Source organism: Metabacillus mangrovi, assembly GCF_009711125.1.
Classification (GTDB): domain Bacteria; phylum Bacillota; class Bacilli; order Bacillales; family Bacillaceae; genus Metabacillus_B; species Metabacillus_B mangrovi.
The window spans coordinates 1-55,208 of the sequence record NZ_WMIB01000007.1 but is presented as its reverse complement, the minus strand read 5'-3'; the positions used below and the strand labels follow the sequence as shown (position 1 = coordinate 55,208).

62 protein-coding genes (1 of these 62 running past the window's edge) are annotated in these 55,208 nt (G+C 48.3%); 38 read left to right on the top strand and 24 right to left on the bottom strand.

Annotated elements, in window-relative coordinates:
- A protein-coding gene (locus GKZ89_RS09290; protein ID WP_155112128.1) for a hypothetical protein crosses the window boundary here: on the bottom strand, positions 1 to 94 show its 5' end (the start). It extends 368 nt beyond the left edge of the window; 94 of the gene's 462 nt are visible here — the first part of the coding sequence; the start codon lies at positions 92 to 94; the stop codon falls past the left edge of the window.
- A gap of 127 nt (positions 95 to 221) precedes the next feature.
- On the opposite strand from GKZ89_RS09290, the gene GKZ89_RS09285 reads away from it, so the two are divergent.
- Positions 222 to 1,739: a cryptochrome/photolyase family protein gene (locus GKZ89_RS09285; protein ID WP_155112127.1), complete on the top strand. Its 1,518-nt coding sequence runs from the start codon at positions 222 to 224 to the stop codon at positions 1,737 to 1,739.
- A gap of 87 nt (positions 1,740 to 1,826) precedes the next feature.
- Here GKZ89_RS09285 and GKZ89_RS09280 read toward each other — a convergent pair whose 3' ends face one another.
- A complete protein-coding gene (locus GKZ89_RS09280) occupies positions 1,827 to 3,383 on the bottom strand; it encodes an ABC-F family ATP-binding cassette domain-containing protein (RefSeq protein ID WP_155112126.1) in 1,557 nt (518 codons plus the stop codon).
- A gap of 232 nt (positions 3,384 to 3,615) precedes the next feature.
- Here GKZ89_RS09280 and GKZ89_RS09275 point away from each other — a divergent pair, with 232 nt between their 5' ends.
- On the top strand, positions 3,616 to 4,338 hold the full coding sequence (locus GKZ89_RS09275; RefSeq protein WP_155112125.1) for a 5-formyltetrahydrofolate cyclo-ligase: 723 nt from the start codon (positions 3,616 to 3,618) through the stop codon (positions 4,336 to 4,338).
- A gap of 552 nt (positions 4,339 to 4,890) precedes the next feature.
- Here the strand turns inward: GKZ89_RS09275 and GKZ89_RS09270 are convergent.
- Entirely contained in the window at positions 4,891 to 5,916 is a 1,026-nt protein-coding gene (locus GKZ89_RS09270) for an NADP-dependent oxidoreductase (protein ID WP_155112124.1), read from the bottom strand.
- 144 nt (positions 5,917 to 6,060) lie between these two features.
- On the opposite strand from GKZ89_RS09270, the gene GKZ89_RS09265 reads away from it, so the two are divergent.
- The gene (locus tag GKZ89_RS09265; protein ID WP_162356642.1) at positions 6,061 to 7,029 is read left to right on the top strand and encodes an NAD(P)/FAD-dependent oxidoreductase; all 969 of its coding nucleotides are present in this window, start codon (positions 6,061 to 6,063) and stop codon (positions 7,027 to 7,029) included.
- Positions 7,030 to 7,087: 58 nt separating this feature from the next.
- Here the strand turns inward: GKZ89_RS09265 and GKZ89_RS09260 are convergent, their stop codons facing one another.
- Positions 7,088 to 8,539 (bottom strand): aldehyde dehydrogenase family protein, encoded by a 1,452-nt coding sequence (locus GKZ89_RS09260; protein ID WP_155112122.1) that lies wholly within the window; start codon positions 8,537 to 8,539, stop codon positions 7,088 to 7,090.
- Positions 8,540 to 8,722: 183 nt separating this feature from the next.
- Between GKZ89_RS09260 and GKZ89_RS09255 the strand changes: the two genes are divergently transcribed.
- Entirely contained in the window at positions 8,723 to 9,808 is a 1,086-nt protein-coding gene (locus tag GKZ89_RS09255) for a nitric oxide synthase oxygenase (RefSeq protein WP_338324912.1), read from the top strand.
- A 34-nt stretch (positions 9,809 to 9,842) separates the two neighbouring features.
- Here GKZ89_RS09255 and GKZ89_RS09250 read toward each other — a convergent pair whose 3' ends face one another.
- The 5 genes from GKZ89_RS09250 to GKZ89_RS09230 all read right to left on the bottom strand — a co-directional run bounded on the left by GKZ89_RS09250 (position 9,843) and on the right by GKZ89_RS09230 (position 14,994).
- Complete coding sequence (locus tag GKZ89_RS09250; protein ID WP_155112120.1) at positions 9,843 to 11,030, bottom strand: oxalate decarboxylase family bicupin; 1,188 nt, start codon at positions 11,028 to 11,030, stop codon at positions 9,843 to 9,845.
- A 104-nt stretch (positions 11,031 to 11,134) separates the two neighbouring features.
- Entirely contained in the window at positions 11,135 to 12,430 is a 1,296-nt protein-coding gene (locus GKZ89_RS09245; protein WP_155112119.1) for an O-antigen ligase family protein, read from the bottom strand.
- A 377-nt stretch (positions 12,431 to 12,807) separates the two neighbouring features.
- Positions 12,808 to 13,074 carry an acylphosphatase gene (locus tag GKZ89_RS09240; RefSeq protein ID WP_155112118.1) on the bottom strand — a complete coding sequence of 89 codons (267 nt, stop codon included), beginning with the start codon at positions 13,072 to 13,074 and terminating at the stop codon, positions 12,808 to 12,810.
- 13 nt (positions 13,075 to 13,087) lie between these two features.
- Positions 13,088 to 13,648 carry a thioredoxin family protein gene (locus GKZ89_RS09235; RefSeq protein ID WP_155112117.1) on the bottom strand — a complete coding sequence of 187 codons (561 nt, stop codon included), beginning with the start codon at positions 13,646 to 13,648 and terminating at the stop codon, positions 13,088 to 13,090.
- A gap of 71 nt (positions 13,649 to 13,719) precedes the next feature.
- On the bottom strand, positions 13,720 to 14,994 hold the full coding sequence (locus tag GKZ89_RS09230) for an MDR family MFS transporter (protein ID WP_155112116.1): 1,275 nt from the start codon (positions 14,992 to 14,994) through the stop codon (positions 13,720 to 13,722).
- A gap of 83 nt (positions 14,995 to 15,077) precedes the next feature.
- Here GKZ89_RS09230 and fosB point away from each other — a divergent pair, with 83 nt between their 5' ends.
- Entirely contained in the window at positions 15,078 to 15,491 is a 414-nt protein-coding gene (gene fosB / locus GKZ89_RS09225; protein ID WP_155112115.1) for a metallothiol transferase FosB, read from the top strand.
- 97 nt (positions 15,492 to 15,588) lie between these two features.
- On the opposite strand, the gene GKZ89_RS09220 is transcribed toward fosB, so the two are convergent.
- Together GKZ89_RS09220 and GKZ89_RS09215 are read right to left on the bottom strand one after the other, a co-directional pair.
- Positions 15,589 to 17,421 (bottom strand): solute:sodium symporter family transporter, encoded by a 1,833-nt coding sequence (locus tag GKZ89_RS09220; RefSeq protein WP_155112114.1) that lies wholly within the window; start codon positions 17,419 to 17,421, stop codon positions 15,589 to 15,591.
- Between the two features lie 229 nt (positions 17,422 to 17,650).
- Positions 17,651 to 18,028: a hypothetical protein gene (locus tag GKZ89_RS09215; protein ID WP_155112113.1), complete on the bottom strand. Its 378-nt coding sequence runs from the start codon at positions 18,026 to 18,028 to the stop codon at positions 17,651 to 17,653.
- A 211-nt stretch (positions 18,029 to 18,239) separates the two neighbouring features.
- Here GKZ89_RS09215 and GKZ89_RS09210 point away from each other — a divergent pair, with 211 nt between their 5' ends.
- Together GKZ89_RS09210 and GKZ89_RS09205 are read left to right on the top strand one after the other, a co-directional pair.
- Positions 18,240 to 19,070 (top strand): glycerophosphodiester phosphodiesterase, encoded by an 831-nt coding sequence (locus GKZ89_RS09210; protein ID WP_155112112.1) that lies wholly within the window; start codon positions 18,240 to 18,242, stop codon positions 19,068 to 19,070.
- Positions 19,071 to 19,082: 12 nt separating this feature from the next.
- Positions 19,083 to 19,454 carry a DnaJ family domain-containing protein gene (locus GKZ89_RS09205; protein ID WP_155112111.1) on the top strand — a complete coding sequence of 124 codons (372 nt, stop codon included), beginning with the start codon at positions 19,083 to 19,085 and terminating at the stop codon, positions 19,452 to 19,454.
- Positions 19,455 to 19,470: 16 nt separating this feature from the next.
- Here GKZ89_RS09205 and GKZ89_RS09200 read toward each other — a convergent pair whose 3' ends face one another.
- Complete coding sequence (locus tag GKZ89_RS09200) at positions 19,471 to 19,947, bottom strand: DinB family protein (protein WP_162356640.1); 477 nt, start codon at positions 19,945 to 19,947, stop codon at positions 19,471 to 19,473.
- A 111-nt stretch (positions 19,948 to 20,058) separates the two neighbouring features.
- Here GKZ89_RS09200 and GKZ89_RS09195 point away from each other — a divergent pair, with 111 nt between their 5' ends.
- From GKZ89_RS09195 to GKZ89_RS09165, 7 genes are all read left to right on the top strand, one after another.
- On the top strand, positions 20,059 to 20,403 hold the full coding sequence (locus GKZ89_RS09195; protein WP_155112109.1) for a hypothetical protein: 345 nt from the start codon (positions 20,059 to 20,061) through the stop codon (positions 20,401 to 20,403).
- Positions 20,404 to 20,503: 100 nt separating this feature from the next.
- Positions 20,504 to 21,145 carry a DUF429 domain-containing protein gene (locus tag GKZ89_RS09190; RefSeq protein WP_155112108.1) on the top strand — a complete coding sequence of 214 codons (642 nt, stop codon included), beginning with the start codon at positions 20,504 to 20,506 and terminating at the stop codon, positions 21,143 to 21,145.
- Positions 21,146 to 21,289: 144 nt separating this feature from the next.
- Positions 21,290 to 22,180: a cation diffusion facilitator family transporter gene (locus tag GKZ89_RS09185; protein WP_155112107.1), complete on the top strand. Its 891-nt coding sequence runs from the start codon at positions 21,290 to 21,292 to the stop codon at positions 22,178 to 22,180.
- Between the two features lie 145 nt (positions 22,181 to 22,325).
- Positions 22,326 to 23,729: a PTS system trehalose-specific EIIBC component gene (gene treP / locus GKZ89_RS09180; protein ID WP_155112106.1), complete on the top strand. Its 1,404-nt coding sequence runs from the start codon at positions 22,326 to 22,328 to the stop codon at positions 23,727 to 23,729.
- Positions 23,730 to 23,873: 144 nt separating this feature from the next.
- Positions 23,874 to 25,550: an alpha,alpha-phosphotrehalase gene (gene treC / locus GKZ89_RS09175; protein WP_155112105.1), complete on the top strand. Its 1,677-nt coding sequence runs from the start codon at positions 23,874 to 23,876 to the stop codon at positions 25,548 to 25,550.
- A gap of 21 nt (positions 25,551 to 25,571) precedes the next feature.
- Entirely contained in the window at positions 25,572 to 26,291 is a 720-nt protein-coding gene (gene treR / locus GKZ89_RS09170) for a trehalose operon repressor (RefSeq protein WP_155112104.1), read from the top strand.
- Positions 26,292 to 26,349: 58 nt separating this feature from the next.
- Positions 26,350 to 26,598: a hypothetical protein gene (locus tag GKZ89_RS09165; protein ID WP_155112103.1), complete on the top strand. Its 249-nt coding sequence runs from the start codon at positions 26,350 to 26,352 to the stop codon at positions 26,596 to 26,598.
- 223 nt (positions 26,599 to 26,821) lie between these two features.
- On the opposite strand, the gene GKZ89_RS09160 is transcribed toward GKZ89_RS09165, so the two are convergent.
- Positions 26,822 to 28,330, bottom strand: coding sequence for an FAD-dependent oxidoreductase (locus GKZ89_RS09160; protein ID WP_155112102.1), 1,509 nt, complete (start codon positions 28,328 to 28,330; stop codon positions 26,822 to 26,824).
- A 171-nt stretch (positions 28,331 to 28,501) separates the two neighbouring features.
- Between GKZ89_RS09160 and GKZ89_RS09155 the strand changes: the two genes are divergently transcribed.
- Both GKZ89_RS09155 and GKZ89_RS09150 read left to right on the top strand, forming a co-directional pair.
- On the top strand, positions 28,502 to 29,440 hold the full coding sequence (locus GKZ89_RS09155; RefSeq protein WP_155112101.1) for an alpha/beta hydrolase: 939 nt from the start codon (positions 28,502 to 28,504) through the stop codon (positions 29,438 to 29,440).
- Positions 29,441 to 30,197: 757 nt separating this feature from the next.
- Positions 30,198 to 30,713: a type 1 glutamine amidotransferase domain-containing protein gene (locus tag GKZ89_RS09150; RefSeq protein ID WP_155112100.1), complete on the top strand. Its 516-nt coding sequence runs from the start codon at positions 30,198 to 30,200 to the stop codon at positions 30,711 to 30,713.
- A 95-nt stretch (positions 30,714 to 30,808) separates the two neighbouring features.
- Here GKZ89_RS09150 and GKZ89_RS09145 read toward each other — a convergent pair whose 3' ends face one another.
- Complete coding sequence (locus GKZ89_RS09145) at positions 30,809 to 30,994, bottom strand: hypothetical protein (RefSeq protein ID WP_155112099.1); 186 nt, start codon at positions 30,992 to 30,994, stop codon at positions 30,809 to 30,811.
- Positions 30,995 to 31,050: 56 nt separating this feature from the next.
- Positions 31,051 to 31,272 (bottom strand): DUF1128 domain-containing protein, encoded by a 222-nt coding sequence (locus tag GKZ89_RS09140; protein ID WP_155112098.1) that lies wholly within the window; start codon positions 31,270 to 31,272, stop codon positions 31,051 to 31,053.
- Between the two features lie 98 nt (positions 31,273 to 31,370).
- Between GKZ89_RS09140 and GKZ89_RS09135 the strand changes: the two genes are divergently transcribed.
- From GKZ89_RS09135 to GKZ89_RS09115, 5 genes are all read left to right on the top strand, one after another.
- On the top strand, positions 31,371 to 31,814 hold the full coding sequence (locus GKZ89_RS09135) for a GNAT family N-acetyltransferase (RefSeq protein WP_155112097.1): 444 nt from the start codon (positions 31,371 to 31,373) through the stop codon (positions 31,812 to 31,814).
- A gap of 61 nt (positions 31,815 to 31,875) precedes the next feature.
- On the top strand, positions 31,876 to 32,346 hold the full coding sequence (locus GKZ89_RS09130; RefSeq protein ID WP_155112096.1) for a low molecular weight protein-tyrosine-phosphatase: 471 nt from the start codon (positions 31,876 to 31,878) through the stop codon (positions 32,344 to 32,346).
- A 30-nt stretch (positions 32,347 to 32,376) separates the two neighbouring features.
- Positions 32,377 to 32,706: a hypothetical protein gene (locus tag GKZ89_RS09125; protein ID WP_155112095.1), complete on the top strand. Its 330-nt coding sequence runs from the start codon at positions 32,377 to 32,379 to the stop codon at positions 32,704 to 32,706.
- 16 nt (positions 32,707 to 32,722) lie between these two features.
- The gene (locus tag GKZ89_RS09120) at positions 32,723 to 33,550 is read left to right on the top strand and encodes a YhjD/YihY/BrkB family envelope integrity protein (protein ID WP_162356637.1); all 828 of its coding nucleotides are present in this window, start codon (positions 32,723 to 32,725) and stop codon (positions 33,548 to 33,550) included.
- A 488-nt stretch (positions 33,551 to 34,038) separates the two neighbouring features.
- Positions 34,039 to 34,176, top strand: coding sequence for a hypothetical protein (locus GKZ89_RS09115; protein ID WP_155112094.1), 138 nt, complete (start codon positions 34,039 to 34,041; stop codon positions 34,174 to 34,176).
- 123 nt (positions 34,177 to 34,299) lie between these two features.
- On the opposite strand, the gene GKZ89_RS09110 is transcribed toward GKZ89_RS09115, so the two are convergent.
- Together GKZ89_RS09110 and GKZ89_RS09105 are read right to left on the bottom strand one after the other, a co-directional pair.
- Positions 34,300 to 34,446, bottom strand: coding sequence for a BH0509 family protein (locus tag GKZ89_RS09110; RefSeq protein WP_155112093.1), 147 nt, complete (start codon positions 34,444 to 34,446; stop codon positions 34,300 to 34,302).
- A gap of 117 nt (positions 34,447 to 34,563) precedes the next feature.
- The gene (locus tag GKZ89_RS09105; protein WP_155112092.1) at positions 34,564 to 35,724 is read right to left on the bottom strand and encodes an MFS transporter; all 1,161 of its coding nucleotides are present in this window, start codon (positions 35,722 to 35,724) and stop codon (positions 34,564 to 34,566) included.
- 117 nt (positions 35,725 to 35,841) lie between these two features.
- Between GKZ89_RS09105 and GKZ89_RS09100 the strand changes: the two genes are divergently transcribed.
- Both GKZ89_RS09100 and GKZ89_RS09095 read left to right on the top strand, forming a co-directional pair.
- A complete protein-coding gene (locus tag GKZ89_RS09100; RefSeq protein WP_155112091.1) occupies positions 35,842 to 36,228 on the top strand; it encodes an OsmC family protein in 387 nt (128 codons plus the stop codon).
- Positions 36,225 to 36,491, top strand: coding sequence for a hypothetical protein (locus GKZ89_RS09095; RefSeq protein ID WP_155112090.1), 267 nt, complete (start codon positions 36,225 to 36,227; stop codon positions 36,489 to 36,491). Before GKZ89_RS09100 ends, GKZ89_RS09095 begins: the two co-directional genes overlap by 4 nt.
- A 42-nt stretch (positions 36,492 to 36,533) precedes the next feature.
- Here GKZ89_RS09095 and yfcC read toward each other — a convergent pair whose 3' ends face one another.
- Positions 36,534 to 38,039, bottom strand: a complete 1,506-nt coding sequence (gene yfcC, locus GKZ89_RS09090; protein WP_155112089.1) for a putative basic amino acid antiporter YfcC — start codon at positions 38,037 to 38,039, stop codon at positions 36,534 to 36,536.
- 166 nt (positions 38,040 to 38,205) lie between these two features.
- Positions 38,206 to 38,634, bottom strand: coding sequence for a pyridoxamine 5'-phosphate oxidase family protein (locus GKZ89_RS09085; RefSeq protein ID WP_155112088.1), 429 nt, complete (start codon positions 38,632 to 38,634; stop codon positions 38,206 to 38,208).
- Positions 38,635 to 38,745: 111 nt separating this feature from the next.
- Here GKZ89_RS09085 and cax point away from each other — a divergent pair, with 111 nt between their 5' ends.
- Positions 38,746 to 39,801, top strand: a complete 1,056-nt coding sequence (gene cax / locus GKZ89_RS09080; RefSeq protein ID WP_155112087.1) for a calcium/proton exchanger — start codon at positions 38,746 to 38,748, stop codon at positions 39,799 to 39,801.
- Positions 39,802 to 40,004: 203 nt separating this feature from the next.
- On the opposite strand, the gene GKZ89_RS09075 is transcribed toward cax, so the two are convergent.
- Positions 40,005 to 41,078, bottom strand: coding sequence for a copper resistance D family protein (locus GKZ89_RS09075; RefSeq protein ID WP_155112086.1), 1,074 nt, complete (start codon positions 41,076 to 41,078; stop codon positions 40,005 to 40,007).
- Position 41,079: 1 nt separating this feature from the next.
- Complete coding sequence (locus tag GKZ89_RS09070) at positions 41,080 to 41,658, bottom strand: copper resistance CopC family protein (protein WP_162356635.1); 579 nt, start codon at positions 41,656 to 41,658, stop codon at positions 41,080 to 41,082.
- A 228-nt stretch (positions 41,659 to 41,886) separates the two neighbouring features.
- On the opposite strand from GKZ89_RS09070, the gene GKZ89_RS09065 reads away from it, so the two are divergent.
- On the top strand, positions 41,887 to 42,615 hold the full coding sequence (locus GKZ89_RS09065) for a YfkD famly protein (RefSeq protein ID WP_241680188.1): 729 nt from the start codon (positions 41,887 to 41,889) through the stop codon (positions 42,613 to 42,615).
- A gap of 144 nt (positions 42,616 to 42,759) precedes the next feature.
- Here the strand turns inward: GKZ89_RS09065 and yfkAB are convergent, their stop codons facing one another.
- Positions 42,760 to 43,881, bottom strand: coding sequence for a radical SAM/CxCxxxxC motif protein YfkAB (gene yfkAB, locus GKZ89_RS09060; RefSeq protein WP_155112083.1), 1,122 nt, complete (start codon positions 43,879 to 43,881; stop codon positions 42,760 to 42,762).
- Between the two features lie 106 nt (positions 43,882 to 43,987).
- Here yfkAB and GKZ89_RS09055 point away from each other — a divergent pair, with 106 nt between their 5' ends.
- The 9 genes from GKZ89_RS09055 to GKZ89_RS09015 all read left to right on the top strand — a co-directional run bounded on the left by GKZ89_RS09055 (position 43,988) and on the right by GKZ89_RS09015 (position 49,971).
- Positions 43,988 to 44,197 carry an SE1561 family protein gene (locus tag GKZ89_RS09055; RefSeq protein WP_155112082.1) on the top strand — a complete coding sequence of 70 codons (210 nt, stop codon included), beginning with the start codon at positions 43,988 to 43,990 and terminating at the stop codon, positions 44,195 to 44,197.
- Between the two features lie 69 nt (positions 44,198 to 44,266).
- A complete protein-coding gene (manA, locus tag GKZ89_RS09050; RefSeq protein WP_162356673.1) occupies positions 44,267 to 45,211 on the top strand; it encodes a mannose-6-phosphate isomerase, class I in 945 nt (314 codons plus the stop codon).
- Between the two features lie 19 nt (positions 45,212 to 45,230).
- On the top strand, positions 45,231 to 46,112 hold the full coding sequence (locus GKZ89_RS09045) for an ROK family protein (protein WP_155112080.1): 882 nt from the start codon (positions 45,231 to 45,233) through the stop codon (positions 46,110 to 46,112).
- Positions 46,113 to 46,483: 371 nt separating this feature from the next.
- Positions 46,484 to 47,116 (top strand): HAD family hydrolase, encoded by a 633-nt coding sequence (locus GKZ89_RS09040; protein ID WP_155112079.1) that lies wholly within the window; start codon positions 46,484 to 46,486, stop codon positions 47,114 to 47,116.
- 51 nt (positions 47,117 to 47,167) lie between these two features.
- Entirely contained in the window at positions 47,168 to 47,617 is a 450-nt protein-coding gene (locus GKZ89_RS09035; protein WP_155112078.1) for a GNAT family N-acetyltransferase, read from the top strand.
- A gap of 97 nt (positions 47,618 to 47,714) precedes the next feature.
- Positions 47,715 to 48,257, top strand: a complete 543-nt coding sequence (locus GKZ89_RS09030; RefSeq protein WP_155112077.1) for a helix-turn-helix domain-containing protein — start codon at positions 47,715 to 47,717, stop codon at positions 48,255 to 48,257.
- 16 nt (positions 48,258 to 48,273) lie between these two features.
- Positions 48,274 to 48,516, top strand: coding sequence for an ATP-binding cassette domain-containing protein (locus GKZ89_RS21395; protein ID WP_162356633.1), 243 nt, complete (start codon positions 48,274 to 48,276; stop codon positions 48,514 to 48,516).
- Positions 48,513 to 49,181, top strand: coding sequence for an ATP-binding cassette domain-containing protein (locus GKZ89_RS09020; RefSeq protein ID WP_155112075.1), 669 nt, complete (start codon positions 48,513 to 48,515; stop codon positions 49,179 to 49,181). Before GKZ89_RS21395 ends, GKZ89_RS09020 begins: the two co-directional genes overlap by 4 nt.
- Complete coding sequence (locus tag GKZ89_RS09015; protein WP_162356631.1) at positions 49,150 to 49,971, top strand: ABC transporter permease subunit; 822 nt, start codon at positions 49,150 to 49,152, stop codon at positions 49,969 to 49,971. Before GKZ89_RS09020 ends, GKZ89_RS09015 begins: the two co-directional genes overlap by 32 nt.
- Position 49,972: 1 nt before the next feature.
- On the opposite strand, the gene GKZ89_RS09010 is transcribed toward GKZ89_RS09015, so the two are convergent.
- Positions 49,973 to 50,317 (bottom strand): hypothetical protein, encoded by a 345-nt coding sequence (locus GKZ89_RS09010; RefSeq protein WP_155112073.1) that lies wholly within the window; start codon positions 50,315 to 50,317, stop codon positions 49,973 to 49,975.
- 98 nt (positions 50,318 to 50,415) lie between these two features.
- Here GKZ89_RS09010 and GKZ89_RS09005 point away from each other — a divergent pair, with 98 nt between their 5' ends.
- Genes GKZ89_RS09005 through GKZ89_RS08995 form a run of 3 tightly spaced genes read left to right on the top strand, consistent with a single transcriptional unit; the run spans position 50,416 to position 52,596 of the window.
- Positions 50,416 to 51,438: an ion channel gene (locus GKZ89_RS09005; RefSeq protein ID WP_155112072.1), complete on the top strand. Its 1,023-nt coding sequence runs from the start codon at positions 50,416 to 50,418 to the stop codon at positions 51,436 to 51,438.
- Between the two features lie 33 nt (positions 51,439 to 51,471).
- Entirely contained in the window at positions 51,472 to 52,320 is an 849-nt protein-coding gene (locus GKZ89_RS09000; protein WP_155112071.1) for an MBL fold metallo-hydrolase, read from the top strand.
- 15 nt (positions 52,321 to 52,335) lie between these two features.
- A complete protein-coding gene (locus GKZ89_RS08995; protein WP_155112070.1) occupies positions 52,336 to 52,596 on the top strand; it encodes a hypothetical protein in 261 nt (86 codons plus the stop codon).
- Here the strand turns inward: GKZ89_RS08995 and GKZ89_RS08990 are convergent.
- Positions 52,593 to 52,877, bottom strand: a complete 285-nt coding sequence (locus GKZ89_RS08990) for a phospholipase A2 family protein (protein WP_155112069.1) — start codon at positions 52,875 to 52,877, stop codon at positions 52,593 to 52,595. The two genes, GKZ89_RS08995 and GKZ89_RS08990, sit on opposite strands and share 4 nt — an antisense overlap.
- Positions 52,878 to 53,003: 126 nt before the next feature.
- On the opposite strand from GKZ89_RS08990, the gene GKZ89_RS08985 reads away from it, so the two are divergent.
- Positions 53,004 to 54,539, top strand: a complete 1,536-nt coding sequence (locus tag GKZ89_RS08985; protein ID WP_155112068.1) for a fumarate hydratase — start codon at positions 53,004 to 53,006, stop codon at positions 54,537 to 54,539.
- Positions 54,540 to 55,208 lie beyond the last annotated feature (669 nt).

Here is a 55,208-nt window from a genome sequence, read left to right as displayed (position 1 = left end):
TGATTTTTTCTATGTAGGCACTGACATCCTTCTGTCCGGAGCTGCATGCAGCAAGCACCGTCAGAAGAAATAAGGCCAGCCAAACTTTTTTCATGTTTCCACCCTCCCGGCTTTTTTATTTTATTTTATTGCACGTGCTGAGTAAAGAATGTGTTGAATTTGTTTACGGAGTCAATCCGGCAGGAATGAGATAAGAAGGGAAAAGAAGGGAGCTCCGGAAAATGAAAACCGTCTGGATATTTGGCCATCAGCTGTCCATAAAACTGAAAGGAATTCAGGAGATGGACAGGGAAAAGGATATGATCCTTCTAATCGAAGCAAAGTCCCGCTCGCAGTGGCAGCATTATCACAAACAGAAACTGGTCCTTTTATTTTCAGCGATGCGTCACTTTGCTGAGGAATTAAAGGAAAAGGGATATCAAGTGGATTACCGGAAGTGTGATTCCTTTGAGGAAGGATGGGAAGAACACGTAAAAGAGCATCATCCTGAGGAAGCTTGTCTACATTTGCCTGCAGATTACCGGATGAGAAAAAAACTGAAAAAGTGGAAAAAGGATCAGGACATCAACGTGGATTTTCTGGAGGAAGATGCCCTGTTCCTGACAAGGGAAGAGGAGTGGGATACTTTCCTGCCGGACGGTGAAGAGTGGAAGCTTGATCCAGTGTACCGCAAACTGCGAAAAAATTTCGGCATTCTCATGGACGGCTCAGAGCCTGCAGGAGGCAAGTGGAGCTTTGACCAGGATAATCGTAAACCTCCAAAACAAGGACTTGAGTTTAAAAATCCGAAAACCTATCGGGTCGATTCCATCACACAAAAGGTAATGGGAGAGGTCGAAGATCAATATGGAGAAAACATCGGATCTCTCGAGTCTTTTCAATGGCCGGTTACACGCCGGAAAGCAAGGGAAGCTCTCCGTCATTTTATTCAGCATCGCCTGGAAACATTCGGTGATTACCAGGATGCCATGATGGAAGAAGAGCCCTTCATGTCACACTCTCTTATATCTGGAGCCTTGAATATCGGTCTCCTCCATCCGCAGGAAGTGCTCGAGAAAGCTGAAAAAGCGTACCGGGATGGCGATGCCCCGCTCGCAGCCGTCGAAGGATTCATCCGCCAGGTGCTGGGGTGGAGAGAATATATGAGAGGGGTGTATTTGCGGAAGATGCCTGGCTATGCAAAGGTCAACGCCCTCGATCACCAGCTTCCGATTCCCGATTTTTACTGGAGTGCTGACACCAAAATGAATTGCATCCATCAATCAGTCCAAAGTGTTATTGAACATGGCTACAACCACCATATTCAGCGTCTCATGGTGCTTGGCAACTTTGCAGCACTGGCTGGAATCAAGCCTTCCGATGTTTCAGACTGGTTCAATGAAGTGTATATTGATGCTTACGACTGGGTCGTCCTGCCGAACGTCCTTGGAATGGCCTTATACGCTGATGAAGGCCTGATTTCAACAAAGCCCTACGTATCTTCTGGAAATTACATCAATAAGATGAGCAACTACTGCAGCAGCTGCCATTATAACGTGAAAAACAAAACCGGCGAAAACGCCTGTCCGTTCAACTCGCTCTATTACGATTACCTGGACCGCCATGAAGAAAAACTATCCTCCAACAGCCGGATGAAATTCAATTACAAGAACCTTGGAAAGTTAAGCAAAAACAGTAAAAAGGAAATTTTGGAGAGAGCCAAAGAAGTCAAGGAACTTATGAAAAAAGGAGAATTATGATAAAGAAAAAGCAGGGAAACATCGTTTCCCTGCTTTTAAAGTTCCTAACGATTTCCGGGAAAACCTTTCCCGGGAAAAACTTGCTCATTAAAATACTTTAGTTGTCCAGTTCTCGCAGTTCCATACCTCAGTCGCCAGTCCTTCATAAAATTCAGGTTCATGGGAGATCATGAGGATGCTTCCTTTATAAGCATTCAGAGCTCGCTTTAACTCTGTTTTTGCATCCACATCCAAGTGGTTGGTCGGCTCATCGAGTACGAGTACGTTGCTTTCATTATTCATCAGCTTGCAGAAGCGGACTTTTGCTTTTTCGCCACCGCTTAACACTTCAATCTTGCTTTCAATATGCTTTGTGGTAAGTCCGCATTTTGCCAGAGCTGCCCGGACTTCCGCCTGATTCAGGGAAGGGAACTCATTCCACACTTCTTCAATGCACGTATTGTAGTTGGCTTCTTTCACTTCCTGCTCAAAGTAGCCGATATTCAAGTAGTCGCCGCGGTCCACTTCCCCGGAAATCGGTTTGATCTCCCCGAGAATGCTGCGGAGCAAAGTCGTTTTCCCTATCCCGTTTGCACCAACAAGTGCAATTTTCTGCCCGCGTTCCATCTTTAAGTTCAGCGGTCTGGATAAAGGCTCATCGTAGCCGATGATCAGCTCTTTCGTCTCAAAAATTACTTTTCCGGCAGCGCGGGATTCCTTGAAATTGAACTGTGGCTTCGGCCTTTCGGCTGCCAGTTCAATCACATCCATCTTATCGAGTTTTTTCTGGCGCGACATCGCCATGTTCCGGGTGGATACACGTGCCTTATTCCGGGCTACGAAGTCCTTGAGGCCGGCAATCTCCGCCTGCTGCTTTTTAAAAGCAGACTCCAGCTGCTGCTTTTTCACCTCATATACTTTCTGGAAGCTTTCATAATCGCCGACATACCGGTTCAGTTCCTGATTTTCCATATGGTAGATCAAATTCACAACACTGTTCAAAAACGGAATATCATGCGAAATCAATATAAACGCATTCTCATATTCCTGCAAATACCGTTTAAGCCATCCGATATGCTGCTCATCAAGATAGTTGGTCGGCTCATCCAGGAGAAGGATATCCGGCTTTTCAAGGAGCAGCTTCGCAAGCAGAACCTTCGTCCGCTGACCGCCGCTCAAATCCTGAACCTCGCGCTCAAGGCCGATATCGGTAAGACCGAGTCCCCGCGCCACTTCCTCCACCTTCGCATCAATCACATAAAAATCATTACTCGTTAAAGAATCCTGCAGGATTCCCACATCTTCCAAAAGCTTTTCAAGCTCCTCAGGCGAAGCACTGCCCATCTTGTCATACATGCCGTTCATTTCCGCTTCTACGTCAAACAGATACTGAAAAGCACCCTGGAGAACCTGACGCATGGTCATTCCCTTATCCAAGTTGGTATGCTGGTCAAGATAGCCGGTCCGCACCTTTTTGGACCATTCCACTTTTCCTTCATCCGGCTCAAGCTTTCCGGTAATAATATTCATGAAGGTCGACTTTCCTTCACCATTGGCCCCGATCAGGCCGATATGCTCGCCCTTTAGAAGGCGGAAAGAAACGTCATTAAAAATAGCCCGGTCGCCAAATCCATGGCTGAGATTTTTTACAGAAAGAACGCTCATAATCTACACCTTTTCCTTTTATATAAATGTCGTTTTTTTAACTTCCACTCCACGATTATATCGAACCGCAAAGTATAGTGAAAGGGACAGGCAACCGAAAAGTTTGAGAAATAACGGAAAAAACTCTGGCTGATTATCAATATTTCCCGGGAAACGTGCTGTCATTTAAACGGACAAAGATGACAATCAGCCCTCATTTCCTGTTAAATAAGAGAAAAAGGGAGAATCATGAATGAAAAATAAAAGGGAAATACGCGAAAAAGTTTGGGATGTGCTCACAGAAGAAAAAGCAGGCCGGTTTCCTTTCCCGCTGAAAGGAAGAATTCCAAACTTTAAGGGCGCTGAAAAAGCTGCAGCGTTTGTAACCGGGATGGAGGAATATAAAAAAGCAAAAACAGTCAAAGTGAACCCGGACGCCCCCCAGCTTCCGCTGAGGGCACAGGTGCTGAAGGACGGGAAAACCCTGCTCGTCCCCACCCCCAGGCTGAAAGCCGGTTTTATCATGGTGAAGCCGGAATGGGTCCCAGCGGGAGAAGAACGGAGAGCAGCAAGCCTCAGTCACATTAACAAGTATGGAAAAGTGCTCGCCTTAACTGAAATGCCAACAATCGATCTGATCATCGTCGGCTCAGTAGCCATGACCGAAGATGGCAGACGCCTTGGAAAAGGGGAAGGCTACGCCGACCGCGAATATGCCATCATCCGCGAACTCGGAAACCCCGCTGTTCCCGTCATCACAACCGTCAACAGCCTCCAGCTTGTAGAAGATGACATCCCGGTAGAAGAATTTGACCTGACCGCTGACTGGATCGCAACAGAAAAAGGCCTCCTAAAAACCAATTCAGCCGTACCCAAACCAGAAGGCATCGTCTGGAGCCGCGTCACCGAAGAAGAGTACGAAGCAATGCCGGTGCTCCAGGAAATAAAGGAGATTGTGGAAGGGCGGAAGAGGTAGATGAGGATGAATGCTTTATTGAATTTACAGGGTGGAAGCAGATAGACGATGCCTCCGACGCCGAATAGGAGAGTCAGTACGCTCCAACGCCGGCTGGGTGTGGTATTCAGAGATATTCAGGCCTTCACTTCGTTGCTGCCTACTACCTTGGGAACACCGACACACAGAAGCGCCTCCGACCCCACATGCTTTAAAGCATCGGGGGACAGAGAGCAGGTACTCTGACCCCTTATGCCCCAACGGTTCGCAGAGGCGGTGCCAGAGCTTTAGTGCTTTAGCAGAACCGGGGACAGGCACCGCCTCCGACCCCACATGCTTTAAAGCATCGGGGGACAAAGGGCAGGTACTCTAACCCCTTATGCACCAACGGTTTGCAGAGATGGTGCCGGAGCTTTAGTGCTTTAGCAGAACCGGGGACAGGCACCGCCGCCTGCCGCCCGCCGCCCGCCGCCTGCCGCCGCCGTAAACCACCGCCAAACCGCCAACCTCCACCACCGCCCACAACCCCAACCTCCACAAAAAAACCGCCCCCAACCAGGGGCGGCGCATCCATCAGGCTTTTGCATATAGCGGATCGGCTACTTTTACGAGCTGTTTTCCCAGGTTGGAGCCTTTGAAAAGGCCAAGGAATGCTTCCGGGATGTTGTCGAAGCCTTCGACGATGGTTTCTTCGTATTTCAGGCTGCCGTTTTTGACCCATGTGCCGAGTGCGCGGGTGCCTTCTTCAAAGCGGTCTGAGTAGTCTCCTACGACGAAACCTTTCATGAGGGCGCTGGATTTGATCAGTTTAGTCTGAACGCGCGGGCCCAGGTCTTCGCCGGCTTTGTTGTAGGAGGAGATGGCTCCGCAGATTGGTACACGGGCAAATTTGTTCAGCAGGCTGTATACTTCGTCGGATATTTCTCCTCCGACGTTGTCGAAGTAGACGTCTACGCCATTTGGACATGCTTTTTTCAGAGCCTGTCCGACGTTGTCGGTTTTGTAGTTGATTGTTTCGTCAAAACCGATTTGTTTCAGGTATTGGAGCTTTTCGTCTGAACCGGCGATTCCGACAACGCGGGCCCCTTTAATTTTAGCGATTTGACCGACGATGGATCCGACGGCTCCTGCAGCTCCGGATACGACGACCGTTTCGCCTTCCTGCGGCTGGCCGATGTGAAGGAGCCCGAAGTAAGCGGTCAGGCCGGGCATGCCGAGCACTCCTAAAGCAGTTGTAATCGGCGCTGTGTCCGGGTCAATTTTGCGGACGGCTTTTGCCGGTACGGCGGAATATTCCTGCCAGCCGAGCATTCCGACAATCGTGTCGCCCCGTTTGAAATCAGTGGAATTGGATTGGACAATCTCGCCTACCACTCCGCCATGGATCACTTCATTAAGCGGGAATGGCTCTACATAAGACTCTGTGTCCTGCATTCTGCCTCTCATATACGGGTCTACGGACAAATAGAGTGTGCGTACCAGCACTTCTCCATCCTTCGGTTCGGGAACAGGTGCATCCTTAAAGCCGAATGTGTCGTTGTCAGGCATCCCTGTAGGGCGTTTTGCAAGGTGAATTTGTTTTTGGCTTGTTTTTTCCATCGTCAATTCCTCCTTAAAGTTTCAAGTCACTAGTACTACCCTATCATCATGCGCACCCTTGTTCAAAGAATTCATCTTGCCGGGAGCCGATTCATTTTTGTCAGGCTTCCGGTTACGGGGTAAAGTGACGGGGGAGGGATGTTAATGGTGAAGGTTGCGATCGTTGGAGCGGGTCTGTCTGGACTGGCTGCTGCAGGAGTGTTAAAGGAGCACGGGATTGAGGCTGTGCTGCTGGATAAGGGGAGAAGCCCGGGCGGGAGGCTTGCAACGCGGAGGATCGAAGACGGCCGTGCGGATCACGGTGCACAGTTTTTCACTGTAAGGACAAGCGAGCTTCGCGAGGCTGCCGGGAAATGGCTGGAGAAGGGCTGGATTAAAGAATGGTACGCTGATCCTCATCCCCGGTACATCGGCACTGAGGGAATGAACAGTCTCGCCAAAAGGCTTGCGGAAAATTTTGATGTAAGAGTAAATTCGAGGGTTGTGAAGGTCAAGGAAAAGGGGACCGGTTTTGCTGTTCAATTGGATTCAGGAGAGACGGTCGAAGCCGAGGCGGTCCTGCTGACCATGCCGGCTCCTCAAACGCTGGAGCTGCTGAACGCAAGCGGGATAGAAGAGGACAGCGGTCTTTCTGCTATCCAGTTTAATCCCTGTTTTGCGGCACTTGCTGTATTAACTGAGCCCCTGAAGCTTGAAAACGGGCACTTGGACCGCGGATTGCCGGAGAATGTGGAGCGGATTGCAGAACAGTCGGCAAAAGGCATTTCAAAGGAGCCGATCGCTGTTGTGTATATGAAGGGTGAATGGTCAAAGGAGCATTTTGAAGAAGAGGAAGCTGCCGTTCTTTCTGCCATCCTTCATAGTGCAGAGAAGGTGATTCCGGAAAATAAGGTCAAGGCTGTTCAGCTGAAGCGCTGGAGGTACGCTGAAGCAGCAGAACTTGTAAACCGGCCGTTCCTTTCTATTGGAGAAAGCGGTTTGCTTCTGGCAGCGGGGGATGCGTTTCTCAGAACCGATGATCCTGCGGGCCGGTCCAGGTTTGAGAGTGCTTACCTGTCAGGTCTTGCGGCAGGGGAAGAGCTTGCTTTAAAGCTGAAAAATGCTGCCAAATAAACGTTTGTTTAAGTAATATCCATATAAAAAGCACCGGAGCAGCCCGGTGCTTTTTATCTTAAAACGGATAGTTTCTCGGCTCTTCTGCAACGCCGATCCATTTGACTGTTGTAAATTTTTCGATGGCCCATTCGCCGTTAAAGCGTCCGTTTCCGGAAAACTTTTCTCCGCCGAATGCTACGTGGGATTCATCATTTACAGGCTGATCATTTACGTGGATCATCCCTGTATCGATTTCTTTAGCGACATTCACACCTCTGTTTATGTTCCCGCTGAACACAGAACCGCTCAGCCCGTATGGTGAATCATTTGCGATGCGGATGGCATCCTCTTCGTCTTTAGCACGGATAATGGCTGCGACAGGGCCGAAAATTTCATTTTGCGCGATCGGCATGTCATTTTTAACCTCTCCGAGTACGATCGGATGAAGAACGTTGCCATTCGTTTTGCCGGAAACAAGCAATTTTGCGCCTGCAGAGATGCTGTCTTCTACATCCTTCTGTATTCGGGTCACAGCATCCTCATTGATCAGCGGGCCAACTGCCGTGCCTTCTTCACCTGGATCGCCTGCAGCTAGTTTCTCTGCCTTCTCAACGAATTTCTCAGTAAACGCATCATACACCGCATCTGCTACGATGATTCTGTTCAATGCCATGCAGATTTGCCCCTGATGGAGGAATTTCCCGAAGACTGCGGCTCGGGCTGCCTGTTCCAGGTCTGCATCTTCAAGTACGACCATAACGTTATTTCCGCCAAGTTCAAGAGCGGTTTCTTTCAGCCCTTTTGCAGCAAGCTCTGCGATGTGCTGGCCGACTTCTGTCGAACCGGTAAATGAAATGACTTTCGGGATTTTGTGCAGAACGAAATCATCGCCAATTTCTGATCCCCGGCCTGCTGTAACGTTCAGGACGCCTTTTGGCAGCTCAGCTTTTTCAAAAAGATCAGCCAGCAGGAACCCTGAGGTCACCATCGTGTCAGAAGAGGGCTTAAGAACAACTGCGTTGCCAGTTGCAATCGCAGGTGCCACTGATCTCATAGCAAGGTGAAGCGGGAAATTCCACGGCCCGATTACGCCAATGACGCCCTTCGGATCCCGGTAGACCCGGTTTTCTTTTCCTTTATAGTCGGAAGGAAGGATTTTGCCTTCAATTCTGTAGGGGAAGCTTGCTGATTCCTTCAGGATGTTGACAGTCGCCGCAAATTCAACCTCTGCCTTTACCCGCGTGCTTCCTGATTCCCGGATCAGCCAGCCGATCACTTCTTCCTTGCGTTCAGCAAGCTGGCGCCCGACCTTTTCAAGGATGGCTCTCCGTTCGGACGGGAGTGTTTTCTTCCAGCTTTTCTGTGCTCTTTGAGCAGCCTCGTAAGCTTCGTTTAAATCATTTTTATCTGCGGAACGGACTTCGAAAATGGTTTCCCCTGAATAGGGATTGGTGTTCACGATTGTTTTTTCGCTGGACCCGTCTCGCCATTCACCATCTATATAATGTTTATCCAATGCCATAGTCATTTTTTCCTCCTTATCATTTTGCACTATAAAAAAAATACCCGCTCTGCTCCCGGGTAAAACTGTTTAATGCTCCCAAAACCGGAAACGGGTTTGACTGAGGAGTCTTTAGACATTGGACAATGTGCATCATTTCTACTATTGTTAAGGGGATGAAAGTCCAGTATGACTTATAGGAGGACAGCAGTGGCACAAGCAAACGACTTGTTCCTTAAGGCTAAGGAGTTTATAGAGATCAGTTATCAGGAACTTGGAATCAGCCATATGATCCAGGGACGCATTGAAGAGATCGATAGAGAGATACAGGAGTCAGGACAATATGTACATACCCGGATGGAGCTCGAGCATGGTGCCAGGATGGCATGGCGGAACAGCAACCGGTGCATTGGGAGGCTCTTCTGGCAGTCCTTGCACGTGATGGATGAGCGGCATGTGAATACAGAAGAACAGGCAGCTGAAGCATTGCTCCGCCATATCCGTTTTGCTTCGAATGGGGGGAAAGTGAGGCCGGCCATTACAATCTTTAAACCGAAGGAAAATGGATTGCACCCGGTGAGGATATGGAACCACCAGCTGATCCGCTATGCGGGCTATTCGTTTGAAGATGGCTGGAGAGGCGATCCGGCTTCAGCTGAGTTTACAGAGATCTGCCAGGGGCTTGGCTGGGAAGGGGAAGGTTCGGACTACGATGTGCTTCCGCTTGTCATTTCAGCCGGTGGCAATGAACCGAAGTGGTTTTCCCTCCCCGAAGAAGACGTGATCGAGGTGCCGATTGTCCATCCGGATATGCCGGAGTTCGGAGACCTGAACATGAAGTGGTACGGTGTTCCCATCATATCGGATATGAGCCTTGAAATTGGCGGCATCGTCTATGGAGCAGCCCCGTTTAACGGCTGGTATATGGGGACAGAGATCGGCGCGCGCAACCTGGCGGATGAAGGACGGTATAATATGCTGCCTAAGGTGGCGTCCATTATGGGGCTGAGCACAGATTTTGCCTCCAGCCTGTGGAAGGACCGTGCGTTAGTTGAACTGAACGCTGCGATACTTTATTCGTTTAAGGAGAAGGGTGTCAGCATGGTGGACCATCATACGGCCGCTTCCCAATTTAAGCGGTTTGAAGAGAGGGAAGAGAGCAGCGGACGGAGTGTTACAGGAGACTGGACGTGGCTGATCCCCCCGGTATCTCCGGCAACGACCCACATTTTCCATAAAAATTATAACAATGAGGTAAAATCGCCAAACTATTTTTATCAGGAAAAACCATATTAAGCAGGGAACCCGCCTTTCAGTAAAGGCGGGTTTTTCAGTGTTCCTTCGGGTAATATGAGAAGCCTGGGTATTTTACGACCGGCCACTTCTCCTTGCGCAAAGCATCAAGAAGCCCGGGTCCTGCATTGATATTTGTTTCCGTAATCTGCCTTGGCGTCAGGGCCATCCATTGATTCAAGGAGACATCCTCAAAGCGGTCACTTTTAAAGATTTCCAAGAACCACACGGTTTCCGTCCCGGTATTTTGGATGTAATGGCCTGCGGCGAACGGGACGTATCCGACATCTCCTGCCTGGTAATCGAAGGTCCGGGCTGTGCCGTTCCCCAGAAAGACCGTCATGCGGGCCTTCCCGGACAGATAATATTGCCACTCGGCATTATTAGGGTGCCAGTGCATCTCTCTCATTGCCCCCGGTTCAATTTCAACCAGTGCAGCTGCAATCGTCTTAGAGATTGGAAAGTTCCTCGAATCTACAATCCGTGCGCTTCCGCCCGGGGTCACAATCGGTGTCTGCTTCAGCAGTTCGTACTTAAAGCTGAGAGGCACCTCTCCGTACGGGGAGGAGACCTCCTGCGTTTCAAGCGGCTCCGGTACTTCCCCCTGATAAATGTACACCTGCCGGTCCGGGATATTCCGGAAGGCGCTCTCCGGCACTCCGAAGTTTGCCGATAATACGTCCTTCGGTGTGTGGGCGAACCAATCCGATATGGAGAGTGTGCTTAAATCCGAGAAGTTGCCGTCATCAAAAATAAGCAGGAATTCGCATTGTTCCAGCCCCTGTATAGAATGAGGGATGCCGGGTGGAAAATACCACAGGTCCCCCGGTCCGACATCTGCGATAAAATTACGGCCATTCTGGTCAACGGCTGTGATGCGGGCGCGTCCTGTTATCATATAGGACCATTCTGCTTCCTGATGCCAGTGGAGCTCTCTGACTCCTCCGGCCGTCAGGCTCATATTCACTCCGGCTATGGTCGTTGAGACAGGCAGCTCCCTGACGGTAATCTCTCTTGACCAGCCGCCGAAATTCAATTTCATGTTCGTATCAGAGAAGGAAAACTTAAGGTTTGGGACGAGCCCTTCATCTGTTTTGGGCGGAATGAACATATTCGGGTTCTGAAGGTCACGGAGCACATTTCTGGGCCCGGCATCAATGGCGCCGGCGCCATCGCTCCGGATCGGCTGCGGGATTTTCTTTTTCGGACGATAATCTTCACTCATGCTAAACACCTCTTCCGCTGAAGGAGTAAGAGAAAAGACGTGCAGATACCCGCACGTCTTTCTTACAATATTCCTAAGCTTCGAGCAGCAGAACACTGTCCAAATTAATATTTTCCTTTATTCTTTTGTGATTTGGTCAGATTGTGCGATTTTTCAGCCTGCAGGCTGATCCGCAGAAAAGCCCTTTTCACGTATGCTGCTGATTTCTGAACGACATGAACAGGTTCTGTGTAGCGGTCCCAGCTCGCAAGCAGAATGACAGTAATCAAAGCTGTTTGCGGCGATACGAGAGGGTGGTCGAGAATCCCAGTTAAAAAGATGATGGGAATGGAAATCATGAAAAGATTCAGCAAATGCTTCCGCTTTGATTCCATAAAATAAAGGCAGCAGAACTTAAATGCGACGGAGCCGGCAAGGATCAGGAAGGCCAGGCCGCCTATCGTTCCATATTCTGCGAAAAAAGCGAGAAACATGTTGTGGGCATGCGGAACCCCTTTTCCCGTCAGCTCCAGGTAGGAGTCATAGTATCCGAGCGGGGTGGTTCCGAAAAACGTATTGTCTTTCCAGATGCTGAGACTGTTCAGCCAGATTTCCTTTCTGGCCATGGCTGAGTGATCAATCACTTCTGTTCTTGGAATGAGCGCAATCAGCTGGTCGCGGACAGCAAACATCATCCCGAGGCACGTAATGCCAAGTTTCGGGTTCAGTTTGATGACCAGGAACAGGCAAAGGATGAACATTGTAGCCACTCCGGAACGGGAACCCGTTTGAAAAATGGCAGCAGCAATCACAAGAATCAGCGGAACCTGGTAAAGGAGCAGCCGGTTCTCTTTATTTTTAAAATGGCCGATCATGCTCGTCAATACAAAGGTAAAGGTGAGCAGCAGCAGGAAGGCTGTGAAATTCGGATTATAGGCACTGCCAAACAGTCTTGCTTGGCTGCTGCCGCCGGATCCTCCGATAAACTGCGTCCCTGTAAGAAATGCAAAGATTCCGTTCAAAGAATGGTCTTTGAGCATTAAACCGGACAAAAATAAATAAAATCCACCTGCGATGACGATGCGTTTATAACGCTGAAACGATCCGAGAGTCAAGGTTTCTTTAATGTATAGATATAATCCCAAGTATCCTGCGATTAAGCCGACGATGAGCAGGTAGGAGGCATTTTGCCTGACAATCCCGGCACCTGCGGCTGACACCAGGAGGCACATAAAGAAAAATGTGGTTACATTCAAGCTGAATGGTGCTCTTCGATAGACCGCCTTATTTAAATGATCCCAGCCTATGACAACAAGCCAGACAATCCCGATTGGCGGAAGGATGAAACATAGGCCTACACCAATTTCCAGATGATAAGCTTTAATCCAGGCCAAAATTTTTTCGTAATATAATTTAATCATGAGTCTCCTCTTTCTTACCTTGCCTCAGATCGATTTTTGGGCAGGGTGAAGAATTTGCATTCACATGAAGATGGACTAAATATTCCCAAAAAGGGATTTAAAAATCTTAACTCCTAATATATCTCCAATCTTCGAGGGAATGAAACCCTTTAGCCAATTCTTAACTAAAACTACACCAAAAATACATAAAACCCTTACAATCAATTAACATTTCTTCACATTTTCATCAACCAACTTAAACACTTTACTGCTTTTCCAGATGCCAGTCAATCTGATTTTCAAAACGAACCAAATGTCTGCCGAAGGTTCTTTACCCTCACTTTATACAGGATAAACAATGGAAGACCCGGCCGCTTCAGTCGGCCGGGTCTGCATTCCTATTTTATTTTAAAAGCTTTCAGCTGTTCTTTACCTTCATACTCTGACTGTTCGAACTCCTCGACCACAGCCAGAGGAGAGCCTTTTTTCATTTCTTCCATAAAAGCTTCAACTTGGCGGGTCTCGCCTTCTGCTGCGATTTCTACAGATCCGCTTTCCAGGTTCCTTGCCCAGCCTTTCATGCTGTGCTCGGCCGCTTTTGTCTGGGCATAATACCGAAAGCCGACTCCCTGGACGTGGCCGTGCAGCAAAAACTTTACTCTCATGAATGATGCCTCCTTATTGAACGCGATTTTTGATCGTTTCAATCAGGTCATCCTTAATATCTGTCCAAACATCCGGGTCTGACGTAAAGCGTTTGGCAATTTCCTTTGCGAATTTGCCGAAAGCCTCTTCATATTCCGGTGAATCCTTTTCAGGAAGACCTTGCTTCTTCTCATCCACCCATTTTTGAACTTCTGCTGTACGCGGTCCCCATTTAGCTGTTTCTTCCCCGTTTTCATTCATGAAAATGACAATCGGAATGGATCGGGCTGTTCCATTGGTTAAGTATTGATCCATCAGTTCGAGATGATCATCCCTGATCAAATAGCGGGTTTCGATCAGTGCTTCTTCAGAAAGCCTCATCAGGATCGGAAGATTGACCATCGCATCCCCGCACCAGTCTGCAGTCAGGATAACGGCACGGATGTTTTCTCTTTGCAGCGTCTGCAAAAACACGCGGTCTTCTTCCTTGAGCTGAAAAGTATTGTAAATATGAAGCAGGTTCTCCTGATGAACATTCATTTTCCGGATATACGCTTCCTTTGTCATGCCTTTTTCAAACCATCCGTTAAGCATACAGTCATCCTCCTATACAAGCTTCTCACATTTACTATATAAAAGATTGCCCCGGAAAGCGAATGAGGCGGTTATCCGTTCATCTGGAGCTTTTTCACTGAGGGATGGTCATAGCGCTGAAACATGACGTAATAGAGAACTGCACTGAGTGCAGCAAGCAGGGAAAGTACGATAAAAGTCCAGTCAAAACCAAACCATACCGTCATCGGAATGGAAAGCGGAGCGATGGTCCGTCCGATGGTAAACCGCAAGCTCGCCGCTGCAAAATATTGTCCGCGCATCGTATCCGGAGCAATTTTTGAGATAAAGCTCTGCTGCAGGCCGGCAGTCATCAGCTCTGCAAAGGTGAATAAAGCCATCGCCGCAAGGAATCCCGCAGTGCTTGTCATCTGGCCGAACCAAAGAATGGCGATCGCATAGAAAACGGAAGAGAGAATAAATACATTCCGTTCACGGTAGCGGGTCATCCAGCGGGTGATTGAAATGGTGAAAATCGCAACGAGCAGGCCGTTTTCGGATAGAACAAGTCCGAATGCCTGTTCACCGGTTACCTGCAGGTTCCAAAGGAGGGTTTCCTTTTCGATCATCTCTTTAATGTAAACCGGCATCAGCAAATCCAGCTGCATAAACGTTTGTGCGGCTAAGATCCCTGCCAGGATATATAGAAGGAACGTTTTATCTCTGAAAATAATTCCATAATCCTTCACCTGGCTGCTGATCGCATGATACCATTTTGTCTGACCGGTGATTTTCGCTTCTCCGTTTAAAACAAGAGGGGCCGTCTCGCGGGTCCACTTTGACAATACAGCTGCCAGCAGGATACAGACCACTCCCGATACAACTAAAAGCTCCACCTTATAATGCACATAGAAAATACTCCCCAGGATCGGACCGAGGACGACCGCTATATTCAGGGACGTATAAAAGACAGCGAATACATCACTCCGGTCTTTTTCCGGAACGACATCGGCAATCATAGCCTGGCTGGCCGGCCAATACAGGGCGCCAAATACGCCGGCTGCAGCAAAGCATACGAATGCCAGAGCAGGCAGATCTGCAGCGGGGGATACGGCAATCCCGAAAATGATGAATGAAATTCCCTGGCCGACAGCAGCGAGCACCATCATTTTCTTTCGTCCGAACCGGTCTGCGCTGTACCCGCCCATCAAATTGGCAAAAACAGAAAACACCTGTGCTGCAATTAAAGAGAGGCCGGCCGTTTCCTTGCCGAACTCCTCGGAAAAATAAATAGCCAGGAAGGGGAAAAACATCCAGAATGTCACATTCATTAGTGCTTCCCCAAACAGCCGTACTTTTAAGTTCGAATCCCAATCTTTTATTCTCATCAGACTATCCCCAATTCCTGTAAGCTCACCTACCCATCATAACCTGAAAGATGCAAAACAGGAACGGGAAAATGGAGGACTTCATGAAAATCAATCATCTGCTTTTTTCCGTTTCAAATCTGGAACAATCAATCGGCTTCTATGAAAAGGTGCTGGGTGCCAGGCTGCTGGCCAACGGAAGAACCACCGCCTATTTTGACCTGGATGGGCTGTGGCTCGCATTGAACGAAGAGCCTCATATTCCAAGAAATGAAATCAGGGAATCCTACACCCATATTGCTTTTTCAATCGATGAAAGAGAATGGGATGCTGCATGGGAGAAGCTGAAGCGCCTTGATGTGAATATCCTGCCCGGGCGGGAGCGGGATGAGAAAGATAAGAAATCCATCTATTTCACAGACCCTGACGGCCACAAATTTGAGTTTCATACCGGGACGCTGGAGGACAGGATGCGCTATTACCGGGAGGAGAAGGGGCATATGGAGTTTTTTGAGTAAGCGGGCAGCATAAGAAATGAGATGGCCGATAAGGTGAACAGCAGGCCTCATTCCAGTGGATGAAAAAAAGAACCAATCGGCGATTGGTTCTTTCCTATTAAACTTCTTTATTCGTATATTTAACAAATGCAGGCTTGATGTTTGGTACAAGCTTGCCGCGTTTCTTAATGTCCTCTTTATTCAGCTGCTGTTTGGCTACGTAGTCGGCATAGCGGGTGTTCCAGAACTTTACTGACCAGAACATGAAGAACACCGCGATGGCTGCTACACCAATGATTGCCGGCCAGAAGTACGGTGAGACAATTGATTGTGCGTAGGCAAGCCCGATTGGAGAGAAGACGATGTACGTCATCGATACTAATGCAAGGAGCAGGATGGAAGATGACAGCGCATATTTCCATGGAATCATTTCTACTGCTGCCCTTGATTTAAATTCAAACGGAGTGGATCTTGGCTTAATGGTTCCGATAATCAGCATGATTGCAACTTCAACTGCGAATAAGATGGCATACACATAAATGAAATTGATATCCCATTTAAATCCGAATAGCTGATCGGTTCCCCAGATAATCATATAGTAGGCGATGACATGGAAAATGGTAATGACTTTACATGCGATAGCAGGGACATATTTAGTCAGCACGCCGACCAGAACGATTGCGATAATCGGGACGTTAAAGAATCCGGTAAACTTCCGGATCAAGTCCCAAAGTCCGTTTGGTGCATACATAAGCAGAGGAGCAATAAACAAGGTGATCAGGGCCAGCAGTGTACCGAACCATTGGCTGACCATGATCAGCTTTTTATCACTGACCTTCGGATTAAAGCGGGCTTTATACACATCAAGCGCAAACATTGTCGCTGCACTGTTCAGCAAGGAGTTGAAAGAGCTGAACACCGCTCCAAGCAATACGGCAAGGAAAATACCGGAGAGCCATGTTGGAAGGACTTCTGCAATCAAAGTAGGATAGGCAAGATCCACGGATTCGAGGGAATTGCCGTATTTGTGAAATACGATGACACCAGGAACCATCATAAACAAAGGAATTAAAAGCTTATAAAATCCGGAGATGATAACCCCTTTTTGGCCCTCTGCCAGATTTTGCGCTCCGAGCGTCCGCTGAATGACATATTGATTTGAAGCCCAGTAAAATAGGTTGGCTATGATCATTCCGGTAAAAATGGTCCCGAAAGGAACTGAATCTTCCGGTCCGCCAATGGCATTCAATTTATCAGAATGGTTCGTGGAAAGCTCCTTTACTCCGTCCAGGAAGTTTCCTCCGCCAAGCCAGATGAAGCCGAGAATCGGTACGAGCGTTCCAATAACCAGGAGTCCGACACCGTTTAGTGTATCAGAAATCGCAACAGCTTTTAATCCGCCGAAGATGGCATAAGCCGCTCCGATAATGCCGATTCCCCAGACAATTACCCAAATGGACTGCTCATAGCTGATGCCGAAAATTCCAGGCACGTCAAACAGTTTTAAGACTGCGATGGCACCGGAGTAAAGCATAGATGGACTTGTGACAAATACATATCCAAGCATAAATAGAATAACTGTATATAACCGGACGCCTTCATCAAAGCGTTTGCTTAAAAATTCCGGTAGAGTTGTAAAGTTGCCTCCCAAATATCTTGGCAGCAAATACAGACCCATAATGATAATCGGAATGGCTGCGGTAACTTCCCATGCCATATTAGAAAGATTCGTACGGTAAGCTTGTCCATTCAGACCGACAAGCTGTTCGGCAGAAAGGTTGGTCAGGAGCAGAGACCCGGCAATAAATGTTCCGTTAAGTCCTCTTCCTGCCAAGAAGTATCCAGCAGAATCGCTGACATCATTTTTAGATTTAACATAAGAGACCCAAGCAACAATCCCCATGAATAAAGCACAAGTTAACAGCGTGAACCACAAATTTCCCGCACTCATGTTGTTCTCTCCTTCTGATTTGAAAATTCCCGCTGCATAAGCGTACTGTTTAATTAGCCAATTTCGCGATGATTCAAACAGGAAAATGTATTGTAAAATTATTTTTTAATCAAAACATCCAATATGAATATAGGTTTAAAGTGATAGAACGCGCAAAATTCATTTTTTTAGTATGGATTCTTTCCGTTTGATCAAACGGCTGCCTTCCGGATAAAGCAAAAGAGAACCGTCAGCGGTTCTCCTTCACTACAATGACTTTAGTCAGCTTTTGTGTAATACAATCCTTTAACTGATCACCTGAGAGGATCCCGAGTGTGCGTGCCGCTTCAATTTTTTCTTTATCCGGCTTCCTGACCATCATGATGCAGTCTTCAAGCTGCAGCTCCTCCAGCCTGGAAAGCAGGGAATCCTCTGCATACATTTCCGTTTCACGGATCTGGCGCTGTACCGAATAATCCCCGATAAAGGCTTTCCCTTTTTGATTTTCCCCGAACTTCCCGTCGAAGTAGGCATGCAGTTCTTCCTTCAGTCCTCCAAGTTCGGATTCCAGTTCTTTGATTTTCATAGACAGCATTTTATAGCGTGCAACTTTCTCCTCCATGCTCATGAACCTGTCCCCCTTGAAGCAGCGTAGTAAATTCATATGGCAGGGCAATGGGGTTTATGTCTAACTGTAGTTCCTTTTTCACCGGAAAAATTGTAAATTTTCTGCGTCTCTACTCCTTTTTTTCTTCACACAAAAATTGAAAAATCATTAGGTTCCTATTAAGATAAATTAAAACACGGACGGTATGCTGGAAGAAAAATGATAGGGAGAGATGGAATTGCTTCATTTCCGCATCATGATTCTTTGCAGCATACTGCTGGCAGCCTGGATATCGCTGCCTGCCATGAAGGTATACGGAGAGCCGGTTACAGGAGGAGCGGATAATAAAATGCTGACGATCGCACACCGGGGTGCTTCAGGGTATGCACCGGAAAATACGAAGGCTTCTTTTGATCTGGCACTGGAAATGAAGGCAGACTATATTGAACTTGATGTACAGCGCTCGCGGGACGGGGAATTAGTGATTATCCACGATACGAGTGTGGACAGGACGACAAACGGGAGCGGAGAAGTGAGGGACCTCAACCTGGAGGAGCTCCGCAAGCTTGATGCCGGCAGCTGGTTTTCTCCTGATTTTAAAGGACAGGGGATCATGACGTTTGCCGAATTCTTAGAAAGATACAACGGAAAGGCCGGAATGCTGATTGAATTGAAAAGTCCTTCCCTATACCCTGGAATTGAGGAACAAGTAGCAGAAGAACTATCAAAATACCCGGCAGCCGATAAAGTGGTCCAGTCATTTGAGCAGGAATCGATGAAGAAAATGCATGCCATTATGCCGTTTCTTAAAATTGGAGTACTGGTAAAATACCGCCCGCTGGGAATCACAGCACGTCAGCTTCAGGAGCTCTCGGAGTTTGCGGATTACGTGAACCCCAACAAAAAACTTGCAAGCAGGGGGCTCGTCCAGAAGGTACATGCACTCGGGATGAAAATCACCCCTTATACAGTCAGGGACCGGTCATCAGCAGCTGCTTTGAAGGAGATGGAAGTGGACGGCATGGTGACCGACTTTCCGGACTATGTGAACGAATTGAAATGACGGGGGGATTTGATGGATTTTTCCATGATCGTGTCAGAGGATAAAATTAAAAAAGCGATTTCAGATGGGGAATTCAAGAATATTCATGGTTTGGGCAAGCCGCTGCAGCTTGAGGATTTGTCAGCGGTTCCCGAAAATCTCCGCATGGCCTACAAGGTAATGAAGAACGGCGGAATGCTGACAGAAACCGATCTTAAAAAGGAGCTGATGACCATTGACCAGCTCCTCAGCGAGACAAAGGATGAAAAAGAAGTGCGGGAGCTGACAGCGGAGAGGCTCCGTAAAGAGATGGAGCTCGAAAAGCTCACGAAAAACAGAGGGGCGTTTTCTTCTCCTGCATCCGGTTTTTATAAAGAAAAAGTAGAAAGAAAGCTATTGAAATAAGCAGCGGAGCCCCTGCTTATTTTTTTTTGGCAAGCATCTGCTTATAAAGCTTGATCGTGTTTAGATGCTGCCCTTCGTGAAACAAATGAAAGCTCAGAAACTGCTCCGGTGTTTCAAGTCTCATTCCCTGTGAGGTTGTATAGGGTGTGGCAGGCTCCTGAAGACGGTCCAACAGCTTCTCTTCTATTCTTCCCGGCTGTTCCTCCAGCAGTGTCTTAAGCAGATTGAGACTCGGAAGGGGTGCCGAAGAAGGATGGAGCGGGGACGTTCCATATTCAAAATGTTCCTTAAACCCATCCGGCATGATCTGGGGCAGCCCGATGTATTGAAAGGAGAAGCGCTCCAGTACGACATAAAGATGACCGAGATTCCACCTGATCGAGTTGCGGAAGCCGTCCGGAACGATGTCGGCAATGTCCGCGCTCACATCTTCCATCGAACGGATTACTTGTGCTCTGGCAAACTTCATCTGCTCAAATACGAAATGACCCATAAAATAAGCTCCCCTCATTAAATAAATCTTCTTTTTCTATTATACATGCCCTTTCCGTATGCGGTTCGAGAGAATAGACTATTCTATCTCAATCGAAAGGAGAGAGGTATAATGGCAGGAGTTAAAACGCTGATTAATACTACCTCTGCAACGCTGCAAATCACATTGTTCGGACGTGCAGGCTCAAATCCGGTAAATCAGGGGGCTGCAACCAATGTGACCCTTCTTCCAAACCAGACTCTGACAGTCCAATACGGAGATGATGCAAATCCGTTTTTGAACGGCATTTCTGTATTTGCGATTGCGGACAACGACCTTTACAGCAAGGTCCAGTTCGTATTGGCAACCGGCAGTGAATTGGACAATGTGCTGAATACAAACAACGTTCTTGTTTTCTCCAAGGTCCTCACCGACTATCTCGTGACTGGAGTAAACAGCCCATTCTTTCCATCATAATAAAAAGAAGCCTGAGAACCGCATTCAGGCTTCTTTTTTGTGGTACATAATAAGAATGGATGTTTCACGGGAAACATGTCGGAAAATGGGAGATGATGAAATGTATGTGCTGGGAGTGGATTTGTCCGGTCCTGCCAATCACCGGGATACGGCAGCGGCTTTGTTTAAGATGGAGGGTGAGGAGTTAAAGCTGATCACCCTTCAAAACGGATTAAGTGATGCGGACCTGCTTTCCCTTGCAATGAAAACAGAAGGGGCGGTGCTTGCAGCCGGACTGGATGCCCCGCTTTCCTACAACGACGGAGGAGGGGACAGGCCGTCTGACCGCTGGTTCCGGAAAGAAATGATCAAAAGCGGGCTTCATCCCGGCTCCATCATGACGCCGACTTTAACGAAAATGGTCTATTTAACGGTACGGGGAATAGCCTTGGCTTCGATGCTCGAGCGGACCGTTCCGGGAATTCAAATCGCTGAAGTCCATCCGGGTTCTGCTCTATTGAAGAGAGTGCCGGAAGAAGAGAAAGGTCATGTTCTTCTGTATAAAAAGGAGCCTGAATCAGGAAGCTACCTTATAGAATGGTTCCGGACCCAAAGGATCACGGGGATTCCGGACAGAGAGCTGAGCAGCCATGAAACAGATGCCATCGCAGCCGGCATGGCCGTGAGAGACTGGATCTTGGGCAGACCGAAAGTTCTTTTTCCAAAACAGCCTCCTCACCACCCTTATGATCTCATTTGCTGACTTTGCGGGCAGTCATGAAATTTTACCTGAGAAAACTTTTTTAAACAGCCCCCATATTCGTGTAACCTGCTAAAAAGGTTGCTATAGACCCACACGAATTTGATCTGGTAGGATAAATCAGGATTAAATTTGGAGGTAAAACGGTTGAATGCACCTAAAATTGCTTTTCTTTCAGTACTCAGTAATTCTTTTGTCGTCATATTAAAAATAGTTGTTGGAGTGCTGACCGGGTCTGTAGCGGTTTTATCCGAAGCAATCCATTCCTCACTGGATTTACTGGCCTCTCTCATTGCCTTTTTCTCGGTGAGGCTTTCTAACCGGCCCGCAGATAAAGAACATCCTTATGGCCATGGCAAGGTCGAGAATATTTCAGGCACCATTGAAACCCTGCTGATTTTTGTAGCCGGGTTCTGGATTATCTACGAATGTGTACACAAGCTGCTTCATCCCGAGCCGGTTCAGCTTCCGATTCTTGGAATCGGTGTGATGGTGCTCGGTGCCATTATTAATTTTATCGTCTCCCGTATTGTGGGGAATGTTGCGAAGAAAACCAATTCGGTAGCGATGAAATCGAATGCTCTGCATTTGCTTACGGATGTATACACTTCTCTCGGAGTTGCGGTGTCCTTATTGCTGGTCAGCATTACGGATTGGTATATCCTCGACCCGATTATAGGAATCATTCTTGCGGTCTATATCATGACAGAGGCCTTTAAACTGATGAAAGAATCTTTCCCGCCGCTGCTGGATGCCCGTTTATCAGCTGAGGATGAGAAGCAGATTGTCGAAATTGTAGAAGGCTACAGTGACCGCTTCATCGAATTTCACGATCTCCGCACCCGCCAGGCCGGCCCGGAAAACTATGTTGACTTTCATCTGGTCGTTCCTTCTGAAATGGACATTGCAACAGCACATGATCTCTGTGACCGGATCGAAGCAGACATCAATGACCATTTTGACAAAGTGGAAGTCTTAATTCATCTCGAACCTGAACATGAAAAAGTGAATGATAGGGAAAAGATAAGCAGGAGCTGACCTGCTTATTTTTTTATCACTTTTTTTCTTGAAAACGTGTACATACATGTATATAATGAGAGTATAACTTGTATATACATGTGTGTGAAGGTGACTCCTTCCTCATTTGCTGGAATAATTGAAAACGATTACGGGAGGGAAAGAAATGAGCAATCTCAATCAAGCTGCGAAGGATATTGTGGAGGCGATTGGCGGAAAAGAAAACATTTCTGCAGCGACCCACTGCGTCACAAGGCTCCGCTTTGCTTTGAACGATGAAAGCAAAGTAGACAAAGAAAGACTGGAAAACATTGACGTCGTAAAAGGCTCGTTTTCCACGAACGGCCAGTTTCAGGTTGTCATCGGCCAGGGAACTGTTAACAAGGTTTATAACGAAATGGTCAACGAAACGGGAATCGGCGAAGCTTCAAAGGATGACGTCAAGTCAGCGTCAGAGAAAAATCTGAACCCGCTGCAGCGATTTGTCAAAATGCTTTCTGATATTTTCATTCCGATCCTACCGGCGATCGTCACAGCGGGTCTGCTCCTTGGGATTAACAATCTCTTAACCGGCGAGCGCATTTTCTTTGAAGCTCCGCTCATTGAGGTGTATCCGCAGATTGCAGACATCGCCAACATTATCAATATTATCGCGAACACGGCCTTTACCTTTTTGCCGGCCTTGATCGGGTGGTCGGCGGTAAAACGGTTTGGCGGAAGCCCGCTTCTCGGAATCGTCCTCGGCCTGACACTTGTGCACCCGGAATTGCTGAGTGCCTATGCTTACGGAACGGCAGAACAGATCCCGACCTGGAACCTGTTTGGGCTTGAGATTGAAAAAATCGGCTACCAGGGCAGTGTGCTTCCAATCCTTGTCGCATCCTACCTGCTCGCCGTTATTGAAAAATTCCTGACAAAACGCATCCCAGACAGCATTCAAATGCTGATTGTACCTCCTGTCACATTGCTGATAACCGGTTTTGCATCCTTTATCGCGATCGCACCTCTTACATTTGCGCTCGGAAACCTTTTGACAGACGGAGTTATTGCTCTTTTTGCTAACTTTGCAGCATTAGGCGGCATCCTTTACGGAGGACTGTACGCAGTTCTCGTTATCACAGGAATGCATCACACCTTCCTGGCCGTGGATATTCAGCTTGCGAACGCAGGAGGAACCTTCCTGTGGCCGATGCTTGCCCTGTCGAATATCGCACAAGGCTCAGCAGCCCTTGCGATCATGGTGGCATCAAAGGATGAAAAGCAGAAAGGCCTTGCGGGAACATCTGCACTATCCGCATACCTTGGAGTCACAGAGCCGGCAATGTTCGGTGTTAACCTCCGCTACCGCTACCCTTTCATTGCGGCGATCATTGCTTCTGCCATCGGTGGTCTGATCATCAGCATCGCAGGAGTAAAAGCATTCTCGATCGGTGTCGGCGGACTGCCTGCCTTCCTGTCCATCTCCAAAGAATACTGGCTTATGTTCGCAATCGGCGTTCTGATCACATTGGTCGTACCGTTTGTCATCACATACTTCATGGCAAAAGCAAAAATGAAAAATGAAAAATAAACGGAAACGGGACAAGCAATTGTCCCTTTCCCCTTTTCACCTGACCTGAAGAAGAATTTATACAGCAGCAGTTTGCAGCAGCAGCTGCAGCCCGGATCAGGCAGCAGAGCCTGAAAAAAATAACTCAACGGTGGTGCATGCAAAATGAAACATCCATGGTGGAAAAAATCAACGGTTTATCAAATTTACCCGAAAAGCTTCAATGATACGACCGGCAACGGAACGGGCGATATCCAGGGCATCATTGAGAAATTGGACTATTTGAAAGAACTTGGGGTGGATGTCGTTTGGCTGACCCCGATCTATTCCTCACCGCAAAAAGACAACGGCTATGATATCAGCGACTATTACAACATCCATAACGAGTACGGAACGATGGAAGACTTTGACCGGCTTCTTGCGGAAGCCCATAAAAGAGACTTGAAAATCATCATGGACATTGTCGTAAATCATACCTCTACTGAGCATGAATGGTTCAAAAAAGCATCCGAGTCCAAGAATAATCCATACCGCGATTACTACATCTGGAGAGAATCGAAAGAAGACGGCTCGGCCCCGACAAACTGGGTGTCCAAGTTCGGCGGATCAGCATGGCAGCTCGATCCTCAAACCGGTGAAAACTATCTGCACCTATTCGATGTCACCCAGGCGGACCTCAATTGGGAAAACGAGAAACTGCGCCGCGATGTGTATGACATGATGAACTTCTGGTTTGAAAAAGGGGTCGACGGCTTCCGTCTGGATGTGATCAACCTCATCTCAAAAAATCAGGATTTCCCGGATGATCATGAAGGGGACGGTCGCAGATTTTATACAGACGGCCCCCGGGTGCACGAATACATGCAGGAAATGAACCGCGAAGTCTTTTCAAAATACGATGCGATGACCGTAGGGGAGATGTCCTCTACAACAATCGACCACTGCATCGGTTATTCAAACAGTGACGGAACAGAACTCAGCATGACCTTCAATTTTCACCATTTAAAAGTGGATTATCCGAATGGGGAAAAGTGGGCACTCGCTGATTTTGACTTCCTCAAGCTAAAAGACATTCTCTCAACCTGGCAGGTCCGCATGAATGAAGGGGGCGGCTGGAATGCCCTGTTCTGGTGCAACCATGACCAGCCAAGAGTCGTTTCCCGCTACGGCAACGACGGGGAGTACTGGAAGGAATCTGCTAAAATGCTTGCGACGGTCATCCACATGATGCAGGGAACCCCGTACATCTACCAGGGCGAAGAATTTGGCATGACCAACCCGAAATTCAACGACATAACCCAATACCGTGACGTTGAATCGCTGAACATGTACAAAATTATGCAGCAGGAAGGGAAAAGCGAGCAGGAGATCCTGGAGATTTTAAAAAGCAAGTCCAGAGACAACTCCCGTACTCCTGTTCAGTGGAACAGCTCCCGGCATGCAGGCTTCACAGACGGCACACCATGGATCCCGGTTGCAGGCAACTTTGATCAGGTGAATGCAGAAGCAGCAGTGAATGATCAGGCTTCCATTTACTATCACTACCGCGAACTGAACCGCATCCGCAAGGAAAAGGACATTGTGACAGATGGAGATTACAAGCTGATCTTGGAGGATCACCCGGATCTCTTTGCCTACATCCGCGATGCCAACGGGGAAAAACTGCTGTGTGTGAACAATTTTTACGGAAAAGAAACAGAATTTGAATTGCCCGCAGACATCCAGCTGGAAGGATACCATGCTGAAATTCTGATCAGCAATTACAGCGGCAGCAGCGAACGTCCCGAAAAAATAACATTGCGGCCATACGAATCCATCGTTTATCATCTAACCAAACAGTAAAAACAGAAAATGGTGAAGAGGATGGCAAAAAATAAATATCAGCTCGTGTATGATGAACTGCTGGAAACCATCCGCGGGGGAAAGCTTGAAGCAGGAGAAGTCCTGCCATCTGAAAACGTTCTTTCCGATCTATACGGCGCATCCCGCGAAACAATCCGAAAAGCACTGAATTTGCTGGCTCAAAACGGACACATACAAAAAATAAAGGGAAAGGGCTCCGTTGTACTCGATACACAGCGGATGAGCTTTCCTGTATCCGGTCTCGTAAGCTTCAAGGAACTGTCACAATCGTTCGAAGCGGCAGCCGTAACAAAGGTGCACCAATTCGCATTAGTCAAAGCGGATGATGCCATCGCGAGCCAATTGACGTGCGGGCCAAATACAGAAATCTGGAAGATCGTCCGCTCAAGGGAAATCAACGGAGAAAAAATCATTCTCGACAAAGACTACCTGGACAAACGCATCGTCCCGTACCTATCAAAAGAAATCTGTGAAAACAGCATCTACGAATACCTGGAAGGCGAGCTCGGCATCAAAATCGGCTACGCCGAAAAAGAAATCACCGTTGAGGAATGCACAAACGAAGACCGCGCGTATCTTGACCTCCGCGACTTCCAGCACGTCGTCGCCGTCAAAAGCTACGTCTACCTCGACGACACCACCCTATTCCAATACACCGAATCCCGCCACCGCCTCGACAAATTCCGTTTCGTCGACTTTGCCCGGCGCGGACAGGTGTAATGAAGAGAAAAAACCGGCCTGCTGGCCGGTTTTTTTGTGTTGGAGGGGGATTTTGGGGGTGGCGTTTAAGCGGCCGAACACCGGGCCGCCATTAGATGGAGGGGGGGAAGAAAGGGGGCTGCTGAGCGCTATCGACAAGATAGTGAACGTAATCGACAAGATAGTGAACGTAATCGGCAAGATACTGAGCGCTATCGACAAAATACTGAACGCAATCGACAAAGCAAGGATGTGTGGTGTGACTGAGGGCGGGCCTGGCATTTGGTTAGCCGGTAAACTGAGAAAGATGGCTCGTAAAAGTACGTAATCGGCCAATTCGACCTTATTAATGTTCAATTCGACAACCAACTGGTGCAATTCGACATTATACAGGGCCAATTCGACAAAACGCTGGGAAGAGCGGCGCAGCTAAGTTTAGTTTGGAACTTAGTTGGCTGGTAAATTGACGATTTGGCCTGTAACCAGAAAGTTGGCCCCAAAATCATGAATCGGCCCGCAGTCCACCGGCTCTAAGTTCCAGGCCGGTTTTTTTACAGATAACTCCGCCCCATCTTTTTCATAATGGACCGGTACACGTGATAGCCGCTGACGGAGACGCCCGCTGTGCCTGCGCCCGGGAAGATGCTGTCGCCGCAGAGCCAGAGATTTTTCACATCTGTCCGGTGAGACAGGCTGCGGAGGAGGGCGTGTTCCTTCGTCTGGGGAAGGCCGCCGACCATGCCGCCGCTTCGCTTTGTAAATCGCTCCCATGCCTTGGGCGCGCCGATTTCTTCGTGAACGATTCCTTCTTCAATCCGGGGAATGGCTTGCCGGACACCAGCCAGCATCTTCTCCCGCAGCTCTTGCTTGTACGAATCGTATTTTTCTTTCGTGTCCCACAAACGCAGGTCCGTATGTGTGCTGATGTTCAGCGTTCGGTATCCTTCCGGGGCCCGGAGCCGGTCTTCAGCGTGTGACAGCGATAGGAAGATGTGGGCACCTTCTGCCATGCTGCCGTGTCCGTCCGTCAGGACTTGCTGAAAAAGCGGTGCATGGCTGGGAAGAACCTCTTCTTTAATGGCTAAATACAGCGTCATCGTCCCCCACTGGGCAATCTGGCTTTTTTTCGAATAACGGCTGCCGATCTTCCTCTTTAAACGGTCATCAAGAAGCGCGAACATGTTCGGAAGCGGCAAGGTCGATACAAAATGGTTGGCGGTCCACTCCCTTCCTTTCTGATCCACTGCTTGAAACATTCCGCCGGCATCCTGAGAGACAGACTGAATCCATGTCCGCTTTTTAAGCTGGGCCCCAAATGCACCGGCAGCTTCAGCGAGCTTTTCAGCCAGCTGGTTGAGGCCGCCTTTTACATAAAAAGCCCCTTCATGATAAATCGTCAGAGCGTACGCCCCCATGATGGCGGAGCAGTCCTCAGTTCCGGTCTGCATCGAATCAATAAGCTGGGCATCCAGAAAATGAGTAAACGGGTGGTCTGCACTCAGACCATGCTTCCGGAGCAGGTCTCCCACTGTCTTCGTGAAACTGGGGAGCAGACTGAGTGTGCCGGGTTTAAGGCTTTTCATCAGATCAAAGGCATCACTGATGTTTGAAATCGGTAGCACAGGAAGCGAACCAAGCATTTTTTTTACTTCCTCACCGATTTTCCAGACGTCTGCATAAAACGCACGAATCTTTTCTGCATTTTCTGCAGCTTCCGGAAAAGCAGCAGCCGTACCTTCAAGATGTGCGGAACGATCTGTTTTAAATTCAAGGAAACCTTTTGGCAGGTGGACCCCCATTACGGTATCAAGCGGTTCAGCATAAGGAAAAGACAGGCCCAATTTGCTGAGAAGCAGTTCGTGAATCCCACCCTCTTCAAATCCCATTCCCAATGTGGCTCCGGCCGGGAACAGGTAAGGGCCCCGCCTGAATTTCCCGGCACAGCCTCCCCACTCGTTTGAAGCTTCAGCAACGGTTACGCTCAGCCCGCGTTCGGCAAGAAATACAGCAGCGGTAAGCCCGCCGATTCCCCCTCCTGCTATCAGTACATCACTATGCATCCATAATCCTCCGTTATAAAAGTGTTACTTGAATTTTAGACGGTTTAATCCTTGAAAACCATTCGGAACTCTCTGCAGGCAGTCAGGTGATAAGCATGTGGATGACCCGTTTTCACATATTAATCACTGGGTTAATAAGATATAAAAATTGTCTGTAAAGAGGGTGTCTGCATGGTGTGGAGCATAGCCGCAGCGGCTGTTTTAATCCTGTGCCTGGCCGCAGCAGCAATACCTTTTTATTTCAGCAGCCTGATTATTTTTCCAAGAAAGGTCGAGTATAAAAAAACGTTTGAGATGGGTGTGAAAAGCGGGGAGATCAACCCGGTCCATTTCGAAAACACTGCTAAGGAAGAACTCTTTATCGATTCCAGGCACGGCTATAAAATTCATGGCATCCTGTTTCCGGTCGAACACAGCCGGAAGGCCGTTATTATCGCGCACGGCATCACGTGGTCGCTGTTCGGAAGCTATAAATATGTTGAAATGTTTCATCGAAGAGGCTATCATGTTCTCCTTTGTGACCACCGCTATCACGGTCTGAGCGGCGGCAGCCACACATCTTTCGGCTTTTTTGAAAAAGATGACCTCAGCACCTGGGTCGACTGCTTATTTGAAAAGCTGGGAAGCGGGGCATTCATCGGACTGCTGGGAGAATCACTCGGAGCAGCCACTTCTCTTCAATATATAAAAGAAGACAGCCGGGTCGGGTTCTGTATCGCCGACTGTCCATTCAGCGATCTAACCGCTCTCATGCGCCTCCGCCTCGCGCAGGATTTTAAAATCAGATTCTCCCCGCTGATCCTTCTGACAAGTTTCGTGACAAAGCTGCGGTATGGCTGGGGGTTTACAGAAATCTCTCCAATACACGAAATGGAGAAGGTAGAGACACCAATCCTGTTCATCCATGGCAAAGAAGACCGGTTTATCCCGCTCCAAATGTCACTCGATTTATTCCGCAGAAAAATAAAAGGAATCAAACACCTGTACCTCGTGCCAAAAGCTGGTCATGCCCAGGCCTTCCTCACTGACCGGAAAATCTACGAAGAGCGTGTATTTGATTTTTTAACAGAAATTGAGCTGCGCACTATTCAGAGGGACCCTGCCCAGTAGCTGAGGCTGGTTCAGAAAATTTCGGTCTCAGTGGCCGTTATTTTTGATGAAATGGCGGGATTGAGCCCAGTTTCGGTCTCAGCGGCAACTATTTCCGTTAAAATGGCGGGTTAGAGCACCGTAACGGTCTCAGCGGCAGCTATTCGCTGTATTTATGCCTGAAATTGCCCCGCATCCGGTAAATAACGGCTCTGGAGACCGAAACCTTTGAAATACGCGAATATTAGCCCAAATAGCGTCTTCTGAGACCGGTTCGGAATGTTTCGGTCTCAGTGGCCGTTATTTCTCAGCCAAATTGGCGGGTTAGAGCACAGTTTCGGTCTCAGCGGCAGCTATTTCCGTTAAAATGGCGGGTTAGAGCACTGTAACGGTCTCAGTGGCAGCTATTTGCTGTATTTATGCCTTGAATTGCCCCGAATCCGCTGAATAACGTCTCTGGAGACCGAAACCTTTGAAATACGCGAATATTAGCCCAAATAGCGTCATCTGAGACCGGTTCGAAGAGTTTCGGTCTCAACGGCAGCTATTTCGCCAAAATGGCGGGCTTGAGCACCGAAACCGTTATCCCCACAAAAGTGCTGGCTGCACCTGAACTTATCCCACCGGCCGCTCGTTATATGTATGAATGACGCGAGTATAACGGACAGGCCTGCTTTACCGGTTTTACATATTCAGCCCATTAAAACAGACTGGCAGGTTTGCATAAACCGTAACCGGGTAAATTTTAAGTAGACTATTACTTTGGAGGTTTTATACGATGGGAAAAAAAATTGCTGTTTTAATGACAAACGATTTTGAAGATGTGGAGTACACAGATCCTGCGAAAGCCTTTAAAGAAGAAGGCCATGAACTGACTGTGATTGAGATGGAAAAAGGCAAGGAACTAAAGGGCAAACAGGGGGAAGCCACGGTAACGGCCGATGCATCAATTGATGAAGTCAGCCCGAGTGATTTTGACGCATTGCTGCTCCCGGGCGGATTCTCACCGGACCAGCTTCGTGCGGATGACCGCTTCGTGCAATTCTCCAAGTCCTTCATGGATGACAAAAAACCGGTATTTGCGATCTGCCATGGGCCTCAGCTGCTGATTACGGCAAAAGCACTTGAAGGCAGAACGGCTACAGGATTTAAATCGATCCGCGTGGATATGGAGTATGCTGGAGTCAGCTTCAAAGACGAGGAAGTAGTCGTATGCGGCGGCCAGCTCGTAACAAGCCGCCAGCCTGATGACATTCCGGCATTCAACCGTGAAGCACTGAAGCTTCTTCAATAAATGGAAGGAAGGCTGTGCCGGATGGCACAGCCTTATTTATTCAGAGAGCAGGAATCAACGTGTACGCGGCAATCAAATAAACGAAAAACGCCCGCTTATTCCACGGGCGTTTTTGGTGTTGCTGAAGAGGGATCTGAATCTTCCCCGGCTTCTTCCAGTTCATCGATTCGTCTGGCATCTTCGGTTTGGATGCCGGTTTTCAGGGCAAAAAAGATCAGGAAGATGGCGGCGATGAGGAACAGGAACAGAGCGGCGGTGAAGAGCCACCAGTTGGTGAGCATGGGCATTCCTCCTTTGCCTGATTATATTCAGGAGGAGGGCTGCCGATACCGGCTGGTTATTTCTTGAGCTGTCCCAATTCTTCGGTAATGGATTGCATTTCGCTTGGGCTGAAGTTGTCTTTTTTCATCACATAGTCGTAAAGCTCTTTCAGTTCGGTGTACATTTCGCTGTCAAAATGGTCGGGTTTGATGGCTCCGATGTTGATCATTCTGAGCTTCGTTGTAATCTGGTCGATCATATATTGTACATTTTCGGGTGATTTTTCAGTCAGGTTCAAAGGGCTCTTCCTTTCTGGCGGATGTTTTTCTTATTGTACCATAGAGAAGGAAAAGATAGGCGGGATGTCTAAATTTATAGGGAGAAGGAGCTGGGAGTATGAACGTTTACAGAGCTGGAACGGAGAATGCCGAAGCAGTTGGCATACTATTTAATGAGTACCGCATTTTTTACAGACAGACCCCTGATCCGGAGGGTGCGGAACGGTTTATCCGGGAACGGATTGAAAAAGAAGAGTCTGTGGTTTTCTGCGCAGAAACAGAAGACGGACAAATGGCCGGCTTTGTGCAGCTTTATCCTATCTTCACATCGGTCGGGATGAAGCGTGCCTGGCTTTTGAATGATTTGTTTGTGTCAGAACCGTTCCGGAAGCTGGGAGCGGGGCAGCAGCTGCTGGACCAGGCTGCTGATTGGTGCAAAGAGACAGAAGCGGCTTATATTACTCTTGAGACTGCCGCCGATAACAGAGGCGCACAGAGGCTGTATGAGAAAAACGGCTATAAGCGGAATGAAGATTTTTACGTTTACTCGCACAGTTTTTGATTCTTTTTAAAAGTTGAGGTAAAGTTTTGAGTAGCGAAATACGCTTTAAGGAGGCTGCTCATTGATACATGTGCTGTTTGTATGCCTCGGAAACATTTGCCGTTCTCCTATGGCGGAGGCTGTTTTCAGAGGAATGGTGAAGGATGAAGGACTTGAAGGAAAAATTTCGGCAGATTCTGCCGGGACGGGGGACTGGCACATTGGCAGGGTTCCTCATGAGGGCACAAGAGACATTTTGACCCGGAATAAGATCAGTTTCGAAGGGATGGCCGCGAGACAGGTGATCAAAGAGGATTTATCCAAGTTTGACTACATCATCTGCATGGATGCCGAAAATCTCGGAAATGTCAGACGGATGGCCGGTTACGATCAGACCGGGCATATCGGGAGACTGCTCGATTATGTTCCAGAGGCGGATTTCCTGGATGTTCCGGACCCTTACTATACTGGTAATTTTGATGAGGTATATGATCTTGTGGCAAAAGGCTGCAAGGGACTGCTTGAAGAAATCAGGCACAACGAACATTTCTAGACCAAATTTTAACGAAAAGGGGCATGCTAAATGAGTGAGAAGAATATCCTTTTGCGGAATGTATGTTTAGGGGCAGCGGCAGGTTTCATTATTTCAATGTTTCATAAGCCGACGAGGGAGTCTGTGATCCAGGAGGCGAAGGAGCTCGGCGGCATGGCAGAGTATTATTTCCGCAACCCATCTGTTCTGTCAGATGACTTGAAAACGAAGCTGAACGATGCGAAACATGTTGTGCAGCATGTTACGGATGATTTGCGGTTTGTGAACGAGAAGGTCAATGAACTGAAAGAGACGACTCCAGTTGTACTTGGAGCTATAAAAGATGCAAAGGAGCGTCTTTCTTCGATAAAACCGGATTAATGCAGGGGCTGAGAACGTGACACGCAAAAAACAACCCAACATCATCATTGAATGGCTTAAAAGATTTTCAAGGGATGAAGTAGCCGGCTTGTCGGCGGAGCTGGCTTATTTCTTTCTGCTGTCACTGTTCCCTTTCATGATCGCCCTGATTGCTCTGATCACTTTTATCCCGCTGTCCATTGAAGATTTGCTGAAATTTATCCGTCAGTACGCACCGGCTGACACCATTCTCATTATGGAAAATGCCTTGTATCAGCTCATGAATCAGGAGCAGGGACTGCTGTTTGCCTTCGGGATTCTGGCTGCCGTATGGTCTGCTTCAAATGGGATCGATTCCATAATGAGAGCATTCAATAAAGCGTTCGAGGTAACAGAAAGCCGCTCCTTTCTGAAATCAAGGCTTCTTGCGATCTTACTTGCGATCGTCATGATGGCAGTAATTATTATTGCGCTTCTTTTTCCAGTATTCGGTCAGGAAATTGGCATGTTCATTTTTGAATCCTTTGGGATTCCCGGACTGTTTTTTACAGTGTGGAACGTCATTCGCTGGGCGGCAAGTGCAGTTATTATTTTTATGATTTTCATCCTGCTTCATAAGTGGGCGCCCAATAAACGGATGAAATGGCGGGACGCGTTTCCCGGAGCCCTGTTCGCTGCGGTTGGCTGGATCGCGGTTTCCTACCTTTTTTCTTACTATGTCAGCAATTTTGGCAATTACAGTGCAACTTACGGGAGCATTGGCGGCATCATCGTCTTGATGATCTGGTTTTACATGACCGGCATGATCATCATTATGAGCGGAGAGCTCAATGCGCTGCTGGTAAAAAGAAAAGGGGATAAGTAGACAGCTGCCGGCCATCCTAAAAAAGAAGCAGATGCTTCAGGCGAGGGAGGGAATGAGCATGGCAAAGCATACGAAAAAAGGCGGAAGCCACAACAAGCAAAATTCCAAACAAAAGCCGTCCCATAAAACAAGCGGCAGTGCAAACGGCCAAAACGGATACCACTAATACAGACAAAGCTGATCCCTTGCGGATCAGCTTTTTTAGACGGTTTACATGAGAGAACGTTTGTTCTATAATGAGATTGAGCACATTAATTGAGAAAAAGACGTCTAAAATGCACTGAACCGGGTATACGTAGAGTAGATGAAGGCAGCTGAAATGTCATAAAAAGTTCAGACGAAAGCATCTGGACAAAAATGGGATAAATGAGTAAGGTTAAAATTAGACAGCCGCAGCTTTGAGCAGCGGAACGGCATTCCATGCAGTTTCAGCTAAGTCTTCCGCATAGGTCACGGAAATCTACAGTGAATGGAGAGGCGATCAATTTATGAAGACAGGGAACAGGTTAAAAAGGCTGGAAGCGTTTGTCGAGAAGTATAAGAAATTAGGCATGAGAATTGAAATTACAAAATCACGCACAGAATGGTCAGATGAAACAAAAAACCTGGTCGCTTTGAAACCATAAAAAATCACCCTCCATTGATCGGGTGATTTTTTTTATGCTGTGAAATTGTTAGAACTAAAAGAACGGATCTGGAGTCCGCTTAAAACTGTAAGCGGCCACAAATCCGTTCTTTTTTTGAACGATTTACTCTCCAAGCGCCATGCTGCGGCTATAGACGCTCGTGTAAATGTGCTCAATTTCATCATCGGTCATGTACATAAACATTTCTCTGTCCAATTCTTTCATTGCTGCAATGTATTCCACCATGTTTTTCCGTTCCTGTCTGCTCATTTTCAACACTCTCCTTTTTTGTTATGATACAGATTTTATTTGTTAGTTGTATTATATAACAGAGTGAAAGAAAGGTTCAACAATTTTCTGAAAGTTTTTCTCAAAAAAAACAGCCGCCTATTGTTTGCAGGCGGCTGTCTTTTCCTGTCCTCTTCCGTAAGAAATAAAAAGAAGAAGGACAGCGAGAAGCAGAAAAGAGATGATATGAAAAAAGCTGCTTCCGGGTATATACTGCATGTAGAGTCCGCCGATGACAGGACCGCTTATGCTGCCGATGCTGAAGCAGATGCCGCAGAGCAGGTTTCCCGCGGGAAGCAAATGCTTTGGCAGCAGATCGGCCATATAGGTAAGGCCGAGGGAAAAAGTAGAGCCGAGGGCCATCCCTGCTGCGAAAAAGAAGATGAGCAGCATGGGAAAGGATGGTGTAAAGCTCGCAGCAAAAAAGAAGACAAGGCCTGCGAGCAGTACAGCCGGGATAATCCGGCTGCGCCCGAATTTATCGCTCATAACGCCAAGCGGAAGCTGAAACAGGATTCCGCCGACGGCAAAGGCAGGAAGCAGCAAGGCGATATGTTCGGCTGTAAGTCCCTGTCTCAATGCATAGACCGGATAGTTCCCGTTAAGGGAGGATTCAAGAAATCCATAGATGAACGGAGGCAGGAACGCGATCCACGACAGCTTCCAGGCCTCCTTAAAACGGCCGGTGCTTCCCGCTGCACCTGTTACGGTCTGCTCCGGAAATTCGTTTCGCAGCAAGAAGGCAAAGCCCCAGATTACCAGGCTGATGGACCCGCTGATGATAAACGGCAGATTCGGATCGGTTTCTGCAAGACCCGTCAGCAAAGGACCCGCCGCAAATCCAAGGCCGAAGCAAAGACCGTACAGCGAAATGTTTCTTCCTCTCGTTTCATTGGAAGAAAGGGAGGTAATCCAAGTTTGTGTGGAAAAATGGAGCATATGGTCTCCGATTCCAACAAGGAGCCTCAGAACAAACCAGATCCAGAACGATTGAAGGACCGGAAAAGCAAAAAGACTGGCAAGCACAAGAAAACCGCCGATGAGGATAAGTTTTTTATACCCAAGCTTTTGAAGCGGCTTTTCCATAAAAGGGGAGGCGAGCAATACTCCGATGTACAAGCCGGTCGCGTGAAGTCCGTTCAGTGAGGACGGGTAGCCCTGCTGCTCAAACAGGATGGCGATAACCGGGAGGAGCATGCCTTGGGAAAACCCTGAAACGGCAACAATACTGATAAGAATCGCAAAACGCACTTTGTTCATATAAAACCCCGCTGTAAATGTAGTCACTTTTTTTAGCGTATCACCGCAGCCTTTTTCGGGCAACACATTTTCGCTGGAATGAAAAAAGGGTAACAGGAGAGAAGAGGAGGGACGAAGATGAATTTTAAAATGACAGAAAACGGGTTTGAAACAGGCTTGGAATTCGGAACATTGACTGTATCAGGAGACGAACAGTACGGGTTCAGGCCGTACCAGCTGATGGTATCCTCCATTGCCGTATGCAGCGGAGGGGTCCTGCGGAAAATTCTTGAGAAAAAGCGGATGGACATTGAGAATATAGAGATTGAAGCTGATGCAGTCCGCAATGAAGAGGAAGCAAACAAAATCGAAAGTATTCACGTCCATTTCAAAATCAAGGGGAAAGGCTTAAAGCAGGATGCCATATCAAAAGCGATGGAGCTGACCCGGAAAAATTGCTCAATGGTCCGCTCGGTTGAAGGAAGCATCGAAATATCTGAAACGTTTGAGCTGATCGGCACATGAAAACAAAACGGACGGCACAGCTCAACAAACAGGGGGTTCTTTCAGTTGTTTGCTTCTTAATGTCACTGCTTGGCTTCATCCTTTCGATTTTCTGGTTTACAGATGAGTTTTTTGTCATCCCAATGCTTTCGGCGGCGGTCCTCATCATAGCAGTCATCGGTGTGATATCCGGTGTTATGAGCAACAGCAATTACTTGAAAAAAACAGGCCTTTTCGGGAATATCGCCGTAATTGCTGCATTTACGATTCATGCATTTATTTAATCTAAAAAACAGGGGAACGCTCACAACGCGTACCCCTGTTTTTTACTGCAAATTCATAAAAGAAGCGGCGAGCACGAAAGTACTGGCAAGCAGGAAAAGCATCACTTGAAACTTCCATATGTGCTTCACCCAGACGGTCCAGCTGACCCTTGCTGCTCCAAGAGTTCCCATTAAGGCCGCAGAGGTAGGAACGATGATGTTGGTCAATCCATCACCAAGCTGGAAGGCAATGACTGCCACCTGGCGGGTAACCCCGGCAAGGTCCGCAAGCGGAGCCATGAGTGGCATCGTTAGGGCAGCCTGACCCGATCCGGAAACAATAAAAAAGTTAAAAATCGACTGAAACAAAAGCATGAACCAGGCGGACAACGCTGCAGGAAACTGATCGGCAAGCCCGCCCGCATTATTAAGGATGGTGTTAAGTACAGAGGGAGAGTCAGGCGAATCTCCACCAAGTACGAGTACAATCCCTTTCGCCATACCGACAACAAGGGCTGCGGGAAGCAAATCCTTCGCACCTTCTGTAAATCCTTCTGCGATATCATTAATCTTCATGTTATTCAGCTTGAACAGAACGCCAATGATCCCTGCTGCAAGGCCGATCACAAAAAACTGTGTTGCAATTTCAGGGATGAAATAGGCGTGGGCCACCACTCCCCATATGATCCAGGCCAATCCTGCAAACAGAGCCGCGACAACAAGCATATGTCCTGCCGTAAAATTCGCCTCGAGACTCGTTTTGCCGTTCTGGCTGCGGAAATGCTCATCAGACTGATAGGCGAGAGAGGCAGTCGGACTCTTTTTTACCTTAGAGGCATAGCGGTATGTATACCAAAGACCGAATAACGTAAACACCACCCACATCACAATCCGGAAAGGGGCGGCAGAAAGAACCGGCACTCCTGAGATTCCCTGGGCGATGGCAACACCGAAAGGGTTCATCCAGGAAGCTGCAAAGCCAATCTGAGTAGCGGTATAAGTAATCATGATAGCGGTGATGCTGTCATAGCCGAGCCGGATCATGATCGGAACGAGAATTAGCGCAAAGGCAATCGCTTCTTCGCCCATCCCGAAAACCGCTCCCCCGAGAGAGAAAACCCCGAACATGACAGGGATGATGAGCACTTCGCTTCCCTTCGTCTTGTCAATCACCTTCATGATGCCCTGATCAATGGCCTTCGTCCGCATAATAATTCCGAACGCACCACCGATGATGAGAATGAACGCTACAACTCCGACAGCTGATCCCCATTTATCCCCGGACACCATTCCTTCAAACACATAATTTAGAATGCCGGTCTCTCCGCCTGACTGAAAGAGAGGGATCCCCTCTCTGACAGGATTTCCATCCTCGCCAGTCTCGTATTGGAAAGTAGCCGGATCAAGAACGGTTTTCTTTTCCTCCTCGCCCTGGCTGTTCGTAAACGACACTTCCGCCGTATCAAACTTGCCCATTGGAATTAGGTAGGTGAGCAGGGAGGCAAGGAGCACCACTCCAAAAATGATAATTAGCGTATCTGGCATTTGAATCGGTTTCTTTTTATTCATGTGGTTCTCCTTTCTGAGTTTTCTAACTATTCCAGCTTACCATAACCGGGCATGGATGTCGGGGGAGAAGGGGGTGTTTAAGACCTCGTATATCAGTGAAAGAAAACAATAAAAACCCCCGGAGCTTCAGAGCATCTCGGGGGTTTTTGCAGTATTTAGCCGGGTTTTATCCCTGCATATCCAGTATTTCCGGTTCTTCGCCAGCTTTTGAAAAAAAGCTGATCTTGGTTGGCTGGAGTTTGAGAAGCATATAATCCGGATCATCTGGGCTTTGAATCCAGTCCTTCAGGTTCCCGTTCCAGAACTTTTCCTTCAGTTCTTTTGATTCTTCAACGGATGCCGTTGCTTCGACCTCAGCATATTGATCCCGGAAGGCTTTCCCTTCGTAGCCGAGAAGCAGGTGGACATGGGGGTTTTCTTCAATGTCCTCGGCCTTGTGGGCTTTTTTGCTCGTAGCTGTATAAAGGGTTAAGCCTTCATGGAAAAATAGCATGAAACGGGAGTACGGCCTGCTGCCCCGGACGGTGGCCATCGAGCCGATCTGATGGTGGTCGAGCAGGCTGAGAATTTTTTCTTTCAGCTGTTGTTTAGACATTTTTTCATTCCTCCTTGCTTTCATGGTTATCATGCGGCAAAAGCGGGGAAACATACATGAGGTATCAAAGGAAAAGATACATATAAAATAAAACAAAAGGAAGGTGAAGGTATGGTAAATCGTATATTTCTTATTGCAGTTGCAGCAGGACTGCCTCTTTCAATAGCCGGCAGCATTTTACAATGGCCTTCATTGATCATGTTTGGTATTTACTGTCTGACGATCGTTGCATTGGCGGGTTATATGGGGAGGGCAACCGAAAGTCTGGCGATTGTGGCAGGACCGAGAATCGGGGGTCTGCTGAATGCGACCTTTGGAAACGCCGTTGAGCTGATCATCTCCATTTTCGCCTTGCAGGCGGGATTGACAGGGGTCGTTCTCGCTTCCCTGACAGGCTCCGTCATCGGAAACCTACTTCTTGTTGGAGGGCTGTCCTTTTTAGTCGGAGGACTAAAGCATAAGAGGCAAGAATTCAGCGTCTATGATGCAAGGCACAACTCAGGCCTTCTCATTTTTTCTGTCATCGTCGCGTTTGTGATTCCGGAAGTATTTGCAATGGATATGGATGAAGCGAAGACAATTTCATTCAGTGTTGGAATATCGGTTATCCTCATTGTGCTCTACCTGTTTGCTCTGTTTTTCCGTCTTGTCACACACCGCGGTGTCTACAAGCACAAAACAGATGAAGCGGGTGAACATGAGGAACCCGAATGGGGAGCGAAAAAGGCGATCGTTGTTCTGCTGCTCGCAACAGCTGCGGTGGCCTATGTTTCTGAAAACCTCGTTCACACCTTTGAAACCGTTGGAGAACAGCTGGGCTGGAGCGAGCTGTTTATCGGTGTAATCATTGTAGCCGTTGTCGGAAACGCTGCAGAGCATGCATCAGCCATCGTTATGGCATTCAAGAATAAAATGAACATCGCAGTAGAAATCGCAGTCGGATCGACCCTGCAGATTGCCATGTTTGTTGCGCCGCTGCTCGTCCTGCTCTCACTCCTGTTCGAACAATCAATGCCACTCGTCTTCACGATGCCGGAGCTAATCTCGATGGTCACCGCTGTTTTCCTGACCATCATCCTGACAAATGACGGCGATACGAACTGGTTTGAAGGAGCCACCCTGTTGGCTGCGTACTTGATTATGGGGATCGGATTTTATCTTTTGTAATAAGGAAAAGACCAAATCACCTTTGACTTGGTCCTTCCTAATTAAAAAAGACCAATCCCACCACAGGATCAGCCAAGTTATTACGTAGGACGAAACACGTACACAATCGGGTTTCATACTGATATCATACAATTTTAGATTAAATTCGTAAATATTCAGACAAATAAACAGGAGAAAAGACCCGCAATTTTTTTGCGGGTCTTTTAAATGCTCGTCATGATGAATAAATAGCTCGACACAGTAAACAAGAGTCCAATTGCAAAGGCAGAGACTGCAGGCGCATTTTTACGGATCTGCATGATGAGCAGCGCAGCGAACAGTAGCGCGAGAACGCCGAACAGAGCACTCATCACACCGGGTCCGAAAGCGATGGTTTCGTCCGGGGAGAACAGAGTGAAAAGTGGAGACAATCCATCTGTTGCCTTTGTAACCTCAATGTTGTGTGGCGGTTCGGACTGCCCCAGCACACCTGTAACCGGAAAGACGAGCAGAAGAAACGCGCTTTCCGCCTTCGTCCATTTTCTTGGATCCAGACTGCTCCCTTTTCGGAGCTTGCTTTTTATATAAAAGCTATTCATAAAAGCGAAAATCAATACGGGTATCACAATGAGGTGCTTGATCAGCAAATACTGTCCGTAATTCAGCGACCACGTCTGCGGATATTCCGCTACATTCATCAGAAGGGTCATCAGCAAAAATCCGGTAAAAATGATCAGCCCTACTGAAATCATCGCGACAGGACTGAACCATTTCAGAAAAGACAGCCAGTTCCGGCTGTTTTTAGAAAACCAGCTCACCTGCAGCAGGATTCCAGTCCAGACGCTCATCAAAATCATGTGAACCGCGTGATAAATGGCGCCATACGGGCTTAAGGAAGCGGTATGACTGTTAACACTTACTGCAAAAATGAGCGAAATGACAAAGAACAGGGCAATCATCCGGTACTGTGTTTCCTGAAAGACAGGAGCGAACGTGATGAACAGGTAAAAAAGAATAATCAAAACGAGTGACAGCGCCCAAATCTGGCCGATTTGAAAATCTTTTATGACCCGGACAATTCCTCCGTAAAAACCATCGCTTTCATAAAAACGGGAGGCGAGCTCGAGAACAGGCGCTGCTGAAAAAACGGCAGCACCAAGGGAAGCAAGCTGCATCCAGCGTCTCGATAAAAGGATTTCCGGCTTTCTCGCTTCAGGAATGGAGGCCATCAGCAAGGTTCCAATCAGCAGGGCAAAGCTCGAATACAGGCCTACTTCAGCGGCAATCGTCCAAAGCATCTTACCGGCGGCCTTTTTTCATAGAAAAGAAAACGGCACCGGCTGCAGCAGCGGCAAGAATACCGCCGATAATGAGGAGTGTCTGATTGTTTTGTGCCGGCTCTTCGGCTGGAGTTTCTTTAGCTGCTGAATTTTTTTCTTCCGGCTCTTCACTGGATGCAGGATCTTTTGCCTCAGGCTCTTCTTCAGGTGCAGGAGCTTCCTCTTCGGCAGGCGGTGTTTCTTCCGCACCGTTATATGTGAAGGTAATGGAATCCTTGATCACATGTCCGTCCGCACCGACGATATCCCAGCTGACCGTGTAGGAACCGTTCTCCATCGTATTCGGCACCGTACCCGATAATTCAGGGCCGCTAATCTGGATATTCTCCACAGGGACTTCTTTGTTTCCGTCTTTCATTACGGTAAAAGTACTGGAGTCTTCAATATCTGTATTAAACACTAACTGGATGGTTTCAAGCTTTTCACTTACGGAAGAACCCTGTTCGGGGTTCGAACTTTCAAGCTTGGAATGGGCAAGAACCGTTGTCTGGCTGAATGCGAGCAAAGCAAAGACCAGAATGGGTAATAATTTTTTCATATTCAAACTCCTTTCGATGCTTTCCGCTTTTATTTTACCAATAAACAGAAGGCATGCATGCATAAAGTGTGAGGGATTGTTGAAAATCATCATTTTTTGGGGAAAAGCGGATAATCCGTTCTCCTTGAGAAAAACTAGGGAAAATGATGCTTTGAGAGGAGACTCTACATGAAAATCAAGCAATGGGTCATCTGTGCCTGCGTGCTCTTATCTGTGTGTTTTTCAAGCATGTACATGACAGAGGCAAAAACAAAAATTCCATCTTCTGTCCTTGATATCTCGAAGGAAAATACGTACCCGAACCCGGATCAGAATCTTCCATACCTGCAGCCGAGTGAGCTGGCAAGAGAACTTGCTGAATCCTCCTCCGTCCCGATTGAAAACCCGGACCTGATCAAGCAGCTGAATGAAACGACCATCTCGGACTCCCCGCTTGCCGTCGGGTACCGGGCCACCATTTATCTTGGCCACTGGGCGCTCAACTATCAATCCGGGGAAACCGCTGCAAATTGGGAGTACCAGCGGATCAATTCAAACCTTTCCGATAACCGGGGTGGGACAGCACCTGCCCAGATGCATTACAGGCAAAACGACCAGAAAAAAGTAAAGGGCGGACTGACAGCCGAAGTGCCAATGATCCAGGACGTCAAAAACATGATGCTCCTGAAAGCAATGAAGAAAACGAATCTGCCGCTTTCCTTCGAAACCATCGTAGGTGCAGGCACGAAAAAAGACCAGGTCTACAACGTCCCGGTCAAGAAGATGGGTTACCTGTATGCCTACGCCCCGGCGATCAGCGAAAAAGGAAAAGTCACCTACGGCGAAGTGTACCTCGAGCTGAAAGGGAACAAGCGCAAAATTACGGTGAAAAACATAACCTCTCAAGGGATCGGCGCCTGGATCCCGGTTCAGGACCACCTGTCCTTCGGGTACATGGTCTCGGACCGCCCGAGATAAAGAAAAACACCGTTCAGCGTGGGCTGGACGGTGTTTTTGTTGGGGGCGTTTGTCGATAGCGTTCAGTAATTTGTCGAAAACGTTTAGTATCTTGTCGATAGCGTCAATTATCTTGTCGAAAAGCGATGGTTCGCCACGTTTCGACTAAATCTTCGCCTTTTTAACTGTGAAATCCTCACCCGGATAATACGCGTTTTTCACCAGGATATTCGGTCCGAGGCATTGAACGCTCGGGCAGTGGCAGCTGAGGGACTTGGCCACTTCAGACTGTGACCATTTTTCATATGCGCTCTCAAGTGTGGTGGTCTGGATGTTTCCGAGCGGCGGCGTGTCACCGAAATCCGTGACAATCACTTCGCCGCTGAAAATATTTACATTAAGACGGGAGCGGCCATCCGGGTCGTTCCGGACGGTCACGTTTTTCGCTGCCCTCAACCTGCGCATCAGCTCGAGATCCTCATCTGAATCACTGCATGCATAGAACGGCAGCGTGCCGAACAGCATCCAGACATCTTCGTTTCGGATATCCAGCAGGCGGTGGATGGCTTTCCTCGTGTCTGCAAGGGACAGCGTTTCAAGTGCGCTGGCGAAATCGCTTGGGTACATTGGGTGCACCTCGTGTCTCTGACAGTGCATTTCCTCGGTGATCTGCTTATGGATTTTTTCCAGATGGGGCAGTGTCCGCTTGTTCAGCATCGTCTCTGCAGAAACGGTCACACCGGCAGCGACAAGAGCGCGGCTGTTCTCGACCATCCGGTCAAAGTATTTGGCGCGCTGTTCGAACGTCGGTTTTTTCTCCATCATCGCAAATCCGCCTTCAGCGAAGTCTTCCATCGTTCCCCAGTTATGTGAAATATGCAGGACATCAAGGTATGGAATGATTTTTTCATAACGGGCCAGATCCAGTGTCAGATTGGAGTTGATCTGGGTGCGCACCCCGCGTTCATGGGCGTATTTTAACAGAGGTACAACGTAGTTGTTGACCGACTTCAGTGACATCATCGGCTCGCCGCCGGTAATGCTGAAGGACCGTAAATTCGGAATTTCATCGAGACGCCGGATGAGCAGCTCTAGCGGCAGAGCATCCGGATCCTTTGGGGAAAGTGTATAGCCGACAGCACAGTGCTCACAGCGCATATTGCAAAGCGTTGTAGTCGTGAACTCGACGTTGGTCAGCAGCGGTTTTCCATATTGTTCAATATCCATATAAGCTTCCCACGGGTCGTAGGAAGGGGTAATTGGGGGCATTCTATGGGCAGTACTCATTTTGCAAAACTCCTTCAGTAAAATCACAATTTCCATCTTACCATGAATGTTGTCAATTCTGCTAAATTCCGATACGATTAAAACGATGAAAGGAGAGATTCACAGCATGGGAAACGCATCAAAAGATAAGGACTCACAAATAAACTATTTAAAGAACCGCCTGAATATGTTTATGGAAGTCATTGACTCCATGGATCCGGAATCCACGGATGTAGAGGATGTCGATCGACTGATTTCAATGCTTGATGACCTCGAAGTGAAGTTTGACCGCTTTAAAAAGGACTGGGATAAAGAAGAGACAGAAGATCATCAATGAGGTGATCTTTTTTTTCTGCCGTAATGCTATAATCGAATCAACCGCAGGGAAGAGGAGAGATCCATAATGATAGCGCAGCCATTATTTTTCGAACCGGTTTTCAAGGAACGGATTTGGGGAGGCACCCATCTTCAGGAGTTCGGCTATAAACTAACAAGTGATCAAACCGGTGAATGCTGGGCTTTTTCCGCGCATCCGAACGGCCAGAGCATCGTAAGGAACGGGGAGTACAAAGGCCGCACCCTCGGAAGTCTCTGGGAGGAACACAGGGAATTATTCGGGAATCTGAAAGGAGACCGTTTCCCGCTGCTGACCAAAATCCTTGATGCGAACCGCGATCTATCCGTCCAAGTGCATCCGGATGATACATATGCAAAGACCAATGAAAACGGAGAGCTCGGGAAAACGGAATGCTGGTACATCATCGATTGCGCAGAGGGAGCGGAATTGATCTTCGGACACCATGCAGAAACGAAGGAAGAACTCAGCCGTCTGATCGATGAAGGAGAATGGGGCAGCCTCCTTCGCCATGTGAAAATTGCAAAAGGGGACTTCTTCTACGTTCCAAGCGGAACCGTCCATGCTCTCTGTGAAGGGACCGTCGTTCTGGAAACACAGCAGAATTCCGATACAACGTACCGTCTCTACGATTATGACCGCACAGATGCGGAAGGGAATCTCCGGGAACTGCATCTTGAAAAATCAAAGGATGTCATCACCGTTCCGCATGCTTTGCCGCAGGTTGAAATGAGAGCGGATACAAAAGAGGGAAAAAAGGTCACACAGTTTGTAAAGGAAGCATTCTTCACGGTCTTTAAATGGGAGATACAAGGAGAAGCAGCGTTCGAACAGAACGAACCGTTTCTGCTGTGCAGTGTGATTGAAGGAGAGGGTATCCTGATGCACGAAGGGGAAACGTACCCGCTGGAAAAAGGGGACCACGTTCTGCTGCCTGCAGACTTCGGTGCTTTTCTAGTGAGCGGACAGCTCGAAATCATTGCAGCGCACGTATAAAAATGAGGGAGGGAATGCAATGCTGATTGGTGCAATGGAAGCAGGGGGAACAAAATTTGTATGCGGAGTCGGAACGAGAGAGGGGGAAATCCTCGAACACGTTTCTTTTCCAACAGAAGGGCCGGAGGAAACGATGGCGAAGGCAGTTGAATTTTTCTCCCGCCATCCGATTCAGGGGCTTGGCGTCGGGACATTCGGCCCTGCCGATATTAACCCGGAGAGCCCGACTTATGGAAGCATCACCACTACACCAAAGTTAAAATGGGCGCACTACCCGATGCTCCCGGAGCTGCAAAAGCATTTTCATGTTCCGGCAGCTTTTGATACAGACGTGAATGCGGCCGCACTCGGCGAGCTCACATGGGGAGCAGCACGGGGACTCGACAGCTGCATGTATATGACGGTCGGAACGGGAATCGGCGTCGGAGCGGTCGTGGACGGAAAGGTTCTCCACGGCATGAACCATCCGGAAATGGGCCACATCCTTGTCCGGCGCCATCCGAATGACACGTTCGCCGGAGCATGCCCGTACCACGGCGACTGCCTGGAAGGCCTCGCAGCCGGCCCGGCGCTTGAAAAACGCTGGGGCGCAAAGGGCATAGAGCTCGCAGACCGTCCGGAAGTCTGGGAAATCCAGGCGGATTACCTCGCCCAGGCCCTCGTCAGCTACGCCCTGATCTTCGGACCGAAGCGGATGATCCTCGGCGGAGGTGTCATGAAGCAGCAGCAGCTCTTCCCGCTCATCCGCGAAAAATTTAAAACCTACATGAACAGCTACCTGCAAAACTCGTACCTTGATGACCTGGACACCTACATCGTTCCGCCAGGCCTTCAGGATTTTGCCGGATTAAAGGGCTCCATCGCACTGGCGGTGCTCGCAAGCAAGGTTCATTCACTGTAAAAAGAAGCGGGAGGCTGTACTCCCGCTTTTTTTTGGTGGGACGGACCGGGGATTGGGGGCTGGCAGGGCGCGAAATATGACGAAATTTGTGGAATCGATAATATATTGGGGATTTCGATAATAAATGGCCTGGAATCGATAATATATTGGGATTTTCGATCATATATGGTCTGTTTTCGATCATATATGGTCTGTTTTCGATAATATACGAGAGGGCCAGGGCAGATATAAACGGAAATGAACACACCTCTCTGGCCGTTCGCTAATAAACGGTTCCTTTTCGCAAATAAATGGCCAATCACCTCTGAATCCACCCGTTCAATTATGATGAAATTCCTTTAAAAGGAAAAAAGGGACAGGAGTGAGCAAAAATGAAAGCAATGATCTTCGATTTCGACGGGACATTGGCCAACACGCTGCCAAATGCGTTTCAAGCCTTTCAGGAAGTGTTCAAAAGCTACGACCAAAAGGAAATCACGTCTGATGACATAAAAGCAATGTTCGGACCACCCGAGCAGGAGATTATTTTGAGGAACCTGGCTCATGAAAATAAAGAGGAGGCAGTTGAACGGTTTTATAAGCTGTATGAAGACCGGCACCAAGAACTCGTGAAGCCTGATGAGGAGATCAGCGGCATGCTGCAATCTTTGAAAGAACGCGGGACCAAAATCGGCATTGTAACGGGGAAATCGAGAAGGGGTCTCGATATTTCCCTGAAAGCACTGGAAATGGACATCGAATTTGATGCGGTTGTAACGGGAGATGATGTAAACGAGGCGAAGCCGGCGCCGGAAGGGATCCAAAGGGCGCTTGCAGAAATGGATGCGCAGCCGGAGCACGCGATGTACATCGGGGACAGTGATGCCGATATCGAGGCTGGGCTTGCAGCGGGCGTTTATACCGTCGGCGTCCAATGGCTGCCGGAGTTTCAGACAGCCGAATTCAAAAAAGGTCCCCATGCCGTTTATACAACCGTCCGGGATTTCCGGCGTGAGCATGGTTAAGATGGTTTGTTGGCGTAATCATATAAACTGAAAAATTCGCGGAGGCGCCTTATGGAAATCATAGAAGTAAGCAAACGGCCTAAGCTTTTTCCACAGGCTGTCCAGGCATTTTATAATCAGTGGGGGACAGAGGACAATTATGCTTTCTATGAAGACTGCATGAGGCATTCATCCGCAGACGGGCTGCCCTCTTTTTATGTGGCACTAGAAGGGGTTGCCATTCTGGGCACATACGCCCTGCTCCGCAACGACCTGAACAGCCGCCACGATTTGTGCCCATGGCTTGCGTGTCTCTGGGTGGATCCAGAACATCGGGGAAAAGAATTTGGCAGGAAGCTGCTGGAGCACGGACTGCAGGAAGCGGAAAAAAAGGGGTACAGCAACCTTTATCTGAATAGCGATCTGGACAGCTATTATGAAAAATACGGCTGGGTCCATACCGGCATGTTGTTCGGGCCATTTGGAAATTCCAATAAAATCTATGAAAAGAAGTGCAGATAAGCAGACCGGTAAAGCACGCCGGTCTTTATTTATGATTGAATGTTATCATTATTTATATTATTATCAAAAGTGATAATGATAAAAGGGGATGCATACGATGAACGAGACAGCAAAGGCGAAACTGCTGCTGCATCCAGTCCGGATGAAAATTGTACAGTCACTCGTGAACGGAAAGCAGCTGAGTTCGCAGCAGATTTCAGGGCGCATGAAGGATGTGCCACCAGCAACACTATACAGGCACATCAACCGGCTCCTAGAATCAGGAATCCTTGAAGTGGTAAAGGAAAATCAAATCCGCGGGACAATCGAAAAAATCTACAGCTTAAAAGAGGCGGAGCCCCCTTCCAAAGAAGAGGTTTCCGCAATCACGAAAGAGGAGCACATGGACTTGTTCCTTTCCTTCACCAATCAGCTTGCGGGAAGGTTTGAAGATTACCTGAACCAGCCGGAGTATGATGTGCTGCAGGATGGAGTCGGCTTCAGTATGGGAAGCTTTCAGCTATCGGATGAAGAATTTATGGAGCTAATGGATAAAATGGGGAGCCTGCTGAAGGAAGCGATGGACAATGAGCCATCACCGGAGCGGCGCGAACGCCATCTTGCAACCATCATTTTGCCGGAGCCGAAAGACCGATCTTAAGAAAGCAGGTGAAAATATGAACATTATTGAAGCGGCAGGAGTCAGCAAGTCCTTCGGCCGGACAAAGGTGCTGGACGGGGCCGGTCTGACTGTGAAAAAAGGGGAGATACTTGGTTTGCTTGGACCGAACGGGGCCGGAAAAACGACCTTGATCCGCATCCTGAACGGAGTCATCGCTCCCGACAGCGGGAAGATCAAGGTAGCGGGCTTTGATCCTTCAGCGGAAGGGGATCAAATCAGGAGTATACCGGAATCGTGACCGAAAATGCCGGACTCTATCACGAAATGAGCGGACTGGATAATTTGAAATTTTTCGCAGAGCTGTACAAGGTCAAGGATCAGGAACAAATCCCCCGCCTGCTCAAGCTTTTTGATATGGAAGAGTACCAGCACAGGCCGGCAGGTCAGTACAGCACTGGGATGAAAAAGAGACTCGCTCTCGCAAAGGCGCTGCTGCATAAACCGCAGCTTCTGTTCCTGGACGAACCGACAAACGGCCTTGACCCGGATGGAATCCGGATGGTGCTCTTGTATTTGAAAAAGTATAACGAGGAAACCGGAACGACAATCATTATTTGCTCCCACGTCCTTCATCAGCTGGAGCCGATCTGCGACTCATTTGCTTTTATGGAAAATCAGACAGTCGCAGAGCAGGGAACACTTGCGGAGCTGACGGAAAAATATATCCCGGAGCTGTCTGTCATCGTGGAAACAGATTATGAAACAGAGTATACAGAGCGGGCAGGAGCGGGGAAAATCCGGATGAAGGTTTCCTCGAAAAACGAGATCCCGGGTTTGCTGAGGAACATATTGAACACCCATGCCGTTTATTCGGTCCAGATTGAAAACACCGGGGCAGAGACCGTCTACTTTAAAATCAGGGAGGCCCATAATGGACAAAGCCGTCGTAACAGCACTGTTTAAAAAAGATGTCTTACATCTGATCAAAACAAAAAATCTGCTTTTGACACTCATCATCGTTCCGCTTATTTTCAGTACGGTCATACCAGCAGCACTGTCCGGCTTCGTGCTGTTTTCAGATGTGAAAAGCATGATGGACCCGGCGATGCTTCAGATGATGGATAAAATGACGGCCGGTCTGAACGCCGGAGAGATCCATTCATTGAACGAGAAGTTCTTATATGTTTTTACCAACTTTCTTTATCCGTCCTTATTCCTGCTCATTCCGATCATTACCTCTTCTGCCATAGCAGCGAACAGCTTTGCGGGAGAGAAGGAGAGAAGAACACTCGAAAGCCTGCTGTTTTCCCCGATAACAATTAAGGAACTGTTTGCAGGCAAGCTCCTCGCGTCCTTTCTTCCGTCAGCAGCAGTATCACTCGCGAGCTTTATTTTAAGCGGCACCGTCATCAATACAGCAAGCTACATCCTGATGGGACACCTCATTTTCCCATCCGCAAAATGGCTCGTCCTCATCCTTGTCCTGTCTCCGCTCGTCATGATCATGACGATTCTGCTGAATATCATGATTTCTGCGAAAGTAAAAACGTACCAGGAGGCGCAGAATATCGGCGGCATCATCGTTCTTCCGGTCATCGGTATGCTCATCGGGCAGTTCAGCGGTCTGTTCCTGCTCGGGATCGAGCTGATGCTCATCCTTTCCCTGCTCGTCCTGCTCCTGAACCTTTTCCTGTTTAACCGGGTGCTGAAATACAATAACCGGAACAGTCTCTTTGAAAATCAAATAGGCTGATTCACCCCGGCACTGAAGGAATCCTCATATCCGGGTCGTTGTGGATGAACGTGATCCTCAGGGACCCGGATATTTCTTTTTCCCCGTTCTGCACCTCCTCAGGAAATGCTGCGGCAAGTTCCAAGCTCTCCTGAAACAGTTTCATTCCCTCCTGATTGAGATCCCCGAGCAGTTCTTTTACATCCTTTGCTTCTATTTCAAAATTGATGACGATCATCGCGTTGGAGTACATCGTATGGTTTTTGATCCAGCCGGACCTTTTCGAAATACTCCGTGAAGCATAGTCAATCATGGCATGGCGGTTTTCGGTTGTTGAGCTGAAAAGCCGGATTCGGTCTGGCAGCATTTTTTTCACCTCCTGCAAGGATTGTACCATTTTTGGGTATTCCTGCCCTCGGCAAAGCGCTACAATGGAAATATGTGAACATTAAAGGAGATTGCCGTATGCATCTGTTCCGGAAGCTGTACATTAGAGCGATAAAAATTAAATTCTTCACGCTGCTTATAGCGGTGCTGCTGTTTCTCATCCTCAACACGTGGGTGATCAGAAGCCTCGAGCCGCAGACGTTTGAAAATGATCTGCATGCGGTCTGGTGGCTGATGACGACAATGACGACAGTCGGATACGGGGATGTTTCTCCTGAATCGGCAGCCGGGAGAATCTGGACGATGCTCGTCATCTATCCGTTCGGAATCGGCATCTTCGGACTCGTGATCGGGATGATCGTCGATTCATTTTCGAGGCACAAAAAGTTAAAGGAAGAAGGAAAGCTCATGTATAAGGGAAAAGACCATTACATCATCATCGGGTGGACGCTGAAGTCGAAGGAAGCCGCCGAAGAGCTGATGATGGAGGAGCCGGAAACGGACATTCTGCTCATCGATGAGCTGGAAAAATCTCCGCTCACCCATGAACGGTTTCATTACATAAACGGCAGCGCGACAAACACATCGGTCCTGGACCAGGCGGGCGTGGCCCGTTCCAAAGCGGTGCTTATTTTTGCTCCGCCCCATATTGAAGATATGGATCTGGCTGACGGAAGGACGCTTCTTATTGCCTCAAGCATAGAAGAGTACGATACTGGAACGAAAACCAACATTTATACGATCGCAGAAATTCTGAACAAACAGCATATCAGCATGTTCAGGCATGCCAATGTCGATGAATTTATTTTATCCCAGCATTCCGCCTCTCACCTCATGGCAAAATCGGCCCGGCATAAAGGCACGAGCCGGATTTTCAGCAAGCTGCTGAACAATGGGACGGAGGAATCGGAGCTGCGTGAAATTCTTTCTGTTCCTGAATGGAGGACGTATGGGGATGCTTTCGAGAACCTGAAAAAGGCAAACATCCTGCTGATCTCTGATGAGAACCAGCTTAACGTCCTGCAGAAGCTTGATGCCCCGCTTGCCCCGGGAACGAAGCTCTATGTAGTAGGGGAAGCTCAAGGGAAACAGCGAAGCTAAATAAACTTTTTATGTCAACTGGGGGGAGTCCAAATGAAAATCGAATTTCTGGGAACCGGCGGAGCAACGGCAATCCCGCGCCCGCTGTGCGGATGCCCGGTATGCGAGGAGGCGAGGGAGATCGGCGTTCCATACAGCCGTTCCGGTCCGAGCCTGTTCGTTCACGATCTTAACCTCCTGATTGATACGCCGGAAGACATTTATATGCAGATCAACCGATCGGCCATCCGGCAGGTAGACGGTATTCTCTATTCCCATTGGCACCCGGATCACGTCATGGGAAGAAGAATAGTAGAAACGCTGAACGCGGATTGGAAGCACCATCCTCCTAAGCCGCGGATGACGGATATTTATCTGCCGAAGCAGGTGGCAGTAGACTTTGAGCGCTTTCTCGGAAGCGGGGATCATTTTGCTTTTTTCGAGCAGCAGGGATTCGCCTCAATCCGTGAGCTGAAGGACGGAGATTCGTTCTGGATCAAGGATACGATCATCACCCCGTTCCGTCTTGCCGAGGATTATGTGTATGCCTTTTTACTGGAAAATGCCCGGAAGAAGGTGCTAATTGCAATGGATGAGACGAACGGATGGAAGCCGGACAAAAGTCTGCAGGGAGTGGACCTTGCGATTTTGCCCGCCGGCGTGTTTGAAACCAATCCGCTCACCGGGGAACGGCTCTTTCAGGAAGACCATCCTGTTTTGAAAGAAGAGTGCACCTTTGCAGAAACCCTGGACATCCTAAAGGCACTACAGCCAAAGAAAGCTATTCTTACCCATATCGAAGAGGTGAACGGCTTAAGCCACGATGAGCTGAAGAAAATCGAAAAGCAGCTTGCCGGACTGAACGTAGAATTCGCCTATGATACGCTGATCATAGATTTATAGAAAGAAGGGGTATGCATGCTGGATATATTGGAGGCGGCCTTTGATCTGCTCGAGCTCTTTCCCTCCAGTAAAAAAAGAAGGTTCGCCCGCCGGTTTCGCGAGCTCCGCAAGTTTGAGTGGTTTGAGCTGAAGTATGGGTGTGGACCATACGGATCCAATGCTGCATTCCGGGATTTTATTCTCGAGATTGATATGAAGCTGCTGGAGGAGGACCCGTTTTATTTGAAAAAGATGAGGATGGATCTGGATGAATTGATGTGGAAGGAAAAGCTTTAATGTTTCCGTCCGCTGCACGTAAAGGCAGTCCGGAGCTTCATCACATCATAGATGAGCGCTGCTGTTTTTCCGCTCTCACTGTACCGGTTGATATGCGGCTCAAGGCAGCGCAGAAATTCCCGGTCACACTGGCATTTGGAGCGGCCGCTGTCCAGGCACTTGTCATGCCTCATACAGCAAGAGTCCACCTGATTGATCGGCGCACCCGGCCCGCTGCATCCTGGTCCGCACCATTTGTAGCCCGGGAAAATACACCGGGTTTTTCTTTTTTTTGAAGCCATCTCTGTTCACGTCCTTTCCCTTCATTCTATGAACAGGCACCCTTTAAAGACACACTTGGAACCCCTTACAATTCAGAGTATAATAAATTTAGAGAATCCTATATACATACAAAGGGGAGAATTCGGTTGGAGAATTTTTTTGAGAGCATGGTCGAGCTGATCGTGGAGACATCCACTAGGCTTCCGAAAGATGTCAGAAGAGCGATTCAAAAGGCGAAGCTTGGTGAAAGTGCGGGAACGAGGGCAGCGATGTCACTCGACACAATCACCGATAATATTGCAATGGCGGATGAAAATGTATCGCCAATCTGTCAGGATACCGGTCTTCCGACATTCAAGCTGAAGGTGCCGGTCGGTGCAAATCAGATCAAAATGAAGGAAGCGATCAAGCGGGCGATTGCTGAAGCAACGAAAACAGGCAAGCTCCGTCCGAATTCTGTTGACTCACTGACAGGCGATAACACCGGCGACAACCTGGGCGCCGGTACACCGGTCATCAAGTTCGAGCAGTGGGAAGAGGATTACATAGACGCCCGCCTCATCCTAAAAGGAGGCGGCTGTGAAAACAAGAACATCCAGTACAGCCTGCCATGCGAGCTCGACGGCCTCGGCCGCGCGGGACGTGACCTTGACGGGATCCGTAAATGTGTCATGCACTCTGTCTACCAGGCTCAAGGCCAGGGCTGCAGTGCAGGCTTCATCGGTGTCGGCATCGGCGGCGACCGCACGAGCGGCTACGAGCTCGCGAAGGAGCAGCTGTTCCGCAGCAACGACGACGTCAACCCGGTACCGGAGCTTCGCGAGCTCGAGGAATATGTGGTGGAGAACGCCAACAAGCTCGGCATCGGCACAATGGGCTTCGGCGGCGAGACCACCTTGCTCGGCTGCAAGGCCGGCGTCATCAACCGGATCCCTGCGAGCTTCTTCGTATCTGTCGCCTATAACTGCTGGGCGTTCCGCCGCCTCGGCATGAAAATCGATGCCGCGTCAGGCGAAGTAACGGAATGGCTGTACCAGGATGGCGAGGAAATTGATTTCGCCAAGGAAGTTGCAGCAGCGGCAGAGGAGATCGTTGCAGCAGATGAAGTCGTCCTTGAAGCACCGATCACCGAGGAGAAAATCCGCTCCCTCAAGGTCGGCGACGTCGTCAAAATCTCCGGCATGATGTACACAGGCCGCGATGCGATTCATAAATACCTGTCAACCAACGATTGCCCGGTCGACCTGAACGGGCAAATCATCTACCACTGCGGACCGGTCATGCTGAAGGACGAACACGAACAATGGCACGTCAAAGCCGCAGGCCCGACAACCAGTATCCGCGAGGAGCCGTACCAGGGCGACATCATGAAACGCTTCGGCATCCGCGCCGTCATCGGCAAAGGCGGAATGGGCGCGAAAACGCTGAAAGCCCTCGAAGAACACGGAGGCGTGTATTTAAACGCCATCGGCGGAGCAGCCCAGTACTACGCCGACTGCATCCAATCCGTAGAAGGCGTCGACCTCATGCAATTCGGAATTCCGGAAGCGATGTGGCACCTTAAAGTGAAGGACTTTAAAGCGGTCGTTACGATGGATTCGCACGGCAACAGCCTGCATAAGGACGTGGAACAGAGCTCGCTTGAGAGATTGGCGCAGTTTAAGGAGCCGGTTTTTAAGTGAGGTTTGGTTGTGGTTTTGGGGAAGTGGCTTGGAACTGAGGTCCCTGAAACTGCCGGATTGAAGGAGAATGGTACGAAATTGATGTTCGCTCGGCAAATTTGGCACTGATTCAAGTGGGAAATGGTCTGGATCTGTCTGATACAGAGGGGAAAGTTCCGCCAGCCTGTCGAGGAGGCCGCTCAAATAGCCGGATTGAAGTGGAATGGTACGAAATTGATGTTCGCCCGGCAAATTTGGCGCGGATTTAAGTGGAAAATGGTCTGGATCTGTCTGATACAGAGGGAAAAGTACCGCCAGCCTGTCGAGGGGGCCGCTCAAACAGCCGGATTATAGCTGTAACAGGCGGATATCTTCGAAAATCGGGATATATCTACGAAATTTGAGATTTATCTTCGAAAATGATGATATATCTACGAAACGGGTAATTTATCTTCGAAAATGACAGGATATCGACGAGAATGGGCTTTCACCTGTGAAAAACCGGGTTAGGTGGGCCGGATTCCGGCCTTCACTAGCTGACGAGAACGGTTATCGGTCGAATTTTCCATTTATCGGTCAAAAATAAAATATATCGGTCAAAATTGGATTATTTGTAAGCGTTAAATAAACCACACCTTCAGTCTAAGTTTCCCCCATGAGATACTCTTTTTAACTTCTATCTGAAAGGGG

Bases quoted from the DNA above. Each gene is read 5' to 3' on its own strand.
- GKZ89_RS09070 (WP_162356635.1), bottom strand. From the start codon at position 41,658: ATGAAAAAATTATTACCCATTCTGGTCTTTGCTTTGCTCGCATTCAGC.
- yfcC (WP_155112089.1), bottom strand. From the start codon at position 38,039: ATGAATAAAAAGAAACCGATTCAAATGCCAGATACGCTAATTATCATT.
- GKZ89_RS09010 (WP_155112073.1), bottom strand. From the start codon at position 50,317: ATGCTGCCAGACCGAATCCGGCTTTTCAGCTCAACAACCGAAAACCGC.
- GKZ89_RS09035 (WP_155112078.1), top strand. From the start codon at position 47,168: ATGGAAATCATAGAAGTAAGCAAACGGCCTAAGCTTTTTCCACAGGCT.
- GKZ89_RS09095 (WP_155112090.1), top strand. From the start codon at position 36,225: ATGAAAACAAAACGGACGGCACAGCTCAACAAACAGGGGGTTCTTTCA.
- GKZ89_RS21395 (WP_162356633.1), top strand. From the start codon at position 48,274: ATGAACATTATTGAAGCGGCAGGAGTCAGCAAGTCCTTCGGCCGGACA.
- GKZ89_RS09115 (WP_155112094.1), top strand. From the start codon at position 34,039: ATGAAGACAGGGAACAGGTTAAAAAGGCTGGAAGCGTTTGTCGAGAAG.
- GKZ89_RS09100 (WP_155112091.1), top strand. From the start codon at position 35,842: ATGAATTTTAAAATGACAGAAAACGGGTTTGAAACAGGCTTGGAATTC.
- GKZ89_RS08995 (WP_155112070.1), top strand. From the start codon at position 52,336: ATGCTGGATATATTGGAGGCGGCCTTTGATCTGCTCGAGCTCTTTCCC.
- GKZ89_RS09285 (WP_155112127.1), top strand. From the start codon at position 222: ATGAAAACCGTCTGGATATTTGGCCATCAGCTGTCCATAAAACTGAAA.
- GKZ89_RS09245 (WP_155112119.1), bottom strand. From the start codon at position 12,430: ATGATTAAATTATATTACGAAAAAATTTTGGCCTGGATTAAAGCTTAT.
- GKZ89_RS09125 (WP_155112095.1), top strand. From the start codon at position 32,377: ATGAGTGAGAAGAATATCCTTTTGCGGAATGTATGTTTAGGGGCAGCG.
- cax (WP_155112087.1), top strand. From the start codon at position 38,746: ATGGTAAATCGTATATTTCTTATTGCAGTTGCAGCAGGACTGCCTCTT.
- GKZ89_RS09145 (WP_155112099.1), bottom strand. From the start codon at position 30,994: ATGCTCACCAACTGGTGGCTCTTCACCGCCGCTCTGTTCCTGTTCCTC.
- GKZ89_RS09280 (WP_155112126.1), bottom strand. From the start codon at position 3,383: ATGAGCGTTCTTTCTGTAAAAAATCTCAGCCATGGATTTGGCGACCGG.
- GKZ89_RS09190 (WP_155112108.1), top strand. From the start codon at position 20,504: ATGTATGTGCTGGGAGTGGATTTGTCCGGTCCTGCCAATCACCGGGAT.
- GKZ89_RS09030 (WP_155112077.1), top strand. From the start codon at position 47,715: ATGAACGAGACAGCAAAGGCGAAACTGCTGCTGCATCCAGTCCGGATG.
- yfkAB (WP_155112083.1), bottom strand. From the start codon at position 43,881: ATGAGTACTGCCCATAGAATGCCCCCAATTACCCCTTCCTACGACCCG.
- GKZ89_RS09135 (WP_155112097.1), top strand. From the start codon at position 31,371: ATGAACGTTTACAGAGCTGGAACGGAGAATGCCGAAGCAGTTGGCATA.
- GKZ89_RS09015 (WP_162356631.1), top strand. From the start codon at position 49,150: ATGGACAAAGCCGTCGTAACAGCACTGTTTAAAAAAGATGTCTTACAT.
- GKZ89_RS09005 (WP_155112072.1), top strand. From the start codon at position 50,416: ATGCATCTGTTCCGGAAGCTGTACATTAGAGCGATAAAAATTAAATTC.
- GKZ89_RS09240 (WP_155112118.1), bottom strand. From the start codon at position 13,074: ATGAGAGTAAAGTTTTTGCTGCACGGCCACGTCCAGGGAGTCGGCTTT.
- GKZ89_RS09075 (WP_155112086.1), bottom strand. From the start codon at position 41,078: ATGCTTTGGACGATTGCCGCTGAAGTAGGCCTGTATTCGAGCTTTGCC.
- treR (WP_155112104.1), top strand. From the start codon at position 25,572: ATGGCAAAAAATAAATATCAGCTCGTGTATGATGAACTGCTGGAAACC.
- treP (WP_155112106.1), top strand. From the start codon at position 22,326: ATGAGCAATCTCAATCAAGCTGCGAAGGATATTGTGGAGGCGATTGGC.
- GKZ89_RS09235 (WP_155112117.1), bottom strand. From the start codon at position 13,648: ATGCTTAACGGATGGTTTGAAAAAGGCATGACAAAGGAAGCGTATATC.
- GKZ89_RS09065 (WP_241680188.1), top strand. From the start codon at position 41,887: ATGTACATGACAGAGGCAAAAACAAAAATTCCATCTTCTGTCCTTGAT.
- GKZ89_RS09275 (WP_155112125.1), top strand. From the start codon at position 3,616: ATGAAAAATAAAAGGGAAATACGCGAAAAAGTTTGGGATGTGCTCACA.
- treC (WP_155112105.1), top strand. From the start codon at position 23,874: ATGAAACATCCATGGTGGAAAAAATCAACGGTTTATCAAATTTACCCG.
- GKZ89_RS09195 (WP_155112109.1), top strand. From the start codon at position 20,059: ATGGCAGGAGTTAAAACGCTGATTAATACTACCTCTGCAACGCTGCAA.
- GKZ89_RS09155 (WP_155112101.1), top strand. From the start codon at position 28,502: ATGGTGTGGAGCATAGCCGCAGCGGCTGTTTTAATCCTGTGCCTGGCC.
- GKZ89_RS09160 (WP_155112102.1), bottom strand. From the start codon at position 28,330: ATGCATAGTGATGTACTGATAGCAGGAGGGGGAATCGGCGGGCTTACC.
- GKZ89_RS09230 (WP_155112116.1), bottom strand. From the start codon at position 14,994: ATGAGAATAAAAGATTGGGATTCGAACTTAAAAGTACGGCTGTTTGGG.
- GKZ89_RS09270 (WP_155112124.1), bottom strand. From the start codon at position 5,916: ATGGAAAAAACAAGCCAAAAACAAATTCACCTTGCAAAACGCCCTACA.
- GKZ89_RS09265 (WP_162356642.1), top strand. From the start codon at position 6,061: ATGGTGAAGGTTGCGATCGTTGGAGCGGGTCTGTCTGGACTGGCTGCT.
- GKZ89_RS09105 (WP_155112092.1), bottom strand. From the start codon at position 35,724: ATGAACAAAGTGCGTTTTGCGATTCTTATCAGTATTGTTGCCGTTTCA.
- GKZ89_RS09250 (WP_155112120.1), bottom strand. From the start codon at position 11,030: ATGAGTGAAGATTATCGTCCGAAAAAGAAAATCCCGCAGCCGATCCGG.
- GKZ89_RS08990 (WP_155112069.1), bottom strand. From the start codon at position 52,877: ATGGCTTCAAAAAAAAGAAAAACCCGGTGTATTTTCCCGGGCTACAAA.
- GKZ89_RS09150 (WP_155112100.1), top strand. From the start codon at position 30,198: ATGGGAAAAAAAATTGCTGTTTTAATGACAAACGATTTTGAAGATGTG.
- GKZ89_RS09110 (WP_155112093.1), bottom strand. From the start codon at position 34,446: ATGAGCAGACAGGAACGGAAAAACATGGTGGAATACATTGCAGCAATG.
- GKZ89_RS09260 (WP_155112122.1), bottom strand. From the start codon at position 8,539: ATGACTATGGCATTGGATAAACATTATATAGATGGTGAATGGCGAGAC.
- GKZ89_RS09085 (WP_155112088.1), bottom strand. From the start codon at position 38,634: ATGTCTAAACAACAGCTGAAAGAAAAAATTCTCAGCCTGCTCGACCAC.
- GKZ89_RS09205 (WP_155112111.1), top strand. From the start codon at position 19,083: ATGGATTTTTCCATGATCGTGTCAGAGGATAAAATTAAAAAAGCGATT.
- GKZ89_RS09200 (WP_162356640.1), bottom strand. From the start codon at position 19,947: ATGGGTCATTTCGTATTTGAGCAGATGAAGTTTGCCAGAGCACAAGTA.
- GKZ89_RS09000 (WP_155112071.1), top strand. From the start codon at position 51,472: ATGAAAATCGAATTTCTGGGAACCGGCGGAGCAACGGCAATCCCGCGC.
- fosB (WP_155112115.1), top strand. From the start codon at position 15,078: ATGAAAATCAATCATCTGCTTTTTTCCGTTTCAAATCTGGAACAATCA.
- GKZ89_RS09215 (WP_155112113.1), bottom strand. From the start codon at position 18,028: ATGAGCATGGAGGAGAAAGTTGCACGCTATAAAATGCTGTCTATGAAA.
- GKZ89_RS09045 (WP_155112080.1), top strand. From the start codon at position 45,231: ATGCTGATTGGTGCAATGGAAGCAGGGGGAACAAAATTTGTATGCGGA.
- GKZ89_RS09220 (WP_155112114.1), bottom strand. From the start codon at position 17,421: ATGAGTGCGGGAAATTTGTGGTTCACGCTGTTAACTTGTGCTTTATTC.
- GKZ89_RS09055 (WP_155112082.1), top strand. From the start codon at position 43,988: ATGGGAAACGCATCAAAAGATAAGGACTCACAAATAAACTATTTAAAG.
- GKZ89_RS09210 (WP_155112112.1), top strand. From the start codon at position 18,240: ATGGAATTGCTTCATTTCCGCATCATGATTCTTTGCAGCATACTGCTG.
- GKZ89_RS09040 (WP_155112079.1), top strand. From the start codon at position 46,484: ATGAAAGCAATGATCTTCGATTTCGACGGGACATTGGCCAACACGCTG.